A 57,671-nucleotide genomic window follows, 5' to 3' on the forward strand; every position below is an offset into this window, starting at 1 on the left:
TGCATATACACGTAACTCCTATCCTTCTCTTGTTTCTGGACAATTCAAGTGTAAAGGATTAAGGAGCTTGCGTGTATTTTTTTGTTTTAATTTTTCTCATACCCCAACAAATATTATAGAGCCAAAACTAAAACAAAAAGAGACAGCCGCAGCTGCCTCAATCAAATAAAAAAAGATTAATATTATAATAGCGGTGATAGCAATCTGGATGTTGATTCAACGACTCTTGTAATGATCGGCCGCTTTTTGAATGATTCATAGTCAATTTCGGTTGCGCGTTCAAGATCGTTTATAAAATCGGCAACGAGTTGGATTGTACTATCTGTACGATAAAGAAACGCATTCACTTCAAAATTCAGATGGAAGCTTCTCATATCCATATTCGATGTCCCAATTGAAGCTAATTCATGATCAACGATGATCACTTTGCTGTGCATAAACCCGTCCCGATACTCATAGATCTTAACCCCGGCTTCTAATAAATCAGGAAAGTATGAATGAGAAGCATAGAAAACAATCCGTTTATCCGGCCGGAACGGGACAAGAATTTTAACGTCGATACCGCTCAAAGCAGCTATCTTTAACGCACTTAAAATATCATCGTCCGGAATGAGGTACGGTGAGGCCACCCAAATAGATCGTTTTGCGGAAACAATCATTGAGAAAAATAGACTCTTAATAACTTCCCACTCACTATACGGCGATGAGGCAACCATTTGACAAGCACCGTGATGTGCGCCTTCCACCGGTTTTACATCAAAATAAACACTGTCAGTCTTTGCTTCCCCGGTCATGATATACCAATCTTGGAGAAAAATTGTCTGAAGACTTCTTACCGCTTCACCGCGGACGAGTAAATGAGTATCACGCCAAAAACCAAAAGTAGGGTTTTTGCCAAGATACTCATCACCTATATTAAGGCCGCCCATAAATCCTACATTTCCGTCGATAACAACGATTTTCCGGTGATTACGGAAATTCATCCTATGATTAATAATAGGCAAGCTCACTGGGAAAAATGGCACCGTTTCGACGCCCGCTTTATTTAACTCCCGGACGTATTTCTTTTTGAGCATCCAGCTTCCAACAGCATCATATAAAAAACGGACCTCGACGCCCTGTTTCGCCTTTTCAATCAGAAGGTCCTTTAGTAAATTGCCTATCTCATCATTTCGGACAATATAATATTCCAAATGAATATGATGCTTAGCTTTTTTTATTTCTTGCAAGATCTCTTTAAAGGTTTGCTTGCCATTTGTCAGCACCTTTGTCTCAGTGCCAAAAGAAACAGGGTATTGACCCATCTCTTCGGCAAGATGAATCAATGTCTGCTGATGGTCACCCATCAATTGCCGCTTATCCTGATTTATCTCTCTTGATGAAGCGGCAATATCATTGAATTGCTGGTCCTCCAAAAAAGTCCGCTTCCTAAAAAGTCTGCGCTTCCGATAACTTTGCCCAAAAGCAATATATAAAATAAAACCTACAATTGGAAAAAGGGCCAGGACCATTAACCATGAGATTGTTTTGGAAGGCTGGCGATTCTCAAGAAAGATTACTATGCCTATAAGGATCACTGTCAACGATAATCCAACATTTAAAGTACCTAACACCCATTTTTGCCAATCCTTAATAAATAATAATAATATTAGTGCCAGCAATGTTAGGAATAAAATTTGAATTGATCTTTTCATGGAAAAAGCGTCTCCTTAAATGTTCTAAGAATAAGATACTTCTACAGAAAAGCCCTATTGTAGGGTAGCACACTTCTTATGAACTAGTAAAGAAAACTTGCCGATTGGCAAGTTTAGAAGACATAGACAGAGAAGCTGCAACTTGAAAATGCTTCAGCTTGGCTTTACGAAGAAAAGCAGCGTCATTCCGTAAATAATCAACAGCCCCGTTAGTACAAAAATATCCCCTTATACCGGCCTAAAATCAGCCCATGCATGGCATCATAATCCCCAATTTATACCAAAGATGCAAAAAAATTAATCCAAACCTCATTCTTTATTACCATCTCATTAAACTGTCAAACCCATAAAAAAATCGGTTTCTCATAAACGAGAAACCGATCAGGATTGGATCGGGAAGTGTTTTCTTATTGTTGAAAGGGCATTTTCGGGGAGAACGATTTTACCGTATTCTTCAATGAAATGAACTGTACGGCTCGTTTCAAAGCCATACTCTAAGATACAGCTCAAACGATTATCTTGTTCACGTTCACTTAGCTCACTTGAAAGCGTAATGTTCAAGTAATACTCATCATTATAAGCATATAAGGCGGTCTCAATAGACGGATGATCTTGGAATTCATGACTCAGTGAAATGACATCTTCAAAATCATGGAAACCGATTAAAAATGAAAGATCCTCGTCTGGTTCATAATCATCTGAATCGTTATCGACTGGCGTTTCATCCTCTTCATCAGCTTTGTCCAATTGAAAATGCTGATTAATTAATTCCTCCAAACCTTCACTAACAGGAATATCAAGATGTTTATCTTCAGATATAGGCAACTCCAGCTTGGAACCGTCTTGAGAAAGCTGTGCGCGTGTAACAATAATTTCAATACCTTTATCTAAAGCTTGAACTTGTATCCATAGGGGGCCGTCCATAGAAAATGATTCTTGGTAATAGGCTTCATCCATGATTTCCCAGAAAAATTCTTCTCCTCTTTCCCGGTTATACCAGATTTCTTCACGATCAAACCCGCGGTCTTCTATATCTATATAGCTAATAAAAAATTTCAACGTATACTCATTGACACGTTCTATGTCCATATAAATCTCTCCCTCCGAATAATGTAAACTAACGGGAGCGACCTTCTTATTAAAAAAAGGCAACAGTATTTTATCTCTTACTTCCATTGTATGATAAATAGTAATGGAATGAAATAAAAATAACAAGTATTTAAAAATAATCCGCCAATGTCCTTTTTCTTCCTTATTAAATAAGTCCCTTTACATTATAACTACCCAGAATCAAACGTAAATAAAACATATACCCGGCTTAGTCATTTTTCAGGACAAGACCGCATATGCTGAATCTAGACACATGAAAGGGGCATATATAGTATGGAATCCGAACAACAACTACTTTTTGCCATCTTAAATATTATTTTGATTGACATTATCCTTGGCGGTGATAATGCCGTTGTCATTGCCCTTGCCTGCCGCAGATTACCTGAAAAGCAAAGAAACAGGGCTATCATTCTTGGCACAGGATTAGCTGTAGTTGTGCGAATTACACTGACAGCAATTATGGTATCATTGCTTAAGATCCCTTATTTACTTTTTATCGGAGGTATTTTCCTCGTCTATATTGCCCTTAAGCTTGTCATTGATAAAGATGACGGTATGAATATAAAAGCTGGTACATCACTTTTTTCCGCTGTCAGGACCATTGTTTTGGCTGACATTGTTATGGGACTGGACAATGTTCTTGGGATTGCCGGCGCATCTCACGGCCATCTCAGTCTTGTTTTAATTGGATTATTAATCTCGGTTCCTATAATTATATGGGGCAGCAAAATAATCTTGACTGCTATAGAACATATTCCAGGATTAATTTATATTGGAGGCGCAGTTCTCGCCTATACGGCTTCAAGCATGATTATTGGAGAACCTAAACTGAATGAATTTTTTGCAGATTATCCTCAAATAAAAACACCTTTAACCGCTGCCCTTATTGTCGGCGTTTTAATTGTCGGCTGGATCGTTAACCATTCAAACTCAAAAGATGTTAACCACCGTATATAATGGCTATTGAAAAATAAAAGGCACCTTTTCTTATCTGAAAAGGTGCTTTTTAAAATTTAATTGACTAATCTTTGAGCTTCTTGGAGTTCAAAGTTACGAACTTTCCTTGGTAAGAAACGGCGGATTTCATCATCGTTGTATCCCACTTGTAGCCTTTTCTCATCAATCATAATCGGACGTCTTAAAAGTCCTGGATTTTTCTTAATTAGTTCATAAAGATCTTGAAGGGGCATAGCGTCTAGCTGTATGTTCAATTCCTGAAATGCCTTAGAACGTGTTGATATAATTTCGTCAGTACCATCTTCCGTCATACGAAGAATACTTTTAATTTCTTCAATAGACAAGGATTCTGCAAAAATATTGCGCTCTTTAAACGCTATGTCATGTTCTTTAAGCCAAGCTTTAGCTTTACGACATGATGTGCAGCTTGGTGATGTATATAAAGTGACCATTTATTCAACCCCCTTAAAGGAACGTCACTCGAAAAGCACTTAATCACTTTATAGACGATATTTCAAAGGTCCGGAAAAGCAACCTCATATGAAACATCTAATTATAATATTATTATATAATAATATTTCTAATTTGACCAGTGCCTCTTTCATATGGTTCGTTTTATAAATTCATTTTTGGGATACCCTTTTTAAAAAGTTTTCAAACCACTTATTTTTAAAAAACCCGCCGTTTTTTTTAAACAAAAGTAAGAGGATCTCACCAAGAGATCCTCTTATGCAGGAGTTTTGGTTTGTGAAGCCGGTGGTGATTCAGTTTGTTTCGGTTTTGGCTGCCATTGACCCAATTGTTTCTTCAACCATTCTTTTAACGCATGTCTACGTTTACGCTTAATTTCTTTGGGTTTCACAACTCACCGCCTCCTTTTCATAGCACCGGCCGCAAACTTATTTTGAAGTCAGTCATTATTGAACTCAAGTATATTTTCATCCTTATCCTTAACAATTGTCAATACTTCATTGACATGTTGGTAGGACTTACCATACAATTCTTTATCTTTATAGGTATGAATTTCCTTATAAGTCTTTTTCATTTTCTCTAATATACTTTCTTCAGATTCATTGGTCGGCGACCAGTACAAAATTTCCATCTCATTAACCTCATTGGTTGCCAAACTCCGCCGCCTATATCCAATAGACACAGCATGCTTAAAGCCTTCCCTTTTATAAAAACGCAGCCGTTTTTCCGAATCAGTGTCTTCATAATCAATAGGTTCCACTTCTAAGATAATCGGCTTGCCATGTTTTTTGAGCTTTTCTATTAGCTTATGTCCTATACCTTTTCCGCGTGATTTTGCTGAAACATAAAGGTAATCAATAAATAAGAAGTCATTGGTTTCAACATACATAAGTACATGATACGGACCTTCATCTTTGTGATACATATCCGCTTTTTCTTTTAATAAAAGTTCCATGTGCTCCTGAGATTTCATTTCTTCGATTGGAAAGTATTCACTCAATTTTTCGTACCAGTTCATCCCTCGACCTCTCTTTTTTTAATTATTATGCATCAATGCTTCTCATAATATGAGAAGTTGACACACACTGTTACTTTATATTTCACCGATTGGTAAAATATAAACCTGTTTTTTATTCTGCAGGGGTTATTTCAAAAAAAGAGAAGTCAAGGTTAGTCGTTTTTGGCTTAAGTCTGAATGGTGCTGAGGTGAAATAGCAGATTAAAACTTCGTGTTGAACATGAACATTTAAAGAGAAGGTTCATATCTATATTTTATACTATTTTCAGAAAGTTGTCAATTAACCTTCGAATAAACACCATTCTTTAGGATTAAGCTTTCAACGGCGAAATTATTTTATATTTTACGAAGTATTATTGCGGAAGCCAATTCTGTATATCTTTTGTTGTTACAACGCCGCGAAATGTTTTTATAATCCGCCCATACGGATCTATTAGAAATGAAGTCGGGATGCCAAACACGTGATAATCTTTTTTTACTTTGCCCTTTTTATCAAGAAGAACCGGAAATGTTATTGGATTTTTTACTAAATAGTTTTGAACAGCTTTAGCAGAGGTTTCTTCAGTCGTCATATTAACAGCGAGAATTTGCAATTGACTATTTGAATACTTTTGACTGATTTTTTGCAATGATACCATATCTTCTTGACACTCCTTGCACCACGTTGTCCATACATTGACGAGAACGGACTGACCGCGGTATTCATGAAGGTCTATCATTTGATTTTCTGTATCGGGAAGTTTAAAAGGCGGCGCTTTTACAAAAGCATGATTGTTAAAAATTTCATCTTTACCCTTAGCTGTATGCTGCTTTGTTTTATGAGCAGATTGATCTATTTTATTTGTTGTAATATCTATTACTGAGAGAACAGAAAACCCAAAGACTGCAAAAAAGATTACAAAAATTGTACACTTTATTATTTTTTTATTAAAATGATCAATCAATTAGATCCTTCCTTTATAATAGACCTTGTCCTTATCTTTATATTTATGCAAAAACTTGCGATCTATGCTTGTTAGTTTCTATGTAAGCTCTGTTCACTGCGAAATGTTTCGAAAGGATGTTTAAGGATTGATACATAAAATTAGAGCAACATTAACTGTACTAGTTATCCTTTTAGTGATTTCAATTTTGTCCCAATATTTTATCGGCGGATTTAGCCGTTATATTATTGAAGTCTTACTTTGGTTAACCATTATCGTTTATATTATATATCTCTTTACTAAGAAGAAGCTTAATCATAAAGATAATGAAAAATAGAAAAAGGTCATCTGGCAATTTGCCAGGTGACCTTTTCTTTCACAATAAACGAGATTATTTATTTGAACCGCTTTTGTATTCATCATCATAAAGGTGACAGGCGACCCAGTGTCCTTTGCGCGCCTCTTGCCATCTCGGTTCCACTTGTGCGCATATATCCATAGCATGCGGACAACGTGTTCTAAAACGGCAACCGCTTGGTGGACTGATTGGACTCGGAACATCACCTTCAAGAATAATACGTTCGCGACTGCGTTCGACTTCAGGATCAGCAACAGGTATCGCTGAAAGTAAGGCTTGTGTATAAGGATGGAGCGCATGTTCATAAAGCTCATCACTATTGGCAAGCTCCGCCATATGTCCAAGATACATAACCCCTACCCGGTCGCTGATATGCTGAACCATAGATAAATCATGGGCAATAAAGAGATAGGTTAATCCATGTTTATCTTGCAGTTCTTGCAATAAGTTAACGACTTGCGCCTGAATGGAAACATCTAATGCTGATATCGGTTCGTCAGCAATAATAAATTCAGGATCTACCGCTAACGCTCTTGCAATACCGATTCTTTGTCTTTGCCCGCCGCTGAACTCGTGGGGATAGCGGTTAGCATGTTCCCTGTTCAGGCCGACGGTTTCAAGCAGTTGATAAACTCTTTCATTTCGTTCTTTATTGGATTTGGCCAGTCCATGAATATCAATGCCTTCAGCGATAATATCTTTAACTGTCATTCTTGGATTTAATGAAGCATATGGATCTTGGAAGATCATTTGCATCTTTCTATTAAACTTCTTCAATTCCTTTTTTGATTTCTTGCCATGAATATCTTCACCGTTAAAAAGTACTTTGCCGTCTGTCGCATCATATAATCTAATAATGGTACGGCCTGTTGTTGACTTACCGCAGCCGGACTCACCGACAAGACCTAACGTTTCGCCTTTATAAATATCAAAGCTGACATCATCAACGGCCTTTAACACAGCTTTAGGGCCAACTTTAAAATATCTTTTTAAATTCTTAACTTCTAATAGTTTTTCTTTCGTTGCTGTCATGATTTTGTCCCCCCTACCCCAATTGTTTCGGGTGGTTCAACTTTAGGTGCCCTGTCATCTAACAGCCAGCACGCCGTTTTTTGTGTCTCTGATAGATTTGTATATTCCGGCATGATTTCAACACAAGCCTTCATAGCATATGGACAACGCGGTGCAAAAGGGCATCCTTTTGGCGGATCGGACAAATCCGGAGGCGTCCCTGGAATAGCCAACAATTTTTCACTATTATTATGAATTTTCGGCATCGAAGAGAGTAATCCCCAAGTATATGGGTGCTTTGGTTTGTAGAAAATTTCATCAACAGTTCCTGTTTCAACTATTCTGCCGCCATACATAACTGCTACACGCTGAGCCATGTTTGCCACAACACCTAAGTCGTGAGTGATTAATATAATTGATGTATGCATTTTCTCTTGCAGATCCTTCATTAGATCCAAGATTTGTGCTTGAATCGTAACATCAAGAGCCGTTGTCGGTTCATCCGCAATTAAAATTTTTGGATTGCAAGCCAAGGCAATCGCAATAACAACTCTTTGTCTCATCCCTCCAGAGAATTGGTGGGGATATTGCTTAAGTCTCGCCTCAGGATTTGGAATGCCTACGAGATCAAGAAGTTTCACAGCACGTTCTCTCGCTTGCTGTTTGTTCATATTTTGATGCTTCCTTAATCCTTCCATTATCTGTGCACCAATCGTCATTGTCGGATTCAATGCTGTCATTGGATCTTGGAAGATCATCGAAATCTCTGAACCTCTGATTTTATGCATGTTCTTTTCGGAATACTTAACAAGGTCTTTCCCTTCAAAAAGGATTTCTCCTGATTTGAATCGGCCTGGCGGGTGTGGAATTAATTTCATAATCGCTTTTGATGTTACCGATTTACCTGACCCGGACTCACCTACAATGGCAAGTGTCTCACCTTTTTTCAGTGTTAAGTTAACACCGCGCACAGCTTGCACTTCACCGCTGAATGTATCAAATGATATCTTCAAGTCTTTGATTTCTAGTATATTTTCCAAATTCTCCACCCCCTCTATTTTCTTTGTTTTGGATCAAATGCATCGCGTAAGCCGTCACCAAGCAAGTTGAACGCAATAAGCAGCAAGCTGATCACAACGGCAGGCCATAGCACTTGGAATGGGAATATTTGCAACGATTGGAAGCCATCGTTGATTAAAGTTCCGAGTGAAGCTTTCGGTACAGGAATCCCGAGTCCAATAAAACTTAAAAAGGCTTCAAAGAAAATCGCGTTTGGAACGGTGAACATCGTGGTAATAATAATTTGACCGAGTGAATTTGGCAATAAATGTTTTAAAATCAGTCTTTTATGACCAGCGCCTAATGTCCGGGATGCCAAAACATATTCATTTCCTTTAAGCTTTAATATTTGCCCCCGGACGATACGGGCCATTGTTGTCCAGCCGGTAATAACCATCGCGATAATTATTGAAACAATCCCCGGCTTCAGTACCATAATTGCCAGAATGAGAATAATTAATTGCGGAATACCCATCAGCACTTCAATAATCCGCTGCATGATATTATCAACACGTCCGCCAAAGTAAGCAGAGATACCGCCGTAAGCAACACCGATCACCAAATCAATGATTGCCGCGGCAAAAGCGATAAACAGTGAAATTTGTGTTCCTTTCCAAATTCTTGTCCATTGGTCGCGGCCAAATTTATCAGTGCCTAACCAAAAATCTGCCTTAATATTTTTGGCTTTGTATTGATCAATGCCATTGCTGTCAATCCCATCAAAGGGCAGCCAATGAACATCTGCAAGAAAAGGAATCTTCGGCGGTAAATTAGCCCGGCTTAAATCTTGATCATCATAACCGTATTTATTCATCATCGGGCCAAAAATCGCCATAATGATAAGAAGAACTATAACAACAGCACTGACGACAGCTGCTTTGTTTTTGGCAAGCCGACGCATCGCATCTTTCCAGAAACTAGTACTTTCGCCCGCGATTTCTTCGTTTTTGCTGGCATCTATTTCAGCTGGCTGAAACATATCTTCAGTTAATTCTCTGTTAGTGATAGCCATTATGATTCACCCCCAGCTAAACGAATTCTTGGATCAATAATGCCGTATAAAATATCTACAATAAAAATAATGAGAATGAACATTGCACTAAACATAATTGTCGTTCCCATGATCATTGGGTAGTCGTTCGTTACAATTGAAGATACGAACTGTTCACCGATACCCGGGATGGCAAAGATTTGCTCGATAACCAGAGAACCTGTTATGATTGCAACAGCTAATGGACCTAATATTGTGATAACTGGGATTAACGCATTCCTGATTGAGTGTTTAACAACAATACTCGCATTATTAACACCCTTTGCCTTGGCAGTTGTAATATAATCAGAACCCATAACCTCAATCATTTCTGTCCTCATAAACCTTGCAACAGTGGCGATAACCGACATCGACAATGAGAGTGCGGGTAAAATGTGATTCTGCGGCCCGTCCCAATAACCAACCGGCAGCCAGCCAAGCTTAACGGCTATCCAATATTGCAGCAGTCCGGCAAAGATAAATGAAGGAATTGAAATACCCAGAATTGCTAGAATACTAGCTCCATAATCCCAAAACGTATTATGCTTCAGTCCTGCCAAAATACCTAATAGTATACCAACTATAGCGCCAAATATTAAGGCCTCTGTACCTAAAGTAGCTGAAACAGGCAATTTTTCTTTTAGGATTTCAGTTACCGGCCTTCCATCATATTGGAACGAAAGCCCTAAATCACCTCTGAGCATATTTCCAACATAATCCACAAATTGTACTGCGACTGGTCTGTCTAAACCGTATTTATGGTTCATAATTGCAATTTGTTCCGGAGAAAGCTTTTGTTGGTTTCTGTATGGTGTTCCCGGCAGCAGTTGCATTGTCAAGAAAGTCAGGGCGACAATAACAAAGAATGTCACGATCATATAACCTAATCGTTGTAAGATATATCGACCCATTTCGACAGCACCTCCTATTTTTCTCGTAATTTATATTTTCTATTTAGTTTTCACCAAAGTCAATACATACAGCAGATTAACAATAGATTAAATTTTCTATCTATTAATTTATACAAAAGGGAGTATATGTGTAAATCCAACATATACTCCCTCCTCTTTAGTAAAAATTCATTGGGCTATATTTTAATGTTTTAAAATTTTAGCATTCAGGAATCCGGTCCTAGCTCCAAAGGCAGGATATTCAAGCCCTTTAACATACGGTTTAATAGCATGAGCGACACCTTCTTGGAATAGAGGTACAATGGCTTGATCCTTTTCAATTAACAATTTTTCAGCCTCTTGCATCTTGTTCCAGCGTTTTTGCGGCTCCGCACCTAAATTATTAGCTTCTTCAATTAATTTATCAAACTTTTTATCGGAGTAACTCATACTGTTTTGTGGATTATCTGTTGTCCATAAGTCTAAGAAAGTCATTGGATCAACATAATCAGGATTCCAACCGCTGTTGGCCATTTCATAATTGCCGGAGTTTAAAAGTTTTAAGTAATTGCCCCATGGCTGTTTGTTAACAGTCACATTTACTCCCGGCAAGTTCTTCTCTATTTGATTAGCAATATATTCATTTTGTTTTGTTGATTTATCAGAATCCTGAGCCATTAATTCAAGTTTAAGTGATTTAATACCTAATTCTTTCTTGCCTTTTTCCCAAAGCTTTTTGGCTTCTTTTGGATTGTAGCCATTAAATCCGTTTGGCGCATAACTTCTGAAATCTTTACCATCCGGTCCCTTAGCAAAATCTTTTGGCACAATATAATTAGCAGGTATAGAACCATCGCCAAGTAAAGAATCTGTCATACTCTTACGGTCAATAGACATGCTAATCGCTTTTCTGATATTCGCATTCTTAAGTGCAGGATTTTTCTTTTCATTTAGATACAGAAAGAAAGTTCCTGACTGTAAGGAAGTATGAAACTCATCTTTCTTGTTTTTATATTGATTTACAAAAGCTGAGTCAAGCGCTGGACTTGCGTCTAACTTTCCAGCGTTATATAAGTTAACTCCTGTCGACACTTGCTTGAGAACTTTAACATTAACTTGATCAAGAGAAATGTTTTTAGCATTCCAATATTGCTTATTCTTTTCTAGTGTCCAGCCGGAACCGTGATTCCATTTTGTTAATTTAAATGGTCCGTTAAACAACAGGTTCTGTGGTTCTTGCCCAAGCTTATCTCCCTGTTTTTCAGCAAATTCTTTCTTTTGCGGCAGGAAAGAGGCGTTTGCCATAAGGCTGATGAAAAATGGTGTCGGCTTTTCAAGTGTTACTTGTAATGTATGATCGTCCAAAGCTTTAACGCCTAACTGATCAACTTTACCAAACAAAGGACTGTTTTTATCCTCAATTTTTGCAGCGTTTTTAATGTTGGCTGATGAAAAAATAAATGCGTATTGTGAAGCTGTTTTTGGATCAACCATTTTTCTCCAAGCATAAACAAAATCATTTGCAGTTACCGGTGAACCGTCAGACCATTTTGCGTCCTTACGAAGCTTAAAGGTATATGTCTTCTTGTCGCTGCTTACTTTTGGCATGGACTCTGCCATATCTGGCTGCGGCTGTAATTTATCATTCATTCGCATTAGTCCAGATGTAATATAATTTAGATATGTAGATGATACATTATCGGTAATTTTCGTCCAGTTTAACGACGGAATATCTGCGTTCTCAGAAATGTTTAAAACTTGTTTGTCTGCAAGCTGTCCATTACCCTCGCTACTTTTGTTACCGCTTTCATCTTTTTTGCCACTGCTGCATCCAGCAAGAACTATACTCAGAACTAAGATGAGCGATAGAAGAATTGGCCATTTTGCTTTTCTTCTCATACAAGTGCGACCCCCTCATGATGTAAAAATAATTAATAAATTCTAGATGCGATCTCTCAATTTTTCCAAAATTATTGCTGAGCCCATCTACACTGATAATTATACAAATAAATTAGCTATTTTTCACTATTTTTTTTAATTGCAAGAAGGGAAACCTTAGTATTATTACAAAAACTTAATATAAATTAGGTCTTTTGAACTATGGTATTTCTTTTATCCTTTGCTTTTTTGCATTAAAGCGGGACTGTCTTACCGATTAAAGATGAAATATATCGAAAAATGATGAAAATCGGGTCTATTCACGCTACCATGCCATTTTTAAAAGATAGTTTAAAAAATAGCCATGTTCTCCTTAAGTGAATGAAGAGAACATGGCTTGAAAAACTATATCGATTTAATGATTTAATATTTTAGCATGCGTGAAGTCAAATCGGGCACCAAAAGCCGGATAATAAAGTCCTTTAACAAACGGCTTAATAGCATGAGCTTGACCTTCTTGGAATAACGGAATAATCGCTTGATCTTTTTCTATTAATAATTTTTCAGCTTCCTGCATTTTTTCCCAGCGTTTTTGCGGCTGTGCTCCTAAATTTTTTGCTTCTACAATTAGTTTGTCAAATTTAGGATCAGAGTAACTCATATGGCTTTGCTGGCTTTCTGTTGTCCATATATCTAAGAATGTCATAGGGTCAACATAGTCAGGAATCCAACCGCTGTTAGCCAAATCATATTTTTGCGCCATTTGCAGTTTTAAATAGTTATTCCACGGTTGCTTATTAACAGTCACTTTTAGACCAGGCAAGTGTTTTTCTAATTGATTGGCAATATATTCGTTCTGCTTAACAATGGCATCACTATCTTGACCCATAAGGTCAAGCTTTAACGATTTGATACCAACCTCTTTTTTGCCTTTTTCCCAAAGCTTTTTAGCTTCTTTTGGATTATAACCATTAAATCCATTTGGTGCATAGCTTCTAAAATCTTTACCATCAGGGCCTTTGGCAAAATCCTTCGGTACAACATAATTTGCTGGTATTGAACCATCATTCATTAAAATTTTCGTTAAGCTTTTGCGGTCAATCGCCATGCTTAGAGCTTTACGAATATTAGCATTTTTAAGCGCAGGATTTGTTTTCTCATTTACATAAAGGAAAAAGGTAGCTGACATTAATGATTGATGAAATTCGTCCTTTTTATTTTTAAATTGGTTAACAAACTCCCCACTTAACCCGCCGGTTGCATCTAATTTGCCGGTATTATACAAGTTAACACCTGTAGAGGCTTGTTTGACAATGTGAACGTTAACCTTTTTTATGGTTATATCCTTCGCATCCCAATATTTATCATTTTTCTCAAGTGTTAGACTTGAACCATGATCCCATTTCGTTAATTTAAATGGACCATTGAATAATAAATTTTCAGGCTCTTGGCCCAATTTATCACCTTGTTTTTCAACAAAAGATTTCTTTTGTGGCAAGAAAGATGCATTAGCTATAATACTTATGAAATATGGTGTTGGTTTTTCAAGAGTCACCTGTAATGTATGATCATCAATGGCTTTTACACCTAATTGATCAACTTTACCAAATAAAGGGCTGTTTTTGTCATCAATTTTTGCGGCATTTTTAATATTGGCTGAAGCAAAGATAAATGAGTATGGTGACGCTGTTTTTGGATCAACCATTGTACGCCAGGCATAAACAAAATCATTTGCAGTTACAGGTGAACCGTCAGACCATTTAGCATTTTTGCGAAGTTTAAATGTATAAGTCTTTTTATCCTTGCTTACTTTTGGCATTGAGTCAGCAATATCCGGCTTTACCTTTAAATTAGCATCCAATCTCATTAATCCTGCTTGTAAATAATTAAGATATGTTGATGATGTATTATCATTTACCTTTTCAAAATTTAATGATGGCACATCACCATTATCCATAATGTCTAAAACTTGTTTGTCAGCAAGCTGGTCTTTGCCCCCGCCTTTGCTGTCACTGCTGCTGCTTTTGCTGCCGTTGCTGCACGCAGCAAGAAGCATACTCATCACCAGAATGAGTGAAAGAAGAATTGACCATTTTGTTTTTCTCCTCATACACATGACCTCCCTTTATAATTAGAAATAATCAATAAATACAGATGTGATTTTGTGAATTATTCGAAAATTATGTACAAAATCCATCTGCCTTCTATATGAATAATTATACAAATAAAATAGACTCTTTCCACAATTATTTTATATTTAAAAAGAGAAATCCCTTGATTATTACAAAAAGTTGATATAAAACAGGACTTTTCGACTATTCCTATTATAGAAATTTGATACTTTTACATTTTAATGCGGGACTGTTTTACCGTTATTAAGTAACTATGTAAAAAAACACAAACAAATGACTAGCCGTGCTGAACTATGTCACTATATAAAAATATAACTATAGTGAATCGTATCAACACGGCTAAATGTAAAGATATTAACTTTTTATTATCTCTTAATCAATCAATGTTTTAATACTTCAGCATGTGTCCAATCCATATCAAAGCCGAATGGCGGGTAAGTCAATCCTTTAACATATGGTTTAGTCACAAAAGCATTAGCTCTTTGGTAAAGCGGGATGACAGCTGTATCTTTTTCCAGTAACAGTTTTTCAGCTTGTTGCATTTTTTCCCAGCGTTTTTGCGGTTCTCCACCAAGATTCTTGGCTTCGTCAATTAACTGATCATATTTCTTATCAGAGTAACCCATTCTATTCATGGTATTACCTGTTGTCCACATATCTAGGAATGTCATTGGATCTTTGTAATCTGGTGACCAGCCGCTAATTGACATTTGATATTTACCAGCAGTCTCAAGCTTCAAATATTGACCCCATGGTTGTTTGTTGACGGTGACATTTATGCCAGGTAAATTCTTTTCAATTTGGTTAGCAATATATTCAGTAATTTTAACTGATTTGTCTTGATCTTGTGTCATCAATTCTAGATTCAAAGACTTGATACCGAGTTCTTTCTTTGCTTCTTCCCATAGTTTCTTTGCTTGCTTCTTATCAGCAACATTGTAACCATTTGGAGCTGTACTTCTAAAGTCTTTGCCGTCTGGACCCTTAGCAAAATCTTTTGGTACGATATATTTTGCTCCAACAGATCCGTCTTGAATCAAGTCTTTTGCCATCGCATCACGGTCAATAGATCCATATATGGCTTTACGTACTTTGTCGTTTTTAAAAGCAGGTACTTTGTCCTGATTTAAGCGAATAAAGTAAGTTGCTGCTAATAATGAAGTATGGAAATCCGGTTTGCCCTTGAATTGACTAACAAATTCTGAATCAATCAATGTTGAATCCAGCTTACCAGTATTATACAAGTTTACTGCTGTTGATTTTTGTTTAAGGACTTTAACATTGACTTTATCAATATGAATATTTTTGGCATTCCAATATTTATCATTCTTCTTAAAGGAGAACCCTGAACCGTGGTTCCAACTAGTCATAATGTATGGACCGTTAGATAATAAGTCTTTTGGTTCTTGTCCTAAATTTTTTCCTTCTTTTTCAACAAAATCTTTCTTTTGCGGTATAAACTGTGCACCACACAACGAACTAAGGAAGAATGGTGTTGGCTTATCGAGTGTAACTTGTAATGTCTTATCATCAAGTGCTTTAACGCCCAGCTGATCAACTTTACCAAATAATGGGCTCTTTTTGTCATCAATTTTTGCGGCGTTTTTAATATTGACTGATGCAAAGATAAAGGCGTATTGCGATGCTGTTTTCGGATCAACCATCTTACGCCAAGCGTAAACAAAGTCATTAGCAGTTACAGGAGATCCGTCAGACCATTTAACATCGTTACGAAGTTTAAATGTATAAGTCTTTTTATCCTTGCTGACTTTAGGCATGGATGCTGCCATATCAGGCTTCGGTTCCATATTTTGATCAAATCTCATTAAACCTGAAGTAACCATACTAATTGCTGTTGAAGAAGTTGTGTCGGTTATTTGAGTCCAGTCTAATGACGGAATATCTACTGGCTCCATCAGGTTAACTACTTGGTCTTTTGCTGGTCCTCCGTTTCCGCTGTCACTAGCTTTACTGCTCGTATCTTTGCTGCCGCTGGAACACGCAGCTAGAAATAGACTCATCACTAAGATGAGAGAAAGAAAAAGTGACCACTTCGCCTTTCTTTTCATTATCTTGTGACCTCCCTTTATTGATGTAAAAAAATAATAAATTCTGAGAAAGTTGCCTTATTTAATTTTCTGAATTATCTTTTGGAACCTTCTCTAAAAAATATTATACAAATAATATTCCTATTAATCACTCTTTTTTTTGTTGTTCTCTAAACAAACTCTTGGTAATATTGAAAAATCTGCTCAAAAAATAGGCCTTTATACCTAAGTTTGTTTGTCCTAATTTGTACTTTATCGCTTTAATATGTTATAACTTATCAATCTTTGTCTAAAGACTGTAAAACGTGTAATTTAAAGAATAAGGTCATGATGGTCACCTTAAATAGGAATTATCCAACATGACCTCTATAAAGATTATTCACTTCATTTAATATTAGCTTATTAGTTTTCAAGCATATCTTAATGTTTTAGTACTTTTGCATGTGTCCAGTCCATATCGAATCCGAATGGCGGGTAAATCATCCCTTTAACATATGGTTTAGCCAGATAGGCATTAGCTCTTTGATAGAGCGGAACGATGGCTGCATCTTTTTCTAGCAACAGTTTTTCAGCCTCTTGCATCTTCTCCCAGCGTTTTTGCGGTTCCGCGCCTAAATTATTCACTTCACCAATTAATTTATCATATTTAGGATCTGAATAACTCATTCTGTTCATGTCGCTATTTGTCGTCCACATATCTAAGAATGTTATTGGATCCAAAAAGTCAGGTGACCAGCCGCCGTTTTCCATTTGGTAATTGCCGCTGGATTCAAGTTTCAGGAAGTTCCCAAACGGCTGTTTATTTACGGTGACCTCCATACCAGGCAGGTTCTTTTCAAGCTGGTTAGCCACATATTCATTAGCTTTAACTGCCTTATCTGAATCTTGGGTCATCAATTCAAGTTTAAGAGATTTGATACCTAATTCTTTCTTTGCTTGTTCCCATAGTTTCCTTGCTTGTTGTTTATTTGCAACATCATAGCCGTTCGGTGCCGAACTTCTAAAGTCCTTACCGTCTGGACCTTTGACAAAATCTTTTGGTACAAGATATTTGGCTCCGACAGAACCATCCTTCATCAAATCTTTCGCCATCGTATCACGATCAATTGAACCATAGATGGCTTTACGGACTTTTTCGTTCTTAAACGCAGGCACTTTCCCTTGATTTAGCCGCAGGAAGTATGTAATCCCGACAAGAGAAGTATGGTAATCCGGTTTCCTTTTAAATTGATCAACGAAATCCGAGCTGATAGTCGTTGAATCCAATTTGCCGGTATTGTATAAGTTCACAGCTGTTGATACTTGTTTTATAACTTTTACATTGACTTTATCAATATGAATATTTTTGGCATTCCAATATTTATCGTTTTTCTTAAAAGACCACCCTGAGCCATGATTCCATTTAGATAAAATGTATGGTCCATTAAATAGCAGATTTTGAGGTTCCTGCCCCAGATTTTTTCCTTGTTTTTCAACAAAGTCTTTCTTCGCCGGCAAAAAGGAACTGCTTGGCAGCATACTTAAAAAATAAGGCGTTGGTTTTTCAAGTGTCACTTGTAAAGTCTTATCGTTAAGTGCTTTCACGCCTAATTGATCAACTTTGCCAAACAATGGACTCTTTTTATCTTCAATCTTTGCAGCATTTTTAATATTGGCGGATGCAAAGATGAACGCATATTGCGATGCTGTTTTCGGATCAACCATTTTACGCCAAGCATAGACAAAATCATTGGCAGTTACAGGAGTGCCGTCAGACCATTTGGCGTCATTGCGAATTTTAAATGTATAAACTTTTTTATCTTTGCTTACTTTAGGCATAGCTTGAGCCATATCAGGCTTTGGTTCCATATTCTGGTCAAAACGCATTAACCCTGAATTAACCATGCCGATGGCTGTTGATGAAACGGTGTCGGTAATTTGTGTCCAATTTAATGACGGTATATCTTGCGGCTCCGTTATGTTAAGGACCTGATCTTTCGCAAGCTCTCCTTTACCGCCGCTTGCTTTACCGCTCGTATCCTTGCTGCCGCTGGAACAAGCAGACAGAAATAGACTCATCACTAAGATGATTGATAGAAAAAGTAACCCTTTTGCTTTTACTTTCATACACATGACCTCCTCGTTTTAAAAAAGCGCTTACATTTACAGATATCATTTCGTTAATTTTTTGAATTGTAAGCGGAATATATCTTGATTGTAATTATACAAGATTAATATTGGCTTTTCACCAAATTTCTATTATTGAAAATTAATTAATGTTATTTCAAATTACAAAATAGAGCCATGCCGATTATTTTTCTTTTAACTGCTAAAGTAAAATAATCTAGCATAGCTCTTTGAAATGATTTAATGTTTTAATACCTCAGCATGTGTCCAGTCCACATTATATCCAAACGCCGGATAGGAAAGATTTTTGACGTACGGTTTGGTGAGATAAGCACGGCCTTCTTGATATAAAGGTATAATAGCTGCATCTTTTTCCAGCAGCAGTTTTTCTGCTTCCTGCATTTTTTTCCATCGTTTTTCCGGCTCTGCACCTAAGTTATGGATTTCTTTAATTAACTGATCATATTTCGGATCGGAGAAATGCTCTCTATTCGTCATTGGACTGTTTGAAACCCACAGATCCAAAAATGTCGATGGATCTTGATAGTCCGGGGCCCAGAAGTTACTGGACATTTGGTACCCGTCTGTTTTTTCCAGTTTCATAAAAGAACCCAGCGGCTGTTTGTTTAATGTAATGTTAATCCCCGGGAGATTTTTTTCAATTTGATTGGCAACATACTCATCGTATTTTTCATTGAGATCGTTATCTTTTGTCATGAGTGAAAGTTTAAGAGTTTTAATGCCTAATTCTTTTTGTGCTTGTTTCCAAAGCTTTTTCGCTTCTTGCTTGTCGGTATTTAGATAACCATTCGGTGCCGCGCTTCGGAAGTCTTTACCATCCGGCCCCTTAACAAAGTCTTTGGGAACAAGATAGTTTGCTGGGATTGCACCGTTATTAAGCAGGACCTTTGCCAATTTATTTCGATCAATTGACATATCAATCGCTTTGCGCAAGTTGACATTTTTAAATGCCGGGGCTTCTTTTTCATTTAATCTTAAGAAAAAGACTGTTGAGCCTAAAGATTTATGGAGTTGATCACTATTTTTAAATTGGTTAACGAAATCAGAGTTGATTTCTGCTGAATCGAGCTTGCCTGTGTTGTACAGGTTAACGGCTGTCGATGTATCTTTAATCACTTTTACGTTAACCTTATCAACATGAATATTTTTGGCATTCCAATATCTATTATTTTTTTCGAATGTCCATCCATCCCCATGCTTCCAACTTACGAGCTTATACGGGCCATTATAAACTAAATTGTTAACTTCTTGTCCGTATTTGCTGCCTTCTTTTTCCATATATCCTTTTTTCTCCGGCAGGAATGCGAAGAAAGCCATCATTCTCAGAAAATACGGTGTCGGCTTGTCCAATGTGACTTGTAAAGTATGTTCATCAAGAGCTTTTACACCTAACTGATCGACTTTACCGAACACTGGATCTTTTTGATCTTGGATTTTTGCGGCATTCTTAATATTGGCATCGGGAAAAATATAACCATATTGTGCTGCTGTTTTTGGATCATTCATTTTTTGCCATGCATAGACGAAGTCATCTGCTGTCACAGGTGATCCGTCAGACCATTTGGCATCCTTACGAAGCGTAAATGTGTAAGTCTTTTTATCTTTACTGACTTTAGGCATTGAAGCCGCCATATCGGGTACAGGTTCTAAATGTTGATTCAGGCGCATAAGACCAGATTTTACCGTGGCAATTGTGTCAACTGATGTTGCATCGGTGACTTGTGTCCAATTTAGTGATGGGATATCCTGCGGTTCCGTTAAGTTAAGCACTTGTTCTTTTTCCGGTGAATGACTTGCTTTACCGCTTGTATCTTTGCTGCTGCTTGAGCATGCGGCCAGAATCGTACCTATAACTAAAATTAGAACTAGTAAAAGCGGCCATTTTATTTTTGCTTTCATGGACTGACCTCCGTTAGCAGATGATTTTAGGTATTTAGACGCTAAAACTTACCGCGTTAAAGCGGTTTGATATTATCAAATTAAAGTAAACTCAAAGTATAAAACGAGCCACTATTGCATTAATGTAATTTTACAATGTGGCTCATTATAAATTTTCTAAACGCTAATGTTTTAATATCTCAGCGTGAGTCCAGTCCATGTCAAGACCAAAGTTTGGATAAAGCAGGCCTTTTACATATGGTTTGGTGATGATGGCGTTCCCTGCTTGATATAAAGGGACAATGGCTGCATCATCTTCCAGAAGCATTTTTTCAGCTTCATGCAGCTTTTCCCAACGTTTTTCAGGTTCTGCGCCTAAATTATTTGCTTCCTTAATCAATTTGTCGTATTTCGGATCATAGAATCCTTCTCTATTCGCTTGATTGTCTTTTGTCCACATATCTAAGAAAGTCATTGGATCTTGATAGTCCGGCACCCAGTTGTTGCTGGACATTTGGTAGTCTCCCGATTTTTCCTTTTTCAAGAAATTATTTTTTGGTTGTTTAGAGACTGTCACTGTAATACCAGGCAAGTTTTTCTCGATTTGGTTAGCAACATATTCATTATATTTTGTAGAGTTGTCGGAATCTTGGCTCATAAGGTCAAGCTTTAGTGTTTTGATGCCAAGTTCTTTTTTAGCTTTGTCCCAATATTTTTTCGCATCTTGTTTGTCGCCGATTGGGTAACCGTTTGGCTTTTCGCTTCTGAAATCTTTGCCGTCCGGACCTTTTGTAAAGTCTTTTGGTACGATGTAGGTTGCTGGTACAGAACCGTTGTTAAGCAATACTTTTGTCATATCTTTACGATCGATTGACGTATAGATGGCTTTGCGCAGATTTTTATTTTTAAATTGCGGTACTTTGTTTTCATTAAGCCGCAGGAAGTTAACAGGTGCTTGTAATACAGTATTCAGATCCTTCTTGCCTTTATATTGATTAACAAATTCCGAAGTGATCGTTGCTGAATCTAATTTGCCTGTGTTATACATATTGACGGCTGTTGCACCGTCCTTAATCACTTTGTAGTTTACTTGTTGAATATGGATATTTTTCGCGTTCCAATACTTATCATTTTTCTTATATGTCCACCCTTCCCCGTGCTGCCAGCTTGATAATACGTAAGGGCCGTTATAAAGAATGTTGTTAACCTCTTGACCATATTTCTTGCCTTGTTTTTCAACAAAATCTTTTTTAGCCGGCAAGAAGGCAAAGAAAGCTGTCAGACTTAAGAAATAAGGCGTCGGCTTGTCCAATGTCACTTGTAAGGTTTTATCATTTAGTGCTTTAACACCTAACTTATCGACCTTACCGAACATCGGATCTTTTGGATCTTGGATTTTTGCGGCATTTTTAATATTAGCGGTCGGGAAAATATATCCATATTGCGCCGCCGCTTTTGGATCATTCATTTTCCGCCAGGCATAGACGAAGTCATTCGCGGTCACAGGTGAACCGTCGGACCATTTGGCATCTTTGCGAATTTTGAATGTATAGACCTTTTTATCTTTGCTGACTTTGGGCATTCCAGCTGCCATGTCGGGCTTTGGTTTCAAATCTTGGTCCATTCGCATTAGCCCGGAACCAACCATACTTAAAACAGTTAATGAAGTGGTATCAGATGCTTGCGTCCAGTTAAGTGAAGGAATATCCTGTTCTGTTGTAAGGTTAAGCACTTGTTTCTTAGCAAGCTGCCCATTCCCATTACTGCTTGTGCCGCTTGTATCTTTAGTACCGCTGGAGCATGCGCTTAAAAATAAAGCTAATACTAAAACAAATGATAGAAGTAATGGCCATTTTACCCTTTTTCCCTTCATTAGCACGACCTCCCTAAAGGCAATTCTAAAAGTTATAACTTTAGTAATTTTTCGACAACCATTTGTAAAATCCTTCTTAATTTAAATACAAATGTATCGTTTCTTAATACATTTGTATCTTTAGATAGAACATCTGATGTTTTTAATGAATGTGTCAAATAATGTGGTATGATATTAGCGGAGGGAAACATATGACCGGTAATCAAAGTAATATGAAACGCTACATCATTGCTTTTTTCATAGAATGTTTATTGACTGTTCTTATAATGATTTTTTATTACCATAAATTTAATTTGCTATCATTTGTCAATGCTCTTTCTTTGACAGCCCTTATTTTATTAATTGTCGGTCTTATTGTTTGGATCGTTCAAGGCGGGTTTTTTGATGGATTTATTTTTGGATTCAAAATATTTAATCGTGCTTCAAGAAAGAGAAAAGCAGCCAAATTAGGTTTGGATGATTATGAGGCTGATGATGATCCGCGAATGTCCCAGCACTCAAAGTGGTCGATGAGTTTTCCGCTTATTATAATGAGTTTAATTTTCTTTGTTATCTCTTTTTTGCTGTCGTTTACGCTATTTTGATGTTTGCTTTTTTGTATGCATTTGGATATACTTAAAAAATAATATGAATGCGATGAGAAAGAAGAGTACACAGCCCTTAAGTTTCAAGAGAGTCTGCGGTGGTGGAATGCAGGCAGCGGAAAGCTGTGGAATGGGCTTTCGAGCACCAATCTGAACTTGCAGTAGGAATTGGCGTTATCCATGCGTTAAAATGGACCCGAATTTTTCGGACTAAGTGATTTCTGATGCTATAGAAATTATTAGGGTGGTACCGCGGTTCATTCGTCCCTTTAGACGGATGGGCCTTTTTTGCATTTTTACTGCGTTTCAAAAAGGAGGACAAACAGGGCCGAGAAGTTCGAGGCGCGGAAGCCGCGAGGATCGGAGCGTAGTCAATACCTACGTGAGAACCGGAGCGGCGACGCAACGAAGAAATTCGACAGCCATGTTTCCCGGACTTTTTGAACATCCTTTTAAAAGATTTTTAATGAGGTGATAATTTATGGCTACAATCTTTTCCGGTATTCAACCATCAGGAACACCAACATTGGGGAATTATCTTGGTGCTTTAAAACATTTTCCTGAACTTCAAGATGATAATGATTGTTATTTTTGTATTGTTGATCAGCATGCGATAACGGTGCCTCAAGATCGTTTAAAATTAAGAGAGAATATCCGCAGTCTTGCCGCTTTATATTTAGCATGCGGTATTGATCCGGAAAAATCTACATTGTTTATTCAATCAGAGGTTCCTGCACATGCTCAGCTCGCATGGATCTTACAATGTGTCAGCTATATTGGCGAGCTTGAAAGAATGACCCAGTTCAAAGATAAATCGCAAGGCAAAGACGGCGTTTCTGCTGGATTATTAACCTATCCGCCGTTGATGGCCGCTGATATTCTTTTATACGGTACGGATCTTGTACCAGTAGGCGAAGACCAAAAGCAGCACATGGAATTGACACGTAATCTTGCCGAACGTTTTAACAAAAAATATAATGATATTTTCACAATCCCGGAAGTTAGTATTCCTAAGGTCGGCGCAAGAATTATGTCGCTTGTCGACCCAACGAAGAAAATGAGCAAGTCGGCTGAAAACCAAAAATCATTTATCCTGATGATAGATGACGAAAAACAAATTACAAAGAAAATTAAGAGTGCGACAACTGATTCTGATCCGACTATCCGTTACGATAAAGAAAATAAACCGGGTATCTCTAATCTTCTCAGCATTTACTCGCTTTGCTCCGGGCGTTCAGTTGAACAGCTTGAAAAAGATTATCAAGGCAAAGGCTACGGTGAATTTAAAACAGATGTTGCAGAATCTGTCGTTAATACATTGAAGCCGATCCAAGAAAAGTATTATAACCTGCTTGAATCAGATAAGCTTGATGATATTCTTGATGAAGGTGCTGCCAAAGCGAACCGCGTTGCACAAAAAATGCTTAAAAAGGCCGAAAAAGCCATGGGACTTGGAAGAAAAAAATAACAGGTCTAATATAAGGGGTCTGACCCTGTGAACTGTGATAACTTATTATTTCTGGAACCGTTCAAAAAAGTACAGGCATTGAGCTTGTACTTTTTTTATTTATGCATTTGGAAGCTCAGGAAGGCTATTAATAATGTCGTTCATTGTGAAGGATATACAAGTCAGATTTTCCGAACAAATTGATTTATCTTCATCATAGACTTCTGCCAGTTCATATCTATCGTTATTCAAAACATATTGTTCAAGGATTGGGTAATTTGGGTCAACAATCCAATACTCGGGAATTCCGTAGTTTGCATAGACTTGAAGCTTACTTCCCCGATCTCTTTTTATAGATGATGGAGACAATACTTCCACAACTAAGTCGGGTGCTCCTTCAATACCGCGCTTTGTTATCATTTCTGCACGGCTGTTGTGTATCATAACGATATCAGGTTGACGCACTTCTTTTTCAGATAGAATCACATCGATCGGAGCATAAAGTAGAATATATTTGTTTTGACATGTCGATTCTAATTGACTTCCAAGAATTTTAGCAATGAGTTGATGTTTTGGAGCTGGTACCGGGGACATTAACTCCAGAACACCATTTGCGAGCTCATACCTTTTTCCGTCATCTGGCATTGCAGCGTAATCCGCATACGTCAAAGAATGCTCTTTAACCTGATTTTCCTGCTTTTTAGCTCCCATTAAATCACCTCTTTACATATATATTTTCTGTATTATAGCAAAAAGGTCCCCCTCTGTGAACTGTAGAACTTTAGCATGGTTGCTGCAACTGTCCGTTGCACAAAAAACAGCGGCACAAGTGTATGACCTGTGCCGCTGTTTTATTAATTTACCTTTGTACCATGTTCAAGTTCCCATATCTTTTCAAAATAGGCTTGTCCTTTAATCATCCGTTCACATACATCATAATGTTTTCTCGACCAGCCGTCCTTAACCTCATTAAAAAGTTTTTCCCATGCCTCGCTAAACGTCAATTTCTTACTTTCTTGATATTGCTTTGGAAACCACTCGGTATACCAATAGCGCATTTCCTCCAAACTGCCGGATGTTTGTAAATGGTCTAAAGCCATAAATAAAAGCTGTTTAAGTTGTCTTTCTTTTCTTGTTAATCCTGTCATCCAATCGGGATGGGGAGACATGATATGATACTCTTTAACCTTATCTGCTTCCTTAACAGGAATCTCATAATAAGTTGTTTCCAAATTCTCCGCTTTATCAAGAATCAGCTGTTCTTGTCTAGGAATCATTCTGCTTTTCCTTATAGGAACGGTGTATCCTAATGTATCAACGACTATGTGCCTTTCCCCGTCCGTTGCAATAAAACAATATTCAATGACTTCTCTTTGGTTATTTTTTCTTATGTAGCTTTGATTCCTGACGTCTTCCATCAGCTGAGAGGGCAAGTCCCGCAAATCATTTTCAATATAAGAAAATAATGATGTCGAAATCTTTACCAATGGGACTTGATCAAGCAGTTCGATAAAATCGTGCTTACGCCATTCATGAAACTCACAAACGTTATAACCATTCTCTTCACCTTCAAACCAATTGACCCATACATCTCCAATCAGTTCCATGCTGTTCGTCCCTCACTTTTTTAACAATGTTCTTCTATGGAAACAGTATGGTCAGTGATGAGTGAAATTATTCCATGAAGACAATACTTTTTATAATTAGGGAACATTTTACTTGTGTAGCGGAAAATAGATGCTGAACCAAATAAAGAAGACGCCAGCAAAGAATAAATAAGTCTCCATTCTTTGAGACATGAAGAAGAAGTATTCTGAAAAACCGTGTCCTGTTGTCATTATATTCAAGTAGGCAATAATACTAATTCCACCGGCAACTGCTAGTCCAAATCCTACTAAAAAAATAAAAAATCTAAACATCATGATACGGCGCTCCCCTGTAAATGACTTCCCTCCCAGCTGTGAGCTTGTCTTAGCTTGTCTAGTATAAAAATATGAGGAAACTCCGATAAATATGACAAGGAGAGTTTGATAGTTATTTACAGTATCCACAGTTCACAGGGTCTGCCTCACAAAAAAAGAAAGCCTCCGGAACAGGAGGCTTTCTTTTTGAGGTTTCATTCTATTCTTCAAACTTTTTAAATATAAGCGTTGCATTATGACCGCCGAAACCAAGTGAGTTGGTCATGGCTACGCGCACAGACTGTTTGCGTGATTCATTTGGTACATAATCGAGATCACATTCTTCATCAGGGGTTTCGTAGTTGATTGTAGGCGGTATAATACCGTCTTCGATTGCTTTGATACTGAAAATAGATTCAACACCGCCTGCAGCCCCGAGCAAGTGGCCGGTCATAGATTTAGTTGAGCTCATGGCTAATTTAAAAGCATAGTCTCCAAAAGCTGTTTTAACGGCCATTGTTTCATTTTTATCATTTAAATCAGTGCTTGTACCGTGAGCATTAATATAATCAACGTCCTCAGGTTTCAGTTCTGCACTTTCAAGGGCTTGTCTCATAGCCCGAACCGCGCCGTCAGCGCCAGGTTCAACTGCTGTAATATGGTAAGCATCGCCGGTTGACGCATAACCGACAATTTCCGCATAAATATGTGCACCGCGGTTAACAGCTGATTCAAGCGATTCAAGAACAATAACACCGGATCCTTCACCCATTACAAAGCCATCACGGTTTTTGTCAAACGGACGGCTTGCTGTTTTCGGATCAGGGTTCGTGGAAAGAGCCTTCATGGAACCAAATCCGGCAAACGCCATGTTGACAAGCGGCGCTTCGGTTCCGCCGGTGATAATAATATCGTTATCACCGCGTTCGATCGCTCTATAAGCATCACCAATACAATTCGTACCTGTTGCACAAGCGGTCACCGAGCAGGAACTGATGCCTTTAGCACCCAGGTGAATAGACACTTGGCCAGAAGCCATATTCGGAATCATCATCGGTACGAAAAATGGGCTGACGCGGCGATAACCTTTTTCCAAGGCAGTTTGCGTTTGAGTTTCAAAAGTTTCCATGCCGCCAATACCTGAACCAACCCATACGCCGACACGCGGTGCGATCGCATCGGTAATTGTTAAATCTGCATCTTTTACAGCCATAGTTGATGCTGCAATTGCATAGTGAACAAAGCGATCCATTTTGCGTACGTCTTTTTTATCCAAAAAATCAAGCGGATCGAATCCTTTAAGTTCACCAGCTACCTTCGCCGTAAAGTTTTCTGGGTTAACCCTTGTTACTTTATCAATCCCAGACTGACCTGCGACAGCATTTTTCCATGTTGTCGCTGCATCGTTACCTAGAGGTGTTACTGCTCCTAATCCAGTTACGACAACTCGTCTTTTCATGATCTTTCAACTCTCCTTTAAAATGAATGTTCAAAAAGGAGGACAAAAAGAGCCGAGAAGTTCAAGGAAGCGCCGCCTCCGAGCAACGAGCAACAACTTCTCGAACTACTCCGAGTTGCGACGAGAAGTGGCGATACATCCAGAATACGCAACGGCGCAGGAGCACAAAACCACAGTCTTATCCTTAATCAATAAATTTTTCCCGGACTTTTTGAACATCCTCTTTAACTATTTACCCCATCGCATAGCTACAGCTCCCCAAGTTAAGCCTCCGCCAAAACCGACGAGTACGAGAATATCTCCATCTTTTATTTTGCCATCTTCTATTGAATCTGCCAATGCTAAAGGTATGGAGGAAGATGAAGTATTCCCGTATTTATGAACCGTATTAATCATTTTTCCTTCCGGTATGTCTAAACGCAGCCTTGAAGCTTCCATAATGCGAATATTAGCTTGATGAGGAACTAGATAATCAATATCGTCCTTTGTTAAGTTAGCTTTTTCAACAACATTAACAGCGGATTCTCCCATTTGCCGAACTGCAAATTTAAAAACTTCCCGCCCATTCATTATAAGGAATGGACCTTGCTGATACAAATGTTTACCCCCGATACCGTCTGAACCCAGCTCAAAGGACAAAATACCTTTGCCTTCTGACACAGGCCCCATGACAACTGCCGCAGCTGCGTCGCCGAATAAAACGGCTGTACTGCGGTCTTCCCAATTGGTAATTTTCGAAAGCTTTTCTACACCAACAATAAGCACATGCTTATATTCTTTAGTGTCAATAAATTGCTTCGCTGTTATCATACCATACATAAACCCCGCACAGGCAGCGCTTAAGTCCATCGAAGGCACGTTTCTGCAACCGAGTCTATCCTGAATCATACAAGCTACAGAAGGAAAAGGCTGGTCAGGTGTAACCGTAGCAACTAAAATCATATCAATATCTTCCGGTTTAAGCCCTGCATCCTCAATCGCATTCTTGGCAGCATAGTAGGCCATATCTGATGTATCTGTATTATCATCGGCAATACGTCTTTCTTGTATCCCGGTTCTTGTTCTTATCCATTCATCTGTTGTATCCATCATTTTTTCCAAGTCAAAGTTTGTTAACACACGCTCTGGAACAAACTTTCCAATACCTAAAACTCCAGCACTCATTAAAGTACCCCTTTCAAATTAATCAAAAATAATTATATGTTCAAAAAGGAAGGGAATAATCCCTTATTTTTTGGACAGAATATATCAGTTAATATTAAGACTTGGTACTAATTCTAATATGAAACAATTATTTTGTCTATGTTCCACCAGTCCATTTTTTAAAGGGATAGACAGATAACTTTCTAAAAAAACACCAAACCCTTTTGTCCATCATAAATTATAAATATACAGAACACTATAACAAGGAGGGAAAACATTGGCCAATACAAACAATAATAACCAACAAGATAACCGGTTCTATGATCCCTTTACACAATTCATGTTCGGCCCGCCGATGGCGCCGCCTCCTTATCCGCCAATGCAGCAAATGCCGATGCAACAACCGATGCAACAGCCGCAGCAGCAACAAGTTCAAAGCCAGCCGCAGCCGCAGCAACAGCAGCAACAAAATTCGCCAAATCAACAGCCAAACGCCATGCCCTTTTTTGATAATAATGGAAATCTTGACTTTAACAAATTAATGTCAGGTGCCAATCAGGTTTTTAATATGATCAATAAAACCGGGCCTATGTTAAAACAAATTTCACCCTTACTAAATATGTTTAAAAAGTAATAAGCTTCGTATGCTTTCTTAAATAAAAATAAACCTGGAAAAACCAGGTTTATTTTTATTTAAGAAAGCTTTTTATTTCATTAAATGGATAAGTCAATATTTTATCTTGGTCGGGTTTGCGGGAACTATCTGACATTTGCAAGATATGAAATCCCTTTTGCATTTGGATTGAAGATTCAAGGGTTTCAATTAAAGGCGACCCTTCTTGCTGATGATGATTTGGTTCATCTTTTTGCGGTTCAGAAATTTTAATAACAACCGCCCGTTCAATGGAGGACTTAGATGCATATTCATCTATCTGTTTTGCAAAAAGTGTTTCAAAACTTGTCTCAAGAACCATTTCGTTTTCTTTTCTCGAAGAATCATTTTCTGATACCATAATTATCGATGTTAGATGATCCATCTGGTTTAATAATCTTTCCAAAAGCTTTTCGAATTTTTGATAACTTAAATCCCTTTCGTTATGATTGTCTTTATTAAGATCTAAGAAATAAGCTTGTTGAATGTTTGTCCGTATTTCGTCATTACATAAGTCTTCCATGCTTCCTTTTTGAAACAAGGCATTTCTTCCAATAAATAATTCACGTTCTTCTTCTTGTTCCCGTTCTTTATCATTGCATGCAGAGCTTAGGGATAAGACATTTTGTCCCTTTGATGTTAAATGACCGCAAAGCGCCAACCCTAAAGAACTTAACCCGCCATAAACGAGTGTATAAGTCATGCTAATCCCCCATTATTTTAACAGTTTCGACTGGTAGAACTCCCTTTTATAATTCTTTAACAATTGTCTTAATTCATAGATTCGCAGTTTACCCTTATAAGTTAAATTCTCAGGATCCTGGTTCAATAAAGCTTTTAATTCATCTTTAATTTGTGACATCAATGTCCCTCCTTTTCGGCAAACACTCCTTTCTTTTAACTTATGCTAAAATAAATAAAAAATGAGAAACAACCATTTAAACCTGTTCGTTGTTTCTCATAAACTATCAAAATTCACTTTGTATAAATTTTTCAATGTTAATTTTAATTTCTTGATTTCATAACCACTCAACTGTCAACCGCCGCTGACAGGAGGAATAAGGGCGACGACATCTCCTTCGTTAATCACTTGATCGTCTTGCGCATAGGCTTCGTTAACCGCTATCATCACATAGTCAATTTGTTCCAGTCCCGGCACCTTTGCAGAAAGTTTTTCTTTCAATTCACCGACAGTAAGAGAACCTTCGTGCCAAGTTATTTTATTTTGACCTGTTTTTTCTTTCAAGCCCGCAAATAATAAAATTTCAATCATTGGGATTCACCTCCTGTTGGATGGCCTTCAGGATAGGATTTCGTTTCCAGCTGATTGCCTACCCAAAAATCGCCGTTTTCCCAATGCTCTTTCTTCCAGATGGGGACAATTTCTTTAATCCTTTCAATCGCATGACGCGAAGCTTTAAATGCAGCATCACGGTGCGGTGTTGAGACGCAAATAACCACAGCAATATCAGAAATATCAAGCCTGCCGATCCGGTGAGTAATCGCCGTTTTCGCCTCAGGCCACTTAGACCTTATTTCATCCCCAATGCGCCCCAGCTGCGTTTCAGCCATCGGAATATAAGCTTCATATTCTAGGTAAAGTGTTTTCTTCCCTTTAGTCATTTCCCGAACCGTACCAATAAAAGTATTTATAGCTCCGGCATTTGGGTCAATGACTTTATTTATGACGTCCTGGACGATGATTGGGCTATCCACAATTTCAAATAATTTTCCCATTATGTCTTCCCCCCTAACCGATGCAAAATGATTGAAATTAATGTTTCAAAATCATTGACGGAGAAAACAGGCACTGATGTTTTTCTTTTCAACCTTCTAACATCTCCATGAGTAACAACAGCTTGAATATTGTCCAGCTGTCTAATAAGATGATCGTCCTCTAATCCCCTATGAAAAAGAATCTTCGGATAGTTCGCTTTCTTGAATCCTTCAATAAGAATAACATCATAACGTCCTGACAATTGATAAAAAGCAACGATGTCTGTTAAGGCGAAAGGATGATGAGACACGATGGAAAAACCGTTCGTCAACGCATACACTACTGCATCCGCCCCGCTCTCCCAATGCTTTCCCGTATCTGTTTCGGGATGAGTCATTGATTCAAATTCCTGATCGTGACCGTGATGTTTAATGGTTGCCGCCTGGTAACCGGCTGCTCGTAACCGTGGCAGTAACTCAGTTATAAATGTCGTTTTACCGCTGTTATGATAGCCGACCACTTGCCAAACGTTTACAGACAAAATTGTTCACTGCCCTCTCCATTTAACAGTAAAGCTTTTACCTTATCGCCTTTCTGATATCCTCTGGTACCGCCCGGGAGCACCATCAAGGCATTAGCGCCAATAAGCGACGTGACAATATTAGACTTATCTAAGCCTACCGGCTGTGAATGCCAATAGCCATTTTCAAAGGTTACCCGGCTGCGGACAAATCTATTAAATGGATTCGGCTTCGGAAAATCATGTGTTAAGGTTGCTTCTACATTATCAAGGAACTTATTATTCAAGCCTTGAGAAGCTTTTATATAAGGGCCGGCAAATAGTTCAAATCCAACAAAACAGGAAGAAGGATTACCTGATAATCCAAAAAGGATTTTGCCGCTGTCCGGTAAATAGGCGACGGTCGTTACACTTCCGGGGCGCATGCCGACTTTATTAAAAAGCACCTCGGCGCCGAGTTTTTGATAAATATCAGGCAGATAATCAAAATCTCCAACGGAAACACCGCCGGTTGTGATTAAGGCATCAACTTCTGACAACACCTTTTTGACACCTTGAAAGCTTTGCTCAAGATCATCTTTTAGTTGGCCAAAATATTTTGGCATTCCTCCAGCCTGCTTTACTTGCGAAATAATCATATGAGCGTTGCTGTTGCGGATTTTACCCGGAACAAGCGGTTCACTGACATTAAGCAGCTCAGAACCTGTAGCAATAATACCGATAACAGGTTGTTTGTAAACTTTAACTTTCGCATAACCGAATGTCGCTAATACTGCTTTAACTCCTGGAGTAACATGATGGCCCTTTTCCAGCAGCAATGCTCCTTTTTCAGTATCTTCGCCTTGCCAAGAAATATTATCAAATTTCTTAATATGACGTTTGATTTCAATTTTCTTACCGTCATTTTTCTCATGTACAATTTCAAGCATAACAATGGCATTTGCTCCCTTAGGCAAAGCCGCTCCAGTCATGATTCTTATTGCCTGGCCGTGCCCGACAGAATTTTGAGCGACGTCACCTGCCCCTATCTCTTCAATGACTTCAAGAGTGACAGGATTCTCACGCGAGGCATGGCTTGTATCTTCCGCAATAATCGCAAATCCATCATAAGGTGACCGGTTAAACGGCGGCACATCATGATCAGCATATATATCTTCCGCCAAAACTCCATCATCGCTGTCATCTATTGAGACAATTTCCTCCGGCATTAAATGTACATGATTCATTACTTTCGATACTGCTTCTTGAACCGAAATTGGCTTTCTTCTCTCAACCATAGCGGTTTCTCCTCCCCTTTCTATTTATCCTTATGTAAAAAAACACCCCCAAAAAGGGGGCTGAAAATTAAGAGATACCCAATGCGATCTTAGCATATCTGGACATTTTGTCTTTTGTCCACGGCGGATTCCATACAATATTAACGTCAACTTCATTAATGCCTTCAAGTGTTGATAAAACCGTCTTGATTTCGTGCTGTATTGTAGCTGCCAATGGGCAACCCATTGCTGTTAATGTCATGGTAACCAGTACATCGCCATTTTCATCAATATCTACACCGTAAACTAAGCCTAAATTGACAATATCAATACCCAGTTCAGGGTCAATGACTTCTTCAAGCGCTTCCATGACTTGATTTTCAAGTTCACTTTGGGACACATCAACATCCCCTTTCCAAAAATATTTATCATTTATAGTATAACCTTTTATACTGTTTCATCAAACCGTTTTGTTCGAACTTTCCACTATATCCAAAGCTTCTATCCCATTTCTTTTGTTTAATTGTGAACGGCCTTCAGAATAAGTACGCTCAGCTGGATGAAAAAGATTCGGCAGACTTTGAATCGACTTGTTCAATTCATCCAATTTACCTTCAATCCGATGAAGAAGGTATAAGGTGACAACAATCGGAAAGCCGACATCTTTGATCATTGGCATCCATTCATCCATGCTCATTCTCCTTTCTTTAAAGAGGATGTTCAACGCTATTTAAATGAGAAAGAAAAGAGAAGGAGAAATTCCCCCTTCCCTTAACCTAATGAAATGTCGTTAATATTTCTTTCAATGACACGCGCACCTTTTTTCTTAACCAGGTCGCCGCCGGAAGACGTAAATGCGCCCGCTTGGATAATGGTATCCATTGCAGCATTTACAGAGACTGGATTAATCGGATCAATGGGGTCATCCAAGCTAATTCTTACGGTATCTCCTTTAACGTTCTCAAACAATAAGTCTAGCGTTTTCGCCAACATTGCCACACCCTTTCATTTTTTGATTACAAAATTACCTATTAAGCCTGTTCAGATAGATCTACGATGTTATTTCTTTCAATAGAAATGAGCGGGTATTGTTTCAGCGGTGCGAGGACTTTTGCGACGCTGTAAAGCTGATCATCCGTTGCATTAATCTTAACGTTGCGGAAACTCTTTTTCTTTATAACCGGCTTCCCCTCTTTGTTAAGACCGCCATCTAATGCCATGACGAGTGTTGTGTCAGTCAGTGTACTCATTGCCATGTTCATCTCCTCCTTTCATATTATAAGTAGTCATATTCAGTAAAAAGTGGTGAATGAGTTTTAAAAAAGGGGTATAAAAAATATGTAAGTTTTTTCAAAGTCTATGATTTCCAACAAAATTAGACATATTATATAGAAAGCGGAACGGAGGTGTTGATAATGAAACGATTTATTATTTTCCTTATCGTTCTTCTTTTAAGCTATACATCACTGGAAATAACCGTATTTATCATGGAATCTTTTTTATCAACAATGAGCTTAGGAACTGCTTTTCATGATTTATTTACACATATTGAGGGCGTCCAAATTGCCTCACTTTTTGATACGGTTCCAATTATAACGATGATGGTGTCATGCGTTATCGCGTTATTCATTGCTTCTGTATGGCCGGCGCAACGGCATCAATCAAATCATATAAATGTTTAAAAACTCGCTGTCCGCGAGTTTTTAACATTTTTCTTACATCACCTTCATATCTTTTTCAAAATTCTTATCATATAATAGAAAGCAAGTATTATACATAACGCTTAAAAACAGACAAAAAAAGGAATGAAAGCCGATGGAAAAATATCTTATCGCCGTCGACCTGGATGGAACGCTTCTAACTGATAACAAAACGATTTCCTTATACACCAAGCAAACATTGCAAAAAGCAATTGCCCACGGTCACTATGTCGTCATTTCAACCGGCCGGCCTTTCCGTTTAAGTATTGATTACTATAATGAATTAGAATTGGATACGCCTATTGTCAATATCAATGGCGCATATGTTCACCACCCAAAGGATAGTACGTGGGGCGAATACCATCGTACATTAAGCATTGAGGATGCAAAAAAAATTATTAAAACATGCGAAGCTTATGATTTAGCTAATATTCTTATTGAAGCAAAAGATGATGTATACATAAAAAACCCCGATCCAGAGATCACTAAAATTATTGGGACTGACCATCCTAAAATTATTAAAGGCGATCTTAGCGAATCACTTAGGTTCGGGCCAACTTGTATACTGGTTCAGCCGTTTAAAGAAAATGTTTCATCCCTGGTCAGCGATTTGGGAAGTCAATATGCCGACGCAGTTTATCAGCGATCATGGGGTGAACCGTGGTACATTATTGAAATGATCAAACGCGGTGTAAATAAAGCGAACGGTCTAAAGAAAGTTGCTGATTCGCTTGAAATCCCAAGCGATAGGATTATTGCCTTCGGCGACGAAGATAACGACCTGGAAATGTTAGCTTATGCAGGCCGTGGCATTGCCATGGGCAACGCTTCAGATGAAGTCAAACAAATCGCAAATGAAATAACCGATACAAATGAAAAAGATGGTATTGCCAAGTATATTGAAAAGGCTTTATCTATTTCCTGATTTTGCATAGCCGGCTCTTCTTAAGAACAAACTACTATTGAAAGCTTAATTAAGGGAGCTGTTATAATGGATAAACGTACAAATGAAAAATTAAGAAAACCGCTCGACTTTAAAAAGCAAAGCGAAAGAAAAGCAAAATCTCAAGAAAAACTTAGCCGCGGCGGCGCATAACGTAAAGGCCGGTTAATCTCCGGTCTTACTTACATTTTATGCTGCGGATTTGATATCAACTCATTTAAAAAGTCTTAATGTTTACAATTCATAACAATATTCTTATAACAATGTTCACGGTTTTACGAATATCTTCCAATAAAAAGTCAGCATAGGCCATACCCATTTCGCCTTGTTTTTTGTATACTTGAAAAGTAGCATTTATATATAAAGGATATTCTAATTTAAACACGTTTTATACATTATTAAAGTTTCATAACAAGGATCTTTAAGGAAAGCTCCTTAACTATTTAAATCATGGACAATGGGAGTGAACGTTTTGAAAGTCTATCAGATTAAAGAGGATGCAGCTGATGCAATAAAGCAACAAATGGCTGAATTGTTCATGCAACAAATTTCCGTTACGACTAATGATGAATCACTAAGAAAAATCTCTCAAGCTATTGAATTAACGATACAATCTAATGGAACATCCAGGATTATTATTGCTGAAGAAAACGGCATTGTCCTAGGGTTAGCCCTTGTCAACATTGGTGTTGATTTACGTACCGGCGGACACTATTTATGGCTGAATGAGCTGTATGTCCATAATGAGTACCGAAATAAAGGGATTGGACGGAAATTATTATTATTTATTATTCATATGGCCGAATCAGAAAACATTAAATCAATTGAACTGGAAACGGGTGTAAACAATTCCGTTACTAAACATATGTATAATTCACTCGGTTTTTACGAAATCGTTTCAAAAAGATACGGCTTCAGTTTTTAATCTATTATGGTAAAATGAAAGAAAAACTTGGTTTTTTGTGTTAAAAAATAAATAAGAAATAAATGCGATCGTATCTAAAGGAGAGATATTAATGAGTATCGATGTTCGTACGGACGTGACTCCCAATCCAAATGCTATGAAATTCACCGCCGCAAAAAAGATGTTTGACGGCCGCGTTATAGCAAAAAAAGGTGATCAAGTCAGTCATCCGCTTGCTTCAAAACTTCTGGCGGTTGATGGGGTTGACAATATCTTCGGTTATGAAGACTTTGTGACTGTTAATAAAACCTTCGATGCTGATTGGGAAGACCTGCTTCCAAAAATAGAAGAAGTCTTTAATAATATATAGAAACTCGCCGTACAAGGCGAGTTTTTTTCGTTTTTTTTATGATGAATTTGATATCCAAAAACTAAACGCATGTTGTGCCAAGTTTTAATTTCCATTAAGAGAAAATTTTTTTCTGAGCTTTTTTATAGCTGATTTTTTCCAAGATCTTACCGTGTGCGTTGAAACTTTTTCTTTCTCAGCTATCGTTTGCGTCGTTTCGTCATCTATTATGGCAAATTTAATCCATAATGTTTCACGCTCGGTTAACCCGTTGGTCCACTCCTCTAACAAAGTATTCTTAAAATAACAGTCTTCTTCTCCAGCAACATTTTGTTGAATTTTTATCGTGCTTTCAGAAAAAAGATGCCTGTCTTGAAATCTTTTCCTTTTCTTTATAGCGGTTATCAGTTCGCCATGAATATAGCTCTTGGCGAAACTGGGGAAAAAGCCCTTTTCCGGGTTAAAAGCTTGATATGCCTTCCATAACGCAATTAAGCCAATTTGAAACATCTCATCAAAGTCATTCTGCAAATGAAGATTGACAATTGTCTTTTTAATTAACGGTGTAAAATCTTCAGCTAATTGCTCAAATGATTGATTTAACTTTTCCAACTCAGTCGGCCCCTGTATGAAGACGCGTCCTCAATATTCCGCGGTAGAATTATCATACAAGGGGCTGAAAATCGATGCACATCATGATTTTTCTGAGTTCCCCCAATTGAAACGGATCAAATCAATGAAATCATCTGAGCATTTTGTCAAAACTATAGTATTTTAACATTTGATTTTCGAATAACCTTATAATTTTATACAAAAAGGATGAGACAAAAACTCAACCTTCTTACTAAAAATCATTATTCATCTGCCCTTGGCAAAACAAACTGAAAGGCGGTTTCTTCTTCTGTCGTGGAGACTGATATCTTTCCTTCATGCTTTTCGATAATCTGTTTACAAACCGACAGTCCTAACCCTGTTCCAAGCTCTTTCGTACTTATGAAGGGCTCAAATATACTATCCAGTATGTGTGATGGGATTTTTCGCCCATTATTGCTAATGTTAACATAGATATATTGTTCGTCGGCGTTTGCGTTAATCCTTATCTCACGGTCTCCGCAAAACTCGCTCAACTCTTCTACAGCATTGTTCATAATATTAAGCACAACCTGTTTAATTTGTTCCTTAATGCCATTGGTAAATAAGTTTTTCTTAATATCCTGATTAACTTTAATTGCTTCAACAACAAAGCGGGGATACATAAAATTAATCATCTCTTTAAGTAAAGAAGATAAGTTGAAAATGGCCATATCATCACCGAGGCCGCGCATTTTTGATAAATAAAGAAATTGCGTCACTTTATCTTCCAGGCTGTCCATTTCTTTACTTATAATTGAAAAATAATACTTAGACTGTTCATCAAGTGACGGATTGCGTTCTAATAAGGATATGAAGCCTTTAATTGATGTCAATGGGTTGCGGAATTCATGAGCAAAACTTGCTGATATTTGCCCGAGAATTGTTAAACGATCATTATGCATTTCATTGATGAACATGCTCTTTTCATTAATGATTTGATCTTTTTTCTTTGTATAGTTGACGACCGCATAATAAAGATAAGCATCAAAAAATCGGTTTGTAACAGCTATACCTTCTAGAACAGCTGACTGATTATCAATGGTATTAACCATTAATTGATTCACAATCTCCCGGGCAATATTTATATTTTTTACAAAATCAGACAAATCAACCTTTGCCTCTATTCGCTCAGCGACAATCTTTTCTGTCAAATTACTGATTAATTTTTTATTCGGCCTTCGAAAAAAAACGGCCAGTAAGCGCGCTGTATATAAAGCGTTATAAATAACATCTTCATAAAAAGGATCCGATTTATCAAACTGACTCTTTTCTAACCATTTATTAATAAATATTTCGGGATTATTCTCTAATAAATTAATGATCTGTTCAAATTGTTTAACATTAAGCTTTGTTTCAACCATAGCTAGATGTCCCTTCTTTAGAAACCTATAATTATTTTAACATTTATTAAGGATATTTTAAGAACCTGTTTGATTTTTTTAGGAAAAAGTTGACAAAGCAATAACAAAAAAATTCCTTCCTTTTATCATTGCTTTGAATAACTAAGATACGGAACTTTCAGCTTCTGCCATAATCAACTGTTCCTTGAAACTTTTTGACCAGCCTTTTTAAGTAGTAAAAAAAAGATTTTAGGTCAAGATAAAATTATGAGGAGCGTGAAGTTATGCATACAATGTGGAAAGGGTCGATTAGTTTCGGGCTGGTCCATATTCCGATAAAATTGTACGCTGCAACTGAGGAAAAAGATATCAAACTGAGATATCTTCATCAGAAATGCAGTACGCCGATAAAATACCAAAGGTTTTGTCCAACCTGTGAAGAAGAAGTTGCTAATGAGGAAATCATACGCGGTTACGAATACGAGCCCGGACAATTTGTTCCTATTAAAAAAGAAGAAATTGATGAGCTAAAAGGTGATACCAAGCGAACAATTGATATTCTTGATTTTGTTGAACTAAAGGAAATCGATCCAATTTATTATAATAAATCTTATTTTATCGGTCCTAACGAGAATGGTGAAAAGGCTTATGCTCTTCTGAAGCAAGCACTTGATGATTCTAACAAAATTGGACTGGCTAAGCTGACACTCCATTCAAAGCAGCATCTCGCCGTCGTCCGGGTTTATGAAAAGGGACTATTGCTTGAGACGATATATTACCCTGATGAAGTGAGGGCAATCGATTATGTACCCGGTATTGACCAAGTTGGCGAAACGAATGAAAAGGAATTAAAAACCGCCGTTCAACTTATCGATCAATTGACAACATCCTTCGAACCTGAAAAATATCAGGATGAATACCGTGAACAATTATCAGATCTTATCCAAACGAAAATTGCCGGCAATGAAGTCAAAAAACCTAAAAAGGCAGCAAAAAAGGAAAATGTCGTGGATCTGCTTTCCGCTCTTCAAGCAAGCATTGACGAAAGCAAACCTAAAGGCAAAAAGCCAGTCAAAAAACCGGCAAGCAAAAAAAGTTCAACAGCCGTAAAGAAAAAGAAAAAAGCATAAAACCCGGCATCCGCCGGGTTTATATGATATACATCCTTATTGATAAGTCCCGGAACTGGTTTTAAAATCTGTTTTATCGTTATTTAAACCGCTGTTATCTTTGTTTAAGCTGCTGTTATCCCCATTTAAATCCGGAGTTTTGAGATCTTTAGCATTATTTTTCACATCACTTGGAACAGATACTTTCACTTTATTAAATTGACTGTAATCCGCCCTCATATTCATCTTCATTTTTGCTTTATCTGACGTATCATCAGGGTTAGTGACGGTCATATCCATTTTCATATTCATTGTCTTTGGTGTGAATTTTTTCTTGTCAAATGAGTATGTAAAGGAAGCACTATTATATTTAACATTTTTTAAAGCTTGCTTTGTTTGTTCATCAACATTTGCCAATTGTTTATCCATCATCTTATTCACAAATTTTTGAAAGTCTTTGCCTTTGCCATTAAACTTTAATACATAAGCGTTATCTTTTTCTTCCAGATTAAAGTCTTTTGAATAGCCTTTTAAGTTTTTTAATTGGCCTTTAAGATCTGTTGATTGGGAGTTAGTTAAATTTTGAAGTTCTTTGCTTTGCGGATTATCAAGCTTTACCCATTGCTTTCCTGTTGGATCTTTCAAATAGATTTTATCTTTAGTCATGTATAATTCCATATTTACGGGCTGGCCTTTGTCTGTTGCTTTTTGATTAGAATACATCACCAGAGGTTCCTTCTGAAAATTAATAGTGCCTTTGGATGTTGTACTGACTTTTTGGCCTTTTTCCGAAACCGCTAAATCCGTTGCAGTATTTGCTTTAAAGCTTTTAATGTTTTGTGAAGCTTTTTGCGCCTTTTCTAAAAGATCATTTGCATTTTTCGGCCCGGCATTTGAAGATGTACTTGCAGAACATGCACTTAAGGCAATAATCAACACAAGACCGGCGACTAAGCTGAAAATCTTTTTCATTATTTTTCTTCCTCCTCCAAAATAATATAAAATCTATCAATATTATACACTATCCAGCTAATTTTTGGTAAAGATCAAGTCAGAAAATAGGTGATTTTTGGGATTAAACCCGGCTGTTGCCGGGTTTAAAGACTGTTTGTATAGCTGTCATAATTTCCATTATCCTGGTTTTCATTTGGGCCGAGAATTTCTTGTGCATTATTTTTAACCTTATCAGGTACCGAAACTTTAACATTATTAAACTTGCTGTATTTGACCTTTATATTCATTTTCATTCTTGCCTCTTCCATTGAATTGCCCGGATTAGTGATTGTCATATCAGCTTTCATATCCATTGTCTTCGGTGTTAACTTTTCTTTGTCAAACGAATACGTAAAGGAAACATGATTGTATTTAGCGTTTTTCAGGATTTGCTGCGACTGTTCATCCATATTTGCCATTTGTTCTTCCGTCATTTTATTTAAGAAGTCAGCGAAGTCTTTGCCGCTGCCGTTAAATTTCAAAACATAGGCATCATTCTTTTCTATGAAGTCAAAATGCTTCGCATGGCTTTTCAAACTTTTCAATTGACTTTTTATATCTGTTGATTGAGATTGTGATTCAGCCAATTGCTGAAACTCTTCGCTGTCCGGATTATCGATTTTTAACCACATTTCAGGATCTGATGGATTTTTTATATAAATTTTGTCTTTGGTCATATACATTTGAATGTTTATGGAGCTGCCGCTTTCAACTGTTTGATTGGTGTATAAAGCAACGGGATTCTTCTGAAAATTCATATAGCCTTTTGTTCTCATACTCACGCCTTGACCTTGTTCAGTTATATTCACATCTGTCACCGTATATGCTTTAAAGCTTTTAATGTTCTTAGATGCCTTTTCCGCCTTTTCTAATACATCATTTGCATTCTTCGGGCCAAAGGAACACGCGCTTAAAGCGATGACCAAAATCATACCAGTAATCAGGCTTAGAAACTTCTTCATCTTTTCCTTCCCCTTTAATTCTAATTATTCACCTGCTCAAATCATGTTTTCCTAATGACCGGCAGATGTCCTAAAGCCTTCTTAACTATGTATGATTTATAGACATGAATGGTTAATCTTTATACAAAAAATATGGCCGTGAGTTTCTTTATAAGTACCCTTGAAGCAGGACATTGAAACCATAAAAAAACCCTTAAGCCGTCCTTTTTTATTGGACGTGCTTAAGGGTTTTAAACTTCTTTAAAACATACTTGTACTATGTTTTGGCTGCGTCTTCGCCTTAGGGTCAATATAAGTTTTTGCGTTATTGACGGCTGTCGGCGCTTCCCCGAAGCCTGTGGCAATTAGTTTTACCTTGCCGTCGTAAGTACAGACATCGCCGGCTGCGTAAATACCTTCAATATTGGTTTCCATCTTGGAATTGACTATAATAGAGTTTTTTTCAATTTCAAGTCCCCAATCTTTAATGGCACCAAGTGATGAGACAAAACCGTAGCTGACTATAACGTCATCAACAGTCAGCGTTTCTGATTGTTCCTTATTATCGAGAACAACGCTAGTCAATTTTTCATCATTGCCATCAACATCTATAATTTGGTATGGGGTTTTAATTTGCACTGTCGATTGTTTCAGTTGCTCAACACTATGCTCATGAGCACGGAATTTATCACGGCGATGGGTTAAAAATACTTCCTTTGCAACAGGTTCGAGTGTCAGCGCCCAATCAACGGCTGAATCGCCGCCGCCGCAAACAAGCACACGCTTATCTTTAAAAGCTTGAACATCTTTTACAAAATAATGCAGGTTCTTACCTTCATACTTTTCTGCTGCTTCAATACCAAGACCGCGCGGCTGAAAAGCTCCAACTCCCGCAGTAATAATAATCGTTTTAGAATAATGGCTGGATTTATCAGTAGATAATACAAAATGATCTTCCTGTTTCTCTACTTTTTCAACGGATTCTCCTAAAACAACCGCCGGATTAAACATAAGCGCTTGCTCTTCCAGATTTTTAACGAGATCACGCGCCAGAACCTTGGGGAATCCTGCCACATCGTAAATATATTTTTCAGGATAGAGTGCAGTAAGCTGCCCGCCTAATTCAGGCAAACTCTCAATGATCTTCACCTTCATCTGCCTTAATCCGCCATAAAAAGCTGCAAACAATCCTGTTGGGCCGCCGCCAATAATTGTAATATCGTAAACTTCTGTTGTCATTCAATTCACCACCAACTTATTTTTATATATATAAATCATTGATATATATTTTTACCCTAACTATATACTACATCATTACCAAACATTGATTCACGTTATTTATATTTAATTGTATAATTTTTTGTCAAAAAACAAAACTCAGCTTCAATAGAAAGTCCCTTTATTGGTCATAATAAGCACAAATTCGCGAAAACAATTTGAGGGATCATTATGAAGGTTTTTAGAAGAAATCATCGGCAAAAATCTAGAAATAAACAGTCTAACTCGGTAACTATACCGCCAAAAGATCTGAAAGGTTCAGCCCTTTCAAGAGATTTAAATAAAAATATACAGATATTAAAATCCCTTTATACCGATTGTTCAGATGTTATTTTTCATGATTTTCTTATCGGTGAAAGGGAAAAAGCCGTTCTGATCTATATTGACGGTCTTTCAAACATTGAAGAAATTGATGAACATTTGCTTGAGCCGCTGATGAGAAGCAGTACAGCGCCAATCAGTATACCTGCTATTAAAGACAAAATATCTATTTCTTCTATTAAGGAGATTTACAAAATCAGTGATGTTATTGATCAAATCGCAAGCGGCAACCCGGTTATTCTTATCGATAAAGCCGACACTGGCCTAACCGTGGCTTTGCCGCATTGGGAAATGCGTTCAATTGAAGATCCCAGCGCTGAATCAGTTGTTCGCGGCCCGCGCGAAGGTTTTGTAGAAACAATTAGGGTCAACACATCTTTGATTCGCAGAAAAATTAAAAGCCCGCAATTAAAAATGAAATCAAAGGTGCTTGGAAAATATTCAAAGACACAAATCGTCATTACCTACATAGAAGGGATTTGTGAGAAAAGACTCGTTCAGGAAGTAGAGCATCGTTTGAACAGGATTCGTATCGATGGCATTCTCGAAAGCGGTTATATAGAAGAATTGATTGAAGATAACCCGTATTCCCCATTCCCTCAAGTGCTAACAACAGAACGTCCGGATGTTGTCGCCGGAAGTTTATTAGAAGGCAGGGTTGCCATTCTCGTAGATGGTACGCCATTTTCGATTATCATGCCTATAACATTTTGGTCACTCATGCAATCATCTGAAGACTATTATCAAGGATTTATTGTTGGGACAACGCTTCGTTGGTTAAGGTATTTTTTTCTTGCTGTTGCCTTGCTCGCCCCATCACTATATGTTGCTATTCTGACTTTTCATCAAGAAATGCTGCCAACGACACTCTTGTTAACAATTGCCCAATCCCGGGAACAGATACCATTTCCAGCCCTCGTTGAAGCATTGATTATGGAGGTGACCTTTGAGGCGCTTCGCGAAGCAGGTGTCAGATTGCCAAAACAAATCGGTTCCGCTGTCAGTATTGTCGGCGCCTTAGTTATTGGACAAGCGGCAATACAAGCCGGGTTAGTATCGGCGCCAATGGTCATGATTGTTGCCATTACCGGTATCGCTTCTTTCATGATTCCCCGCTATACTGCGGCGACGTCGATCAGATTGTTGCGTTTTCCCATTATGTTCTTATCGGGGTTTCTTGGTTTATCAGGCTTGATGCTAGGCGTTATAACGCTGATTATTCATTTGTGCTCTTTAAGATCGTTCGGCGTGCCTTACCTGGAACCGCTTGGTCCATTCCAAACCAGCGGCCTAAAAGATGTTCTGTTCCGAGGCCCGCTTTGGTCGCAAAACACGCGTCCCCACTTAACAGGAGAAGACTGGAATACAAACCGGCAACCGCCTGGACAAAAGCCGAATTTAGGTAAAGGGGATGAGTAATCTGTGATTGAAAGAGGTAAAATCTCATCTTCCCAAATGAGCATTCTCATGTTCACATCAATTACTTCAACAGGCATTTTATTGTTGCCGTCAGCCGCCTTTCAATACGCAAAACGGGATGTTTGGATTGCGCTCATTATAGGAGCAATACTCGGCTTTTTTGCGGTATTTGCTGCTTGCCGGCTGCATCAATATTTTCCTAAAAAAACGATCGTACAATACAGCGAAATTCTACTTGGAAGATTTGTTGGTAAAATCATCGGATTTATTTACATTTTTTTCGTTTATTACTTAAACAGCTATATTCTAAGGGAATACAGTGAGTCATTAATTACAAATTTCCTCCCCAAAACGCCATTATTCATTGTTATTGGATGTATGGTGTTAGTCTGTTCCTTTGCTGTTCGGGGAGGGGTCGAAGTGTTGGGCCGTTGTGCGCAAGTTTTTATGCCAGTGGTTGTGCTTTTATTTCTGTTAATCTTAATCCTTCTTATTCCTGATCTTGATCCATCAAATATCTTTCCGGTTATGGACAATGGCATGATTCCCCCTTTAAAAGGTTCATTAGTTGCTATGATATGGTTTGGCGAATATATGCTTATATCATCTCTGCTCCCGTTTGTCAGTGATCCTAAAAAAGGGTTAAGGACTGGATTCGTCTCGGTTCTGGCAACATTGCTGATCATCGTCACTGTTAGTCTCATCATTCTTTCTTTATTTGGAGAATTGATGGGGGGCTACCTTTTTCCAGTAATTGTAGCCGTACGCTATATCAGTATCGCCGATTTTATTGAACATGTTGAAGCCATCATTATGGCTATTTGGATAGTTGGGGCATTTATGAAAATTACGCTGTTTTACTATGTGACGGTTTTAGAAACTGCCCAATGGCTTAAGCTTTCCGACTACAAGCCGTTGGTTTTTCCGTTAGGTTTTCTGTTAATTTTAATGTGCCTGTGGATATACCCTGATTTACAGCAATTAGTAGAAGCTGTTGGCATAGCTTTTACCGCCTTTTCGGTATTCATTGAAGTCAGCCTTCCAGTGTTACTTTTATTCTTGGTCTTTATTCGTCAAAGATTTCAGCGATACAAGGGGAATCAACGACATGAATCGGTATAACATTTTTAAGAAAATATTAAATAACCCATTTAAATGTATAAAAAAGTATATTCTCATCCCATTATGTATGAGTATCCTTTTACTTGTCTCCAGCGGATGCTGGGATCGGGTAGAAATCAATGATCTTGCTATTGTAACAGGGATAGCGGTTGATGCAGCCAGTCAAAAAAAAATACAGCTGTCTGTTCAACTTTTTATGCCCAGTTCCGGCGCCTCCATGCAAGGAGGCGGAGGTGGAGGATCCGGCAGCGGCAGTCAACAACAGTCATTTGTCGTATCAGCGGATGGTGTAAATATCGCTGACGCTGTAACAAACATTGAAGAAAAGGTATCCCGTCAGATTTTCTGGGGCCAAAACGACACAATATTCTTCGGTAAAAAGTTAGCAAAAATCGGAATAGGCCCTTCTATGGACTTTCTGACACGTTATCCGAAGCCGCGGGAGCATGCCTATGTGTTTGTTACTGAAGGTAAGGCCAAAAAAATCTTGGAATTAAAACCGAAACTTGAAAGAAATTCATCAGAAGTCCTCAGGGAATTAGCTAAGAAACAAACTGGGATGAAAACAACATTGAAAGATTTAGCCCAAATGTTATCCGACCCATACGAATCAGCTGTTCTTCCTTGGGTGGAATTTCATAATGAAAAAGGGCGAATCAGCGGAGTTGCTCTTTTTTCCGGAGACAAAATGACAGGACGTATGAATAAGGAAACAACCAGGGGTGTGCAATGGCTAAGAAATGAGATTAAAACAGCTACCATTACTGTTAATCCCAAAGGTAAAGGACTCGTTTCCATGTACCTATTAAGAAGTAAAAGCAAACTTAAACCAGTGATTAGAAATGGCACTTGGGAAATCATTGCCAAAATAAAGTCAGAAGATGATATTGTTCAAAATTCTACAAACTTGGATGTGATGGATGAAAAAGTCATTAACAAATTAGAAAAGGAAATGGGTAATTTGGTTAAAAGACGCGTTTATATGGCTGTTCATCAGGCTCAGAAAAAAGATTTGGATGTATTTGGATTCTCAGATGTCTTCCATCGCAAATATCCAGCTAAATGGAGAGCTTCAAAAAAAAATTGGAAGGAAATTTTTCCTCATGTAGTTGTTAAAGTCGATACCAATGTAAAAATTCTTAGACCTGGCGTCACATCTAAAAGTGCAAGCAAACCATAATGGAGTGATATGAATGAAATTGATGTATGTGGCAGGGATAACGTTCGTTGCTGTTTTAATGACATTATATGAATGGCCGAAAATGAAAAAGGCTAATAAAAAAAAGGAAAAAGCCGCTTATACAGTCATAACACTAATCGGCTGGGTATGTGCCGTTTTACTCGTTTACTTCCCGAATATGCCCGGCCCGACACAAGTCGTTAACTTCTTTTTCATGCCAATAAGCAAATGGCTTGGGCTTTAAAATAACGCTTCTGAAGGGAGTGATAACTATAATTGAAAAAGGGAAGATTTCAGCTTACCAGATGGGTGTTTTAATGCATTTAGCAACCGTGTCAACGGGGGTTTTACTGCTTCCATCTGCAATGTATAAATTCGCACAAAAAGACCTATGGTTATCACTCCTCATCAGTTCATTAATTGGTTTTGTTATGGTTTTTATTGCTTGTAAGCTTCATCAATACTTTCCGAAAAAAACTTTGATTGAAATAAGCAACACTTTACTTGGGAAGATTGGCGGAAAGGTCATTGGTTTCATTTTTCTTTTCCTGACACTATATATTAATGGTTATATTGTAAGAGAATATAGTGAGTTTTTAATCACCAATTTCTTTGACAAAACGCCTATCACCATCATGGCAACAAGCTTAACTTTAGTTTGTTCATTTGCTGTTCTTGGCGGGTTAGAAGTCATAGCACGATGCGCTCAAATATTCGCTCCTGTTGTTATCCTTCTTTTTCTGGGAATTGTCATGTTACAACTTCCTGATATGGAGCCATTAAATATGCTGCCAGTTATGGATAACGGTATTGTGCCTATACTTAAAGGTACAATCGCCCCAATGGGATGGTTTGCTGAATACACATTTATTTCATTTTTGCTTCCTTACGTCTCTGACGGCAAAAATGCGATGAAGGCTGGATTTATTTCCGTTTTGACAGCGGTCCTCGCTTTACTTATTGTCTGTCTCGTTATCCTATTCATCCTCGGAAATCTGACAGGGAAGTACCTTTTCCCTTTTATGATTATCGCACGGTATATTAGTGTCGCTGATTTTCTTGAACACGTTGAGTCCATTGTAATGGCTATCTGGATCGTCGGCGCGTTTATTAAAACTTGTTTATATTTTTATATCAACGTTTTAGGCATCTCACAATGGCTGAAACTTTCTGAATACAGATCGTTAACTTTGCCTGTTGGACTTCTTTTAGTCATATTAGCGGTTTGGGAGTTTCCCAACCTCCAGGCATTAATTAATTTTAGTCCAGTGTCAGTTATCGATAAAATAACCGGGTTTATTATTCCGGTATTGTTATTACTCTTAGCCTTTATCTACAAAAAGTTTAGTGATGGGAAACAAAACAAAGGAAGTCAGCCGCAAAAAGACGTATAATTTCAAACTTAATTACAGGAGAATATATAACAAGAATGAAATAATTAAAGATGCAGGAGGTTACTTTCGTGATTTTTAATTCCAAACATGATAAATTTCTTAATCTGCTAAAACAAATATCAACCAATCTGGAGGAATCCACTCAATTTTTTGTTGATTTCCATATTAATCAGATAGAAGACCTGGATAAATTTTCAACGGTTATGAAAAAATACGAAAATAAAGGAGATTCCTATATTCACGAGCTCATTGTGAAATTAAACAAAACATTTATAACTCCTCTTGAAAGAGAAGATATTCTAGCTTTGGCATTAAAAATGGATGATGTCCTCGACGGATACGAGGAGTGGGCAAAACGTATCGTTGTTTACCAAATCAAAGAATCGGATGAATATATGAAAAAATTTGTGGACTTTTTACTTCAAGCAACAAAAGAAATTGCCAAATCAACTGACCTTTTGTCCAGAAGAAAATTATTTGATATTCAAAAACATATCGTCAGAATCAATGATTTCGAATCAGAGTGTGACAGCATTCTTGAAGAAAGTCTTCGCCATCTTTTCCAAACGGAAAAAGATCCGATTAAAATCATTCAATATAAAGAACTCTATGAAATGCTTGAAGACATTGCTGATAATTGTGAAGACGTAGCTGATACGTTGGAAACAATTATTATGAAAAATGCTTAAAGGAACTTAACGCCCCTTATTAAACCATAAACCTGATTGAACTTAATAGGTGCCGGTCAATAAAGATAATGTGCCGGAGCGCTTTGTTAAGACCGGTTTCCAGTCGTCCAGCTGGTACCAATTAATTTTTTTGTTTGAGCATCTAATCATTAAATATACATTCTTCCGGAGATGTTTTTACAAATCCCTCAATGCTTGGCTGTCTAAGTGATCCGCCTTCTGTCCATTCAGCGTACTTTATTTTAACTGTTAATTCAGGTCGAATCCAATAAGCACCTTTGGAACGTTCGGGCTTGTTATAAAACGGGCGTTCTTTTATGACCATCGGCTTTAGTTTCTCTGTTAATTGACGCCATTCTTTTTTAGTCATTTTCCCGGTGCCTGTATGACCAATATAAATAAAATGTCCCTTTTGATCATAAAGCCCGAGCATTATTGCATTGACAATGCCGTTATTTAAAGTAAATCCTCCGATCACTGCAATAAGATCCTGGTAATTTTTTATCTTAACCCATTCTCTTTTTTGTCCAATTATGTATGGCGAGGATTTCCTTTTCATGACAATCCCTTCCATACCATTTTCCTCTATCACATTGAACAGCGTTACTCCGTCTTCATTTGAAGTAACAAGTTGAATTTGATCTTTAGTTTTAATTATCGAGGTTAAGATATCATATCTGTCAATGAATGGACGATCATTAATCCATTCACCATTATAATAAATAACATCAAAAATCATATAAGAAACAGGTACAATATCCTGCATATAATCAATCTTATCCATCCGTCGGATACCATCCCGCCTCATAACTTCATGAAATGACGGCTTCCCGTCAGACCCCAACGCAATGACTTCTCCGTCAAAAATAACAGATTCAGCCGTACTGTATGATCTAACATCCAAAAGCTCCGGATAGTGAAGCGTACGTTCATGGGATTTACGATTAAATAGCCGGACAGCTTGGCCATCATAATAAGTTAATACACGAACGCCGTCCCACTTTATTTGAGCAATCCATTCTTCTCCTTCAGGAATGTAATTGCTCATTATAGGTTCCATTGGAATTATTGGTTTCACCAAAATCAACCTCCTGTTCTCTAACATATTTTGATCCAATTAAACCAAAATATAATATAAATTAAAAACCAGAAGGAACGAGCAAAACTTCTTTGAATATGCTTCAGCGAAGAAGCACTGAGCAATACTTCTCGAACTACGACGAACTGCGACGAGAAGTGGCAATACTTCTTTGAATATGCTTCGGCGAAGGAGCACTGAGCAATACTTCTCGAACTACGACGAACTGCGACGAGAAGTGGCAATACTTCTTTGAATATGCTTCGGCAAAGGAGCACCTACACATGCACTTTTCAGGAACTTATTGTTAATAACAGGGAGGAATAGTTATGGCTAGCAACGCCGACAAGCAAGCTGTCACTGTGGAAAATCAACAAGTTACCTTAACCAGTCTTTCTAAGCCTTTGTGGCCTGATAAGGAATTAACAAAAGCTGATTACCTTAATTATTTAAATCGTATGGCCCCTTATATGCTGCCGTTTTTAAAAAACCGTGCCTTAACGGTTATCCGCTATCCCCATGGAGTAGAGGGTGAATCATTTTTCCAAAAAAATTGCCCGGATTACGTTCCTGATTTTATCAAAACTAAAATTGTTGATGATATTAATTATATTGTTTGCTCAGATTTGCCAACGCTCATTTGGCTCGGGAACCAGCTTGCTTTTGAATTGCATATCCCTTTTCAAACCATCGATACACATAAGCCGACGGAAATTGTTCTTGATCTCGATCCGCCTTCAAGAGATGCATTTCAACTCGCAGTTACAGCTGTGCTGCTTATTAAAGAAATGGTTGATAAACTGCATTTAACCTCTTTCGTAAAAACTTCCGGAAATAAAGGGCTGCAAGTCTATATCCCCTTGCCTGATCATCGATATACCTATGAAGAGACAAGATTGTTTACAACCTTTGTCGCTGATTATCTTAAAGAAAAAGAACCGAAAATTTTTACGACTGAGCGACTAAAAAAGAATCGAGGAAACAAACTATATATTGATGTTGTTCAACATGCTGAAGGAAAAACGATTATCGCACCTTATTCAGTTAGAGGAAATAAGGAAGCGCTTGTCGCTACCCCTCTGTTTTGGGATGAAATTACTTCATCTCTTCGTCCTGAACATTATTCATTAGATATGATTGAAAAACGAATCCAAACAAAAGGCGATCCTTTTTCAGCATTTCAAAAAGCAAAGCATAAACAGCCCTTTGAACCAGTTGTTACATGGCTTAAAGAGCAAAAAAAGGAGTGATTCAAAAGCTGTGGTTAATTTTATTCTAAAAATTGTCCTTACCCCGGTTATCATTGTTATTGCGGACTTATTCAGTAATGTGCAAATTAATTACGGGACAGCGTATGAAGCCGTTATTATGGGCGTTATCGTTGGCCTTATCAATTTCGCAGTTGAACTATTGCTATTTAGAAGGGGCACATTCTGGATAACGACTGTTGCCGATTTTGTGATTACAATGTTCGTTGTATTTTTTGGATCAAATATTTTCACCGATGCCTATGTAGGAGCTTTAGGCGCTTTTACTGTCAGCTTAATTATTACTGTCCTTGAATATTTCTTACATTTTTACGTGCTTAAAGAAAAGTGGCAAACTAGAATGGCTTTACGGTAAAACCTTTAACAATTATGTTAGAGGTTTTTTTAATTTTTAAAATGAAATCAAAAACCTTTTATAACAAAAAAGTTATTTACAGAAATAGGATTTAGTATTAAAATATAATTCTAATAGCGTAGGTACAAAGACTTATTTTTGCACCTGGTTATTAATTAGTGTTTAGAAAAAGATTGCCTATCTGCCTTTTTAAAAATATAATATTCTTAAATAAAATAGAAGATAGATTGATAAACTGCTTCTTTCATAATAAAATATATATCTTGTCTCTTATTAGCTATCTGTTTATTAAAAATATGAACAAAAGGAGCACAAATATGGAACGAAATGATTTTGAAACAGAATCTAGAACTTCCTATAAAAGATCCCATAAAAAACCAAAAAAGCGTCGCGGCATCTTACGTACCAGTCTTTTAGTTTTCTTTATTTTAATTCTTTGTGCAACAGGCGCCGGCGCTTATGAATTTCATAAATTAAGTCCATCAAATCACTTTGACAATTTAACAGCTATTGGAAACCCAAATGGCAATTATAAGCAGAAATCAGGTGTCTTCAATGTCTTGTTAATCGGATCTGACGCTAGAAAAGGAGATTCAGTCGGACATACAGACTCGATGATTCTTGTTCATGCTGACTTAAATAAGCACAAATATTACGCGATGAGTATTCCGCGTGACACTCGTATCTATCTGCCTGGGGAAGGCTACACAAAGCTGACAAGCGTTCAGTATATATCTCAGATTAACCATGGTGCAAAACAAGGGATTATCGATACAGTAAAGGCAGTCTCTAATTTGACTGGTGTTCCGATCAACTACTACGCTGAAACAAACTATCAAGGTCTCGAAAGCATGGTCGACGCCATTGGCGGAATCGATATGAATGTCCCATTTAACGTTACCCTTACACATCCATGGTATAAAGAAGATAAGAACATGACAATAACGGCAGGAACCCATGAACTTAACGGAAAAATGGTTACCGAAATTGTTCACGAACGCGACTCTGTGCCAGGTACCGATTTTGGACGTCAGAAACTGCAAAGTCAAGCATTAATCGCTATTGCCAAAAAAGTCATGCAGCCGGCTAATATCACAAAACTCCCGGCACTGGCTCAATCAATGTCTAAATTTCTTGTGGCCACCAATATGTCTACTGAAGATATGGTGAGTATTGGACTAGGGGTTAAGAGTGATTTCCACCCTGACAAGCAAATCCATTACCTTCAAGCCAATGGTTCAAGTCAAGTAATGTTTGATGATGTTCTTAAGGCGGATAACGATGAGTTTATCCTTGACTCTAATCAATTAAATACAACTGTTGAGAAATACTTTAAATAAAATGATTATTTGATTTCCTTTATAATCTAAAATTAATCCCGAAAACAACATTGTTAACTGTTTTCGGGATTATTATTTTTATAAACTATTGAGCGGTGTAACCGCCATCAATAATTAATTCAGTGCCTGTAACAAATTCCGATTCATCTGAAGCCAAATAGAGAGCACCGTAAACGATATCATCTGGTTTCCCAAGTCTTGGCCAAGGTGTCATTGACTGGAGCTTGTCCTTGTTCTTATTAGTCGCTAACATTGGCGTTTCAATCACACCAGGATGAATCGTATTAACGCGGATCCGATCTTTGGCATATTCTACTGCAGCTGTTTTGGAAAGAAGCCTCACAGCCCCCTTGGCAGCATGATATGCAGCAGAGCCCCCGCTTCCGACAATCCCCCAGATTGAAGATATATTAATGATTGATCCTCCGCCCGATTTTCGCATTGCCGGTGCAGTATGCTTAATGCCCAAGAACACGCCCCTAGAGTTGACAGACTGTATTTTTTCCCAATCCGCAAGCGTTGTGCCATCAATACCTTCACGAGTGATAATCCCCGCATTATTAATCAATACATGAACCGAACCAAAATGATCCATTGTTTGACTTATAACCTTTTTCCAATCCTCCTCCTTAGAGACGTCATGAACGATAGACAATGCATCGCCGCCCCTCTCCTTCACAGCAGCAGCCGTTTGCATGACACCCTCTTCAGAAATATCCGTTAAAACAACTTTTGCCCCTTCCGCTGCAAAAACTTCCGCTTCGGCTGAGCCTTGTCCGCCAGCCGCTCCAGTGATGATAACGACCTTTCCTTGTAATCGGTTCATTATTTTCTTCTCCCCTCACCTTTTAAAATATTAAATTACAAAAGCTGATGAAATTTTCTTGTATGTGATAAGATTAATTTAGAGACATTTTCATGATTATTTAAATTTGAACAATGTATTAGCATTTCAAGAAATTACTATTAGTTATTTCTAAACTTACCTTTTATGCAATACTATTTAGATTGTTAACCGCTTAAAGTTGGCAATTTAAATATATCGTATAAAATTTTCTCAGCTTCCTCTAAAGAAGCAACATACTCCTGATAATCTTCGCGAAACATAGAGGCCGGCGAAATTTGATGCACAAGATAAGGTTTATCAGCCTCAGGTAAATATACTATTTCCGCACAATCATCGTTATCATTAAAGAGAACGAAAGCATAATCATCGAAATTAATGTCATGTTTTAAATGATACTTATTAGCAATCTCACTAATTCTTGTTGCAATAAGCTTTGCAGTTTTCTCAACTTTTTCATCTTCTAAAACGTCAACTTCTGAGTTTGCTTCTTGATTTCGTTTGAATAAAGAAGCGAAAAAGATAAAAGGCAACATGATAATAGCAATCAAAACCCCTAGCAGTCTTAAAGGTCCCTTGAAAACCATATCAAAGGTATCCGCCCAAATTTCCTTAACTGTTGCATGGTCTCTTATTATTTTTGCAAAAATTATATTAAAAAGTCCTATTAAAATAAAAGAACCTGCCATTCCTCCTGCTGTAATGGCGAAAAATATTAATATAATGATTAGAATTGAATGTATTGAGTAATCCAATGCTTTCCTCCATTATGTCTACACTTTTTTACAATTTAATTTTTAAGACCTTCTATTATCAAAACGCTCTTTTTTACTGTCTCCTAAATATGGATACATTTTTTTTAATTCTTGTCCGTGTTTTAAGATATAAATATATTTATGAACAAAAGTCGTCATAATAAATCCAACTATAATTAGCAATTGAAGGCCAATTATTAAGGACAATGTTTCGAAATCAATATTTGTAAAAAGGGTAATACCTACTTGGCTTGTAAGATAGGATATTCCAACGACAATTATAATAATTGTAACGTTTATCGAATCTGACGTTTTGACATAATAATCATTTTTTAAAGCCCAAATGTGAAAAATATAGAATACAAAGCCACCAATGAGTAACAATACTAAATCTATATAGGTTATTAGCGTATTAGTAAAACCTAATTCCCCGATAATTAACGACTGACTCGTAGAAAAGCAATTTATGATGACTAAAAAGCCATACAAGCCAAGAAAAAGTATAAATTCCCTTTCAAATTTGTAAGGAGCAACAATAAAAACTAATCCAAAAAAATCACCTAACAGCATAGTAATAAAATTTATATAATAATATAACTCATTTACATGTAAATATAACCCGATAATGCTACTTAAATTTAAAACTATTAAAAAAGCAATGACTCCACGTCTTATATTATTTCCGTCAAACAATTTTAAATAATGTTTATGACTTTCTTTACTTAATTTCAAAAAATCACCTCTATTATTTAAACCAAGATCCTATTTTACCTATAATTTTTGAAGTACCTTTCTTCACAATCCCACTAATGCTGTCCTTTTTCCCATCGTAGTCAATGTCATATATTTTTAATTTATTTTCTGCGAATGATAAACCTTTTGAAATAAAAAATCCAGCTGCAGCTCCGGCAAAGGTTCCGATCGGACCTCCAAATACAGTACCGATCATAGCACCAGCTTCAACACCTGCAGCTGTAGATATTGCTGCGTTGGCTATTCCAATACCTAAATCACCTATAACATTACCCGCAATTTGATTTCCTTTTAGATTATGACGGACACCAAAGGTTATATCTTGTGCAACATTTAAACCTACACCCAGGTAGGTAAAAGCACCGGCACTTTTAAATTTCCAGCCATTTCTTGTGATTTTTAAATTCTCTTTGACTGCCGTTTTTGGGTCTACCCATTTATAAAGTTTCTTATAATTTGTTGCCTTTATATGACTATAGGTTTTTTTATTAAAACCTTCTACATTAGGATTACTTACCCTTACTCTTACTCGTGTTTTCCCCTGTGCGGTTGTATAGAAACCTTTAGTTACTCCAAAACCCTTTCGATATCTTCGGTATGCTTTACTTAAAGTATAAGCGCTGCGACTATTACCTATTATGGAGCCGGCAGTGGGAATAGCATTATCTTCGAATTTATTAATTTCGCTATTTAGTTTTGAAGACGTACCAGTTAATGATGCTGATGAATCAACCGGATAACACATTTTTACATTTTGCTGTTTTACCCTCGGTTGACTAGCTAAGGAACCATAAACATAGCTTCGCCCTAACTCACTAGTTCCTGATGCCCTAAAATTAACTGGCATATTATCAACATCTAAAAATAAATTTATTTTTCTATTAAGGTATTGAGATAGGTTATTCGTATTATTCTCAATTTGGCTTCCTTGACTGTTTAATTGATAAATCATTGAATTTATTTGCGAGCTGATTTTTGGCTCAATAGTTAATGATTGAAGGGCATTTCGATAATATTGTTGAGTAGATGAATGGTTATCTGCAAAAGAAAGTAATTGATGATTAAAAAATTGTAAAGCTTCGGGATCGACCATAATCCTGCCCATATTACCAACAACTCCTTTAAATTAACATTTATTTCATCATTAAAAAAAGGAATTTCTAAAAAGAATAATATAAAAAGTGAATTCCTTGTTTATTTCCACAGAAGACTATTTCCTCCTGAAACAGACCTTTCAATAACAGCTATGTATTCTTTAGTAAGACCTATAAGATCAACCTGTTCTGCCTCTAAGTACTCTTTGTTGTTAATATTAACCATTTTTAATCCCCAGTTGTTTACAGGTGAATAGAGAGTAATGAGTCCCTCAACTGACCACTGATCATGATGAAAGAAGAACACCATCATCCTCCGGAAACGATCTACCTTATCAAGCGACATTTTAAGATTTTTCCATAATTCCCTGCTTTGTTCCGTTTTATTTAGTTTATATATTTGATTAACCTTCGATTCTGGAATTCTATTATCCTTACAGAAATCATTAACAAAGTTACCAGGCAATAATAACCTTCCTTTTTTGCTGATTGATAACTGAGCAATACCCAATTTTGGTAAAATGACATTTTGGAAAGTTTTACTTGGTGATCCCCACTTGTATAATTTATAAGATTCTTTATTAATTTGTTCACATTCTACCACGAACTCCTCAGTAAAATAATAGATTGATTGCGGCAGTTGTTCATCTGGTGAATCAATTTGAAGAACAACATTTGTATTGGCCATAATTGACATACTAATAATTAAATCTTCATCTATCCAAGCGGTTTC

60 protein-coding genes and 1 other annotated feature (1 of these 61 running past the window's edge) are annotated in these 57,671 nt (G+C 37.3%); of the genes, 19 read left to right on the top strand and 41 right to left on the bottom strand.

The window, feature by feature from the left end:
• Positions 1 to 182: 182 nt before the first annotated feature.
• On the bottom strand, positions 183 to 1,694 hold the full coding sequence (gene cls / locus ACFQRG_RS08890) for a cardiolipin synthase (RefSeq protein WP_380965528.1): 1,512 nt from the start codon (positions 1,692 to 1,694) through the stop codon (positions 183 to 185).
• A 381-nt stretch (positions 1,695 to 2,075) separates the two neighbouring features.
• Entirely contained in the window at positions 2,076 to 2,783 is a 708-nt protein-coding gene (gene mecA / locus ACFQRG_RS08895; RefSeq protein ID WP_380965529.1) for an adaptor protein MecA, read from the bottom strand.
• 294 nt (positions 2,784 to 3,077) lie between these two features.
• Here mecA and ACFQRG_RS08900 point away from each other — a divergent pair, with 294 nt between their 5' ends.
• Positions 3,078 to 3,761: a TerC family protein gene (locus ACFQRG_RS08900; RefSeq protein WP_380965530.1), complete on the top strand. Its 684-nt coding sequence runs from the start codon at positions 3,078 to 3,080 to the stop codon at positions 3,759 to 3,761.
• Positions 3,762 to 3,817: 56 nt separating this feature from the next.
• Here the strand turns inward: ACFQRG_RS08900 and spxA are convergent, their stop codons facing one another.
• The 3 genes from spxA to ACFQRG_RS08915 form a co-directional block, all read right to left on the bottom strand.
• Complete coding sequence (gene spxA, locus ACFQRG_RS08905) at positions 3,818 to 4,213, bottom strand: transcriptional regulator SpxA (protein ID WP_380965531.1); 396 nt, start codon at positions 4,211 to 4,213, stop codon at positions 3,818 to 3,820.
• A 458-nt stretch (positions 4,214 to 4,671) separates the two neighbouring features.
• Entirely contained in the window at positions 4,672 to 5,250 is a 579-nt protein-coding gene (locus tag ACFQRG_RS08910; RefSeq protein ID WP_380965532.1) for a GNAT family N-acetyltransferase, read from the bottom strand.
• A gap of 353 nt (positions 5,251 to 5,603) precedes the next feature.
• The gene (locus tag ACFQRG_RS08915) at positions 5,604 to 6,194 is read right to left on the bottom strand and encodes a TlpA disulfide reductase family protein (RefSeq protein WP_380965533.1); all 591 of its coding nucleotides are present in this window, start codon (positions 6,192 to 6,194) and stop codon (positions 5,604 to 5,606) included.
• Positions 6,195 to 6,321: 127 nt separating this feature from the next.
• Here ACFQRG_RS08915 and ACFQRG_RS08920 point away from each other — a divergent pair, with 127 nt between their 5' ends.
• Positions 6,322 to 6,510, top strand: a complete 189-nt coding sequence (locus ACFQRG_RS08920) for a hypothetical protein (protein ID WP_380965534.1) — start codon at positions 6,322 to 6,324, stop codon at positions 6,508 to 6,510.
• Between the two features lie 54 nt (positions 6,511 to 6,564).
• On the opposite strand, the gene ACFQRG_RS08925 is transcribed toward ACFQRG_RS08920, so the two are convergent.
• The 10 genes from ACFQRG_RS08925 to ACFQRG_RS08970 form a co-directional block, all read right to left on the bottom strand.
• Positions 6,565 to 7,563: an ABC transporter ATP-binding protein gene (locus tag ACFQRG_RS08925; protein WP_380965535.1), complete on the bottom strand. Its 999-nt coding sequence runs from the start codon at positions 7,561 to 7,563 to the stop codon at positions 6,565 to 6,567.
• Positions 7,560 to 8,582 carry an ABC transporter ATP-binding protein gene (locus ACFQRG_RS08930; protein WP_380965536.1) on the bottom strand — a complete coding sequence of 341 codons (1,023 nt, stop codon included), beginning with the start codon at positions 8,580 to 8,582 and terminating at the stop codon, positions 7,560 to 7,562. Before ACFQRG_RS08930 ends, ACFQRG_RS08925 begins: the two co-directional genes overlap by 4 nt.
• Before the next feature lie 14 nt (positions 8,583 to 8,596).
• Entirely contained in the window at positions 8,597 to 9,613 is a 1,017-nt protein-coding gene (opp3C, locus tag ACFQRG_RS08935) for an oligopeptide ABC transporter permease (protein WP_380965537.1), read from the bottom strand.
• A complete protein-coding gene (gene opp3b / locus ACFQRG_RS08940; protein WP_380965538.1) occupies positions 9,613 to 10,542 on the bottom strand; it encodes an oligopeptide ABC transporter permease in 930 nt (309 codons plus the stop codon). The genes opp3C and opp3b overlap by 1 nt, the downstream gene beginning before the upstream one ends.
• A gap of 183 nt (positions 10,543 to 10,725) precedes the next feature.
• Positions 10,726 to 12,420 carry a peptide ABC transporter substrate-binding protein gene (locus ACFQRG_RS08945; RefSeq protein WP_380965539.1) on the bottom strand — a complete coding sequence of 565 codons (1,695 nt, stop codon included), beginning with the start codon at positions 12,418 to 12,420 and terminating at the stop codon, positions 10,726 to 10,728.
• A 394-nt stretch (positions 12,421 to 12,814) separates the two neighbouring features.
• Positions 12,815 to 14,509: a peptide ABC transporter substrate-binding protein gene (locus tag ACFQRG_RS08950; RefSeq protein WP_380965540.1), complete on the bottom strand. Its 1,695-nt coding sequence runs from the start codon at positions 14,507 to 14,509 to the stop codon at positions 12,815 to 12,817.
• 402 nt (positions 14,510 to 14,911) lie between these two features.
• Positions 14,912 to 16,600 carry a peptide ABC transporter substrate-binding protein gene (locus ACFQRG_RS08955; protein ID WP_380965541.1) on the bottom strand — a complete coding sequence of 563 codons (1,689 nt, stop codon included), beginning with the start codon at positions 16,598 to 16,600 and terminating at the stop codon, positions 14,912 to 14,914.
• Positions 16,601 to 16,999: 399 nt separating this feature from the next.
• Positions 17,000 to 18,685, bottom strand: coding sequence for a peptide ABC transporter substrate-binding protein (locus ACFQRG_RS08960; RefSeq protein ID WP_380965542.1), 1,686 nt, complete (start codon positions 18,683 to 18,685; stop codon positions 17,000 to 17,002).
• Positions 18,686 to 18,925: 240 nt separating this feature from the next.
• Positions 18,926 to 20,605, bottom strand: a complete 1,680-nt coding sequence (locus ACFQRG_RS08965) for a peptide ABC transporter substrate-binding protein (RefSeq protein ID WP_380965543.1) — start codon at positions 20,603 to 20,605, stop codon at positions 18,926 to 18,928.
• A gap of 163 nt (positions 20,606 to 20,768) precedes the next feature.
• Positions 20,769 to 22,457 carry a peptide ABC transporter substrate-binding protein gene (locus ACFQRG_RS08970; RefSeq protein ID WP_380965544.1) on the bottom strand — a complete coding sequence of 563 codons (1,689 nt, stop codon included), beginning with the start codon at positions 22,455 to 22,457 and terminating at the stop codon, positions 20,769 to 20,771.
• A 191-nt stretch (positions 22,458 to 22,648) separates the two neighbouring features.
• Between ACFQRG_RS08970 and ACFQRG_RS08975 the strand changes: the two genes are divergently transcribed.
• On the top strand, positions 22,649 to 23,041 hold the full coding sequence (locus ACFQRG_RS08975; protein ID WP_380965545.1) for a DUF3899 domain-containing protein: 393 nt from the start codon (positions 22,649 to 22,651) through the stop codon (positions 23,039 to 23,041).
• Positions 23,042 to 23,084: 43 nt separating this feature from the next.
• Positions 23,085 to 23,313: a binding site (T-box leader), on the top strand.
• 209 nt (positions 23,314 to 23,522) lie between these two features.
• Positions 23,523 to 24,509: a tryptophan--tRNA ligase gene (trpS, locus tag ACFQRG_RS08980; protein WP_380965546.1), complete on the top strand. Its 987-nt coding sequence runs from the start codon at positions 23,523 to 23,525 to the stop codon at positions 24,507 to 24,509.
• 99 nt (positions 24,510 to 24,608) lie between these two features.
• On the opposite strand, the gene ACFQRG_RS08985 is transcribed toward trpS, so the two are convergent.
• From ACFQRG_RS08985 to ACFQRG_RS09005, 5 genes are all read right to left on the bottom strand, one after another.
• Positions 24,609 to 25,199, bottom strand: a complete 591-nt coding sequence (locus ACFQRG_RS08985; RefSeq protein WP_380965547.1) for a Uma2 family endonuclease — start codon at positions 25,197 to 25,199, stop codon at positions 24,609 to 24,611.
• A 143-nt stretch (positions 25,200 to 25,342) separates the two neighbouring features.
• Entirely contained in the window at positions 25,343 to 26,095 is a 753-nt protein-coding gene (locus ACFQRG_RS08990; RefSeq protein ID WP_380965548.1) for a DUF3603 family protein, read from the bottom strand.
• 108 nt (positions 26,096 to 26,203) lie between these two features.
• Positions 26,204 to 26,410: a YuzI family membrane protein gene (locus ACFQRG_RS08995; protein WP_380965549.1), complete on the bottom strand. Its 207-nt coding sequence runs from the start codon at positions 26,408 to 26,410 to the stop codon at positions 26,204 to 26,206.
• Between the two features lie 199 nt (positions 26,411 to 26,609).
• Entirely contained in the window at positions 26,610 to 27,851 is a 1,242-nt protein-coding gene (gene fabF, locus ACFQRG_RS09000) for a beta-ketoacyl-ACP synthase II (protein WP_380965637.1), read from the bottom strand.
• A gap of 225 nt (positions 27,852 to 28,076) precedes the next feature.
• On the bottom strand, positions 28,077 to 29,012 hold the full coding sequence (locus ACFQRG_RS09005) for a beta-ketoacyl-ACP synthase III (RefSeq protein WP_380965550.1): 936 nt from the start codon (positions 29,010 to 29,012) through the stop codon (positions 28,077 to 28,079).
• 256 nt (positions 29,013 to 29,268) lie between these two features.
• Between ACFQRG_RS09005 and ACFQRG_RS09010 the strand changes: the two genes are divergently transcribed.
• Positions 29,269 to 29,625 (top strand): hypothetical protein, encoded by a 357-nt coding sequence (locus ACFQRG_RS09010; RefSeq protein ID WP_380965551.1) that lies wholly within the window; start codon positions 29,269 to 29,271, stop codon positions 29,623 to 29,625.
• A 55-nt stretch (positions 29,626 to 29,680) separates the two neighbouring features.
• Here ACFQRG_RS09010 and ACFQRG_RS09015 read toward each other — a convergent pair whose 3' ends face one another.
• The 10 genes from ACFQRG_RS09015 to ACFQRG_RS09060 all read right to left on the bottom strand — a co-directional run bounded on the left by ACFQRG_RS09015 (position 29,681) and on the right by ACFQRG_RS09060 (position 34,392).
• Positions 29,681 to 30,346 carry a hypothetical protein gene (locus ACFQRG_RS09015; protein ID WP_380965552.1) on the bottom strand — a complete coding sequence of 222 codons (666 nt, stop codon included), beginning with the start codon at positions 30,344 to 30,346 and terminating at the stop codon, positions 29,681 to 29,683.
• 12 nt (positions 30,347 to 30,358) lie between these two features.
• Complete coding sequence (locus tag ACFQRG_RS09020; RefSeq protein WP_380965553.1) at positions 30,359 to 30,505, bottom strand: hypothetical protein; 147 nt, start codon at positions 30,503 to 30,505, stop codon at positions 30,359 to 30,361.
• Positions 30,506 to 30,679: 174 nt separating this feature from the next.
• On the bottom strand, positions 30,680 to 30,916 hold the full coding sequence (moaD, locus tag ACFQRG_RS09025) for a molybdopterin converting factor subunit 1 (RefSeq protein ID WP_380965555.1): 237 nt from the start codon (positions 30,914 to 30,916) through the stop codon (positions 30,680 to 30,682).
• Positions 30,913 to 31,380: a molybdenum cofactor biosynthesis protein MoaE gene (locus ACFQRG_RS09030; RefSeq protein ID WP_380965556.1), complete on the bottom strand. Its 468-nt coding sequence runs from the start codon at positions 31,378 to 31,380 to the stop codon at positions 30,913 to 30,915. Before ACFQRG_RS09030 ends, moaD begins: the two co-directional genes overlap by 4 nt.
• Positions 31,380 to 31,901: a molybdopterin-guanine dinucleotide biosynthesis protein B gene (mobB, locus tag ACFQRG_RS09035; RefSeq protein ID WP_380965557.1), complete on the bottom strand. Its 522-nt coding sequence runs from the start codon at positions 31,899 to 31,901 to the stop codon at positions 31,380 to 31,382. Before mobB ends, ACFQRG_RS09030 begins: the two co-directional genes overlap by 1 nt.
• Entirely contained in the window at positions 31,892 to 33,157 is a 1,266-nt protein-coding gene (locus ACFQRG_RS09040) for a molybdopterin molybdotransferase MoeA (RefSeq protein WP_380965558.1), read from the bottom strand. The genes mobB and ACFQRG_RS09040 overlap by 10 nt, the downstream gene beginning before the upstream one ends.
• A gap of 67 nt (positions 33,158 to 33,224) precedes the next feature.
• The gene (locus ACFQRG_RS09045; RefSeq protein WP_380965638.1) at positions 33,225 to 33,506 is read right to left on the bottom strand and encodes a metal-sulfur cluster assembly factor; all 282 of its coding nucleotides are present in this window, start codon (positions 33,504 to 33,506) and stop codon (positions 33,225 to 33,227) included.
• Between the two features lie 90 nt (positions 33,507 to 33,596).
• The gene (locus ACFQRG_RS09050) at positions 33,597 to 33,827 is read right to left on the bottom strand and encodes a YvrJ family protein (protein WP_380965559.1); all 231 of its coding nucleotides are present in this window, start codon (positions 33,825 to 33,827) and stop codon (positions 33,597 to 33,599) included.
• 80 nt (positions 33,828 to 33,907) lie between these two features.
• Positions 33,908 to 34,129, bottom strand: coding sequence for a DUF2922 domain-containing protein (locus tag ACFQRG_RS09055; protein ID WP_380965560.1), 222 nt, complete (start codon positions 34,127 to 34,129; stop codon positions 33,908 to 33,910).
• A gap of 38 nt (positions 34,130 to 34,167) precedes the next feature.
• Positions 34,168 to 34,392, bottom strand: coding sequence for a DUF1659 domain-containing protein (locus ACFQRG_RS09060; protein ID WP_380965561.1), 225 nt, complete (start codon positions 34,390 to 34,392; stop codon positions 34,168 to 34,170).
• A gap of 159 nt (positions 34,393 to 34,551) precedes the next feature.
• Between ACFQRG_RS09060 and ACFQRG_RS09065 the strand changes: the two genes are divergently transcribed.
• The 4 genes from ACFQRG_RS09065 to ACFQRG_RS09080 all read left to right on the top strand — a co-directional run bounded on the left by ACFQRG_RS09065 (position 34,552) and on the right by ACFQRG_RS09080 (position 37,053).
• Entirely contained in the window at positions 34,552 to 34,818 is a 267-nt protein-coding gene (locus tag ACFQRG_RS09065; RefSeq protein ID WP_380965563.1) for a hypothetical protein, read from the top strand.
• 133 nt (positions 34,819 to 34,951) lie between these two features.
• Positions 34,952 to 35,761 carry a Cof-type HAD-IIB family hydrolase gene (locus ACFQRG_RS09070; protein WP_380965564.1) on the top strand — a complete coding sequence of 270 codons (810 nt, stop codon included), beginning with the start codon at positions 34,952 to 34,954 and terminating at the stop codon, positions 35,759 to 35,761.
• 481 nt (positions 35,762 to 36,242) lie between these two features.
• Entirely contained in the window at positions 36,243 to 36,704 is a 462-nt protein-coding gene (locus ACFQRG_RS09075; RefSeq protein ID WP_380965565.1) for a GNAT family N-acetyltransferase, read from the top strand.
• 91 nt (positions 36,705 to 36,795) lie between these two features.
• Positions 36,796 to 37,053 carry a NifU N-terminal domain-containing protein gene (locus ACFQRG_RS09080; RefSeq protein ID WP_380965566.1) on the top strand — a complete coding sequence of 86 codons (258 nt, stop codon included), beginning with the start codon at positions 36,796 to 36,798 and terminating at the stop codon, positions 37,051 to 37,053.
• Between the two features lie 84 nt (positions 37,054 to 37,137).
• Here ACFQRG_RS09080 and ACFQRG_RS09085 read toward each other — a convergent pair whose 3' ends face one another.
• Together ACFQRG_RS09085 and ACFQRG_RS09090 are read right to left on the bottom strand one after the other, a co-directional pair.
• A complete protein-coding gene (locus ACFQRG_RS09085; protein WP_380965567.1) occupies positions 37,138 to 37,644 on the bottom strand; it encodes a sigma-70 family RNA polymerase sigma factor in 507 nt (168 codons plus the stop codon).
• Between the two features lie 242 nt (positions 37,645 to 37,886).
• Positions 37,887 to 39,026, bottom strand: coding sequence for an ATP-binding protein (locus ACFQRG_RS09090; RefSeq protein ID WP_380965568.1), 1,140 nt, complete (start codon positions 39,024 to 39,026; stop codon positions 37,887 to 37,889).
• Between the two features lie 263 nt (positions 39,027 to 39,289).
• Here ACFQRG_RS09090 and ku point away from each other — a divergent pair, with 263 nt between their 5' ends.
• On the top strand, positions 39,290 to 40,135 hold the full coding sequence (gene ku / locus ACFQRG_RS09095; RefSeq protein ID WP_380965569.1) for a non-homologous end joining protein Ku: 846 nt from the start codon (positions 39,290 to 39,292) through the stop codon (positions 40,133 to 40,135).
• 36 nt (positions 40,136 to 40,171) lie between these two features.
• Here the strand turns inward: ku and ACFQRG_RS09100 are convergent, their stop codons facing one another.
• The 3 genes from ACFQRG_RS09100 to ACFQRG_RS09110 all read right to left on the bottom strand — a co-directional run bounded on the left by ACFQRG_RS09100 (position 40,172) and on the right by ACFQRG_RS09110 (position 43,287).
• On the bottom strand, positions 40,172 to 41,086 hold the full coding sequence (locus ACFQRG_RS09100) for a DUF6612 family protein (RefSeq protein WP_380965570.1): 915 nt from the start codon (positions 41,084 to 41,086) through the stop codon (positions 40,172 to 40,174).
• Positions 41,087 to 41,211: 125 nt separating this feature from the next.
• Positions 41,212 to 42,069, bottom strand: coding sequence for a DUF6612 family protein (locus ACFQRG_RS09105; protein WP_380965571.1), 858 nt, complete (start codon positions 42,067 to 42,069; stop codon positions 41,212 to 41,214).
• Positions 42,070 to 42,309: 240 nt separating this feature from the next.
• Entirely contained in the window at positions 42,310 to 43,287 is a 978-nt protein-coding gene (locus ACFQRG_RS09110) for an NAD(P)/FAD-dependent oxidoreductase (protein WP_380965572.1), read from the bottom strand.
• Positions 43,288 to 43,497: 210 nt separating this feature from the next.
• Here ACFQRG_RS09110 and ACFQRG_RS09115 point away from each other — a divergent pair, with 210 nt between their 5' ends.
• From ACFQRG_RS09115 to ACFQRG_RS09140, 6 genes are all read left to right on the top strand, one after another.
• Positions 43,498 to 45,066: a spore germination protein gene (locus ACFQRG_RS09115; protein WP_380965573.1), complete on the top strand. Its 1,569-nt coding sequence runs from the start codon at positions 43,498 to 43,500 to the stop codon at positions 45,064 to 45,066.
• Between the two features lie 3 nt (positions 45,067 to 45,069).
• Positions 45,070 to 46,188, top strand: a complete 1,119-nt coding sequence (locus ACFQRG_RS09120; RefSeq protein WP_380965574.1) for a GerAB/ArcD/ProY family transporter — start codon at positions 45,070 to 45,072, stop codon at positions 46,186 to 46,188.
• Positions 46,175 to 47,368: a Ger(x)C family spore germination protein gene (locus ACFQRG_RS09125; RefSeq protein WP_380965575.1), complete on the top strand. Its 1,194-nt coding sequence runs from the start codon at positions 46,175 to 46,177 to the stop codon at positions 47,366 to 47,368. Before ACFQRG_RS09120 ends, ACFQRG_RS09125 begins: the two co-directional genes overlap by 14 nt.
• 13 nt (positions 47,369 to 47,381) lie before the next feature.
• Complete coding sequence (locus ACFQRG_RS09130; protein WP_380965576.1) at positions 47,382 to 47,612, top strand: hypothetical protein; 231 nt, start codon at positions 47,382 to 47,384, stop codon at positions 47,610 to 47,612.
• Positions 47,613 to 47,631: 19 nt separating this feature from the next.
• Positions 47,632 to 48,762: a GerAB/ArcD/ProY family transporter gene (locus tag ACFQRG_RS09135; RefSeq protein WP_380965577.1), complete on the top strand. Its 1,131-nt coding sequence runs from the start codon at positions 47,632 to 47,634 to the stop codon at positions 48,760 to 48,762.
• Between the two features lie 68 nt (positions 48,763 to 48,830).
• The gene (locus tag ACFQRG_RS09140; protein ID WP_380965578.1) at positions 48,831 to 49,451 is read left to right on the top strand and encodes a DUF47 domain-containing protein; all 621 of its coding nucleotides are present in this window, start codon (positions 48,831 to 48,833) and stop codon (positions 49,449 to 49,451) included.
• A 142-nt stretch (positions 49,452 to 49,593) separates the two neighbouring features.
• Here the strand turns inward: ACFQRG_RS09140 and ligD (ACFQRG_RS09145) are convergent, their stop codons facing one another.
• Positions 49,594 to 50,529 (bottom strand): non-homologous end-joining DNA ligase, encoded by a 936-nt coding sequence (gene ligD / locus ACFQRG_RS09145; RefSeq protein ID WP_380965579.1) that lies wholly within the window; start codon positions 50,527 to 50,529, stop codon positions 49,594 to 49,596.
• Positions 50,530 to 50,858: 329 nt separating this feature from the next.
• Here ligD (ACFQRG_RS09145) and ligD (ACFQRG_RS09150) point away from each other — a divergent pair, with 329 nt between their 5' ends.
• The 3 genes from ligD (ACFQRG_RS09150) (at position 50,859) to ACFQRG_RS09160 (ending at position 53,492) form a co-directional block, all read left to right on the top strand.
• The gene (ligD, locus tag ACFQRG_RS09150; RefSeq protein WP_380965580.1) at positions 50,859 to 51,779 is read left to right on the top strand and encodes a non-homologous end-joining DNA ligase; all 921 of its coding nucleotides are present in this window, start codon (positions 50,859 to 50,861) and stop codon (positions 51,777 to 51,779) included.
• 10 nt (positions 51,780 to 51,789) lie between these two features.
• Positions 51,790 to 52,152, top strand: coding sequence for a DUF2512 family protein (locus ACFQRG_RS09155; protein WP_380965581.1), 363 nt, complete (start codon positions 51,790 to 51,792; stop codon positions 52,150 to 52,152).
• A 317-nt stretch (positions 52,153 to 52,469) separates the two neighbouring features.
• The gene (locus ACFQRG_RS09160) at positions 52,470 to 53,492 is read left to right on the top strand and encodes an LCP family protein (protein ID WP_380965582.1); all 1,023 of its coding nucleotides are present in this window, start codon (positions 52,470 to 52,472) and stop codon (positions 53,490 to 53,492) included.
• An 85-nt stretch (positions 53,493 to 53,577) separates the two neighbouring features.
• Here the strand turns inward: ACFQRG_RS09160 and ACFQRG_RS09165 are convergent, their stop codons facing one another.
• From ACFQRG_RS09165 to ACFQRG_RS09185, 5 genes are all read right to left on the bottom strand, one after another.
• The gene (locus ACFQRG_RS09165) at positions 53,578 to 54,318 is read right to left on the bottom strand and encodes an SDR family NAD(P)-dependent oxidoreductase (RefSeq protein WP_380965583.1); all 741 of its coding nucleotides are present in this window, start codon (positions 54,316 to 54,318) and stop codon (positions 53,578 to 53,580) included.
• Positions 54,319 to 54,503: 185 nt separating this feature from the next.
• Complete coding sequence (locus tag ACFQRG_RS09170; RefSeq protein WP_380965584.1) at positions 54,504 to 55,091, bottom strand: hypothetical protein; 588 nt, start codon at positions 55,089 to 55,091, stop codon at positions 54,504 to 54,506.
• Positions 55,092 to 55,133: 42 nt separating this feature from the next.
• Positions 55,134 to 55,823, bottom strand: coding sequence for a hypothetical protein (locus tag ACFQRG_RS09175; protein WP_380965585.1), 690 nt, complete (start codon positions 55,821 to 55,823; stop codon positions 55,134 to 55,136).
• A gap of 13 nt (positions 55,824 to 55,836) precedes the next feature.
• Entirely contained in the window at positions 55,837 to 56,949 is a 1,113-nt protein-coding gene (locus ACFQRG_RS09180; protein WP_380965587.1) for a hypothetical protein, read from the bottom strand.
• A gap of 89 nt (positions 56,950 to 57,038) precedes the next feature.
• Positions 57,039 to 57,671, bottom strand: the 3' portion of a protein-coding gene (locus tag ACFQRG_RS09185) for a hypothetical protein (RefSeq protein WP_380965588.1). It continues 180 nt past the right edge of the window; the window shows 633 of its 813 coding nt (coding positions 181–813); its start codon lies beyond the right edge, outside the window — the gene reads right to left on this strand; it ends in the stop codon at positions 57,039 to 57,041.

The sequence above is a fragment of the Scopulibacillus cellulosilyticus genome (assembly GCF_042665295.1).
Classification (GTDB): domain Bacteria; phylum Bacillota; class Bacilli; order Bacillales; family Sporolactobacillaceae; genus Scopulibacillus_A; species Scopulibacillus_A cellulosilyticus.

Excerpts from the sequence above, each read along its gene's own strand:
- cls (WP_380965528.1), bottom strand. The coding sequence starts at position 1,694 with ATGAAAAGATCAATTCAAATTTTATTCCTAACATTGCTGGCACTAATA.
- mecA (WP_380965529.1), bottom strand. The coding sequence starts at position 2,783 with ATGGACATAGAACGTGTCAATGAGTATACGTTGAAATTTTTTATTAGC.
- ACFQRG_RS08900 (WP_380965530.1), top strand. The coding sequence starts at position 3,078 with ATGGAATCCGAACAACAACTACTTTTTGCCATCTTAAATATTATTTTG.
- spxA (WP_380965531.1), bottom strand. The coding sequence starts at position 4,213 with ATGGTCACTTTATATACATCACCAAGCTGCACATCATGTCGTAAAGCT.
- ACFQRG_RS08910 (WP_380965532.1), bottom strand. The coding sequence starts at position 5,250 with ATGAACTGGTACGAAAAATTGAGTGAATACTTTCCAATCGAAGAAATG.
- ACFQRG_RS08925 (WP_380965535.1), bottom strand. The coding sequence starts at position 7,563 with ATGACAGCAACGAAAGAAAAACTATTAGAAGTTAAGAATTTAAAAAGA.
- opp3C (WP_380965537.1), bottom strand. The coding sequence starts at position 9,613 with ATGGCTATCACTAACAGAGAATTAACTGAAGATATGTTTCAGCCAGCT.
- opp3b (WP_380965538.1), bottom strand. The coding sequence starts at position 10,542 with ATGGGTCGATATATCTTACAACGATTAGGTTATATGATCGTGACATTC.
- ACFQRG_RS08945 (WP_380965539.1), bottom strand. The coding sequence starts at position 12,420 with ATGAGAAGAAAAGCAAAATGGCCAATTCTTCTATCGCTCATCTTAGTT.
- ACFQRG_RS08950 (WP_380965540.1), bottom strand. The coding sequence starts at position 14,509 with ATGAGGAGAAAAACAAAATGGTCAATTCTTCTTTCACTCATTCTGGTG.
- ACFQRG_RS08955 (WP_380965541.1), bottom strand. The coding sequence starts at position 16,600 with ATGAAAAGAAAGGCGAAGTGGTCACTTTTTCTTTCTCTCATCTTAGTG.
- ACFQRG_RS08960 (WP_380965542.1), bottom strand. The coding sequence starts at position 18,685 with ATGAAAGTAAAAGCAAAAGGGTTACTTTTTCTATCAATCATCTTAGTG.
- ACFQRG_RS08965 (WP_380965543.1), bottom strand. The coding sequence starts at position 20,605 with ATGAAAGCAAAAATAAAATGGCCGCTTTTACTAGTTCTAATTTTAGTT.
- ACFQRG_RS08970 (WP_380965544.1), bottom strand. The coding sequence starts at position 22,457 with ATGAAGGGAAAAAGGGTAAAATGGCCATTACTTCTATCATTTGTTTTA.
- ACFQRG_RS08975 (WP_380965545.1), top strand. The coding sequence starts at position 22,649 with ATGACCGGTAATCAAAGTAATATGAAACGCTACATCATTGCTTTTTTC.
- trpS (WP_380965546.1), top strand. The coding sequence starts at position 23,523 with ATGGCTACAATCTTTTCCGGTATTCAACCATCAGGAACACCAACATTG.
- ACFQRG_RS08985 (WP_380965547.1), bottom strand. The coding sequence starts at position 25,199 with ATGGGAGCTAAAAAGCAGGAAAATCAGGTTAAAGAGCATTCTTTGACG.
- ACFQRG_RS08990 (WP_380965548.1), bottom strand. The coding sequence starts at position 26,095 with ATGGAACTGATTGGAGATGTATGGGTCAATTGGTTTGAAGGTGAAGAG.
- ACFQRG_RS08995 (WP_380965549.1), bottom strand. The coding sequence starts at position 26,410 with ATGATGTTTAGATTTTTTATTTTTTTAGTAGGATTTGGACTAGCAGTT.
- ACFQRG_RS09005 (WP_380965550.1), bottom strand. The coding sequence starts at position 29,012 with ATGAGTGCTGGAGTTTTAGGTATTGGAAAGTTTGTTCCAGAGCGTGTG.
- ACFQRG_RS09015 (WP_380965552.1), bottom strand. The coding sequence starts at position 30,346 with ATGACTTATACACTCGTTTATGGCGGGTTAAGTTCTTTAGGGTTGGCG.
- ACFQRG_RS09020 (WP_380965553.1), bottom strand. The coding sequence starts at position 30,505 with ATGTCACAAATTAAAGATGAATTAAAAGCTTTATTGAACCAGGATCCT.
- moaD (WP_380965555.1), bottom strand. The coding sequence starts at position 30,916 with ATGATTGAAATTTTATTATTTGCGGGCTTGAAAGAAAAAACAGGTCAA.
- ACFQRG_RS09030 (WP_380965556.1), bottom strand. The coding sequence starts at position 31,380 with ATGGGAAAATTATTTGAAATTGTGGATAGCCCAATCATCGTCCAGGAC.
- ACFQRG_RS09040 (WP_380965558.1), bottom strand. The coding sequence starts at position 33,157 with ATGGTTGAGAGAAGAAAGCCAATTTCGGTTCAAGAAGCAGTATCGAAA.
- ACFQRG_RS09045 (WP_380965638.1), bottom strand. The coding sequence starts at position 33,506 with ATGGAAGCGCTTGAAGAAGTCATTGACCCTGAACTGGGTATTGATATT.
- ACFQRG_RS09050 (WP_380965559.1), bottom strand. The coding sequence starts at position 33,827 with ATGGATGAATGGATGCCAATGATCAAAGATGTCGGCTTTCCGATTGTT.
- ACFQRG_RS09055 (WP_380965560.1), bottom strand. The coding sequence starts at position 34,129 with ATGTTGGCGAAAACGCTAGACTTATTGTTTGAGAACGTTAAAGGAGAT.
- ACFQRG_RS09060 (WP_380965561.1), bottom strand. The coding sequence starts at position 34,392 with ATGGCAATGAGTACACTGACTGACACAACACTCGTCATGGCATTAGAT.
- ACFQRG_RS09065 (WP_380965563.1), top strand. The coding sequence starts at position 34,552 with ATGAAACGATTTATTATTTTCCTTATCGTTCTTCTTTTAAGCTATACA.
- ACFQRG_RS09070 (WP_380965564.1), top strand. The coding sequence starts at position 34,952 with ATGGAAAAATATCTTATCGCCGTCGACCTGGATGGAACGCTTCTAACT.
- ACFQRG_RS09080 (WP_380965566.1), top strand. The coding sequence starts at position 36,796 with ATGAGTATCGATGTTCGTACGGACGTGACTCCCAATCCAAATGCTATG.
- ACFQRG_RS09090 (WP_380965568.1), bottom strand. The coding sequence starts at position 39,026 with ATGGTTGAAACAAAGCTTAATGTTAAACAATTTGAACAGATCATTAAT.
- ku (WP_380965569.1), top strand. The coding sequence starts at position 39,290 with ATGCATACAATGTGGAAAGGGTCGATTAGTTTCGGGCTGGTCCATATT.
- ACFQRG_RS09100 (WP_380965570.1), bottom strand. The coding sequence starts at position 41,086 with ATGAAAAAGATTTTCAGCTTAGTCGCCGGTCTTGTGTTGATTATTGCC.
- ACFQRG_RS09105 (WP_380965571.1), bottom strand. The coding sequence starts at position 42,069 with ATGAAGAAGTTTCTAAGCCTGATTACTGGTATGATTTTGGTCATCGCT.
- ACFQRG_RS09110 (WP_380965572.1), bottom strand. The coding sequence starts at position 43,287 with ATGACAACAGAAGTTTACGATATTACAATTATTGGCGGCGGCCCAACA.
- ACFQRG_RS09115 (WP_380965573.1), top strand. The coding sequence starts at position 43,498 with ATGAAGGTTTTTAGAAGAAATCATCGGCAAAAATCTAGAAATAAACAG.
- ACFQRG_RS09125 (WP_380965575.1), top strand. The coding sequence starts at position 46,175 with ATGAATCGGTATAACATTTTTAAGAAAATATTAAATAACCCATTTAAA.
- ACFQRG_RS09130 (WP_380965576.1), top strand. The coding sequence starts at position 47,382 with ATGAAATTGATGTATGTGGCAGGGATAACGTTCGTTGCTGTTTTAATG.
- ligD (WP_380965580.1), top strand. The coding sequence starts at position 50,859 with ATGGCTAGCAACGCCGACAAGCAAGCTGTCACTGTGGAAAATCAACAA.
- ACFQRG_RS09160 (WP_380965582.1), top strand. The coding sequence starts at position 52,470 with ATGGAACGAAATGATTTTGAAACAGAATCTAGAACTTCCTATAAAAGA.
- ACFQRG_RS09165 (WP_380965583.1), bottom strand. The coding sequence starts at position 54,318 with ATGAACCGATTACAAGGAAAGGTCGTTATCATCACTGGAGCGGCTGGC.
- ACFQRG_RS09180 (WP_380965587.1), bottom strand. The coding sequence starts at position 56,949 with ATGGGCAGGATTATGGTCGATCCCGAAGCTTTACAATTTTTTAATCAT.